At 67.0% G+C, this 56933-nt stretch carries 50 protein-coding genes (1 of these 50 running past the window's edge); 32 read left to right on the top strand and 18 right to left on the bottom strand.

What is annotated here, in order from left to right; all coding sequences use genetic code 11:
- Positions 1-1125, bottom strand: partial view of an MFS transporter gene (locus C4B30_RS23475; protein ID WP_027781539.1) — the 5' portion only. Its footprint begins 180 nt before the window's first position; the window shows 1125 of its 1305 coding nt (coding positions 1-1125); it begins with the start codon at positions 1123-1125; the stop codon falls past the left edge of the window.
- 176 nt (positions 1126-1301) lie between these two features.
- On the opposite strand from C4B30_RS23475, the gene C4B30_RS23470 reads away from it, so the two are divergent.
- The 5 genes from C4B30_RS23470 to C4B30_RS23450 all read left to right on the top strand — a co-directional run bounded on the left by C4B30_RS23470 (position 1302) and on the right by C4B30_RS23450 (position 7581).
- Positions 1302-2270 (top strand): LysR family transcriptional regulator, encoded by a 969-nt coding sequence (locus C4B30_RS23470; protein ID WP_027781538.1) that lies wholly within the window; start codon positions 1302-1304, stop codon positions 2268-2270.
- Between the two features lie 549 nt (positions 2271-2819).
- A complete protein-coding gene (locus tag C4B30_RS35905) occupies positions 2820-3023 on the top strand; it encodes a hypothetical protein (RefSeq protein ID WP_234015457.1) in 204 nt (67 codons plus the stop codon).
- 46 nt (positions 3024-3069) lie between these two features.
- A complete protein-coding gene (locus tag C4B30_RS23460) occupies positions 3070-4704 on the top strand; it encodes an LVIVD repeat-containing protein (RefSeq protein WP_027781536.1) in 1635 nt (544 codons plus the stop codon).
- Positions 4701-6044, top strand: a complete 1344-nt coding sequence (locus C4B30_RS23455; RefSeq protein WP_230469044.1) for a DUF6765 family protein — start codon at positions 4701-4703, stop codon at positions 6042-6044. The genes C4B30_RS23460 and C4B30_RS23455 overlap by 4 nt, the downstream gene beginning before the upstream one ends.
- A 16-nt stretch (positions 6045-6060) precedes the next feature.
- Positions 6061-7581 carry a hypothetical protein gene (locus C4B30_RS23450; RefSeq protein ID WP_027781534.1) on the top strand — a complete coding sequence of 507 codons (1521 nt, stop codon included), beginning with the start codon at positions 6061-6063 and terminating at the stop codon, positions 7579-7581.
- Here the strand turns inward: C4B30_RS23450 and C4B30_RS23445 are convergent.
- Together C4B30_RS23445 and C4B30_RS23440 are read right to left on the bottom strand one after the other, a co-directional pair.
- Positions 7544-8479, bottom strand: coding sequence for a helix-turn-helix transcriptional regulator (locus C4B30_RS23445; RefSeq protein WP_027781533.1), 936 nt, complete (start codon positions 8477-8479; stop codon positions 7544-7546). The genes C4B30_RS23450 and C4B30_RS23445 overlap by 38 nt on opposite strands.
- Positions 8480-8741: 262 nt before the next feature.
- Positions 8742-9593 carry an alpha/beta fold hydrolase gene (locus C4B30_RS23440; protein WP_027781532.1) on the bottom strand — a complete coding sequence of 284 codons (852 nt, stop codon included), beginning with the start codon at positions 9591-9593 and terminating at the stop codon, positions 8742-8744.
- Between the two features lie 303 nt (positions 9594-9896).
- Here C4B30_RS23440 and C4B30_RS23435 point away from each other — a divergent pair, with 303 nt between their 5' ends.
- Both C4B30_RS23435 and C4B30_RS23430 read left to right on the top strand, forming a co-directional pair.
- A complete protein-coding gene (locus tag C4B30_RS23435; RefSeq protein WP_027781531.1) occupies positions 9897-11036 on the top strand; it encodes a helix-turn-helix domain-containing protein in 1140 nt (379 codons plus the stop codon).
- On the top strand, positions 11033-11878 hold the full coding sequence (locus tag C4B30_RS23430; protein ID WP_027781530.1) for a GSU2403 family nucleotidyltransferase fold protein: 846 nt from the start codon (positions 11033-11035) through the stop codon (positions 11876-11878). Before C4B30_RS23435 ends, C4B30_RS23430 begins: the two co-directional genes overlap by 4 nt.
- A 22-nt stretch (positions 11879-11900) precedes the next feature.
- On the opposite strand, the gene C4B30_RS23425 is transcribed toward C4B30_RS23430, so the two are convergent.
- The 4 genes from C4B30_RS23425 to C4B30_RS23410 form a co-directional block, all read right to left on the bottom strand.
- Positions 11901-12230, bottom strand: a complete 330-nt coding sequence (locus C4B30_RS23425) for a DUF3579 domain-containing protein (protein WP_027781529.1) — start codon at positions 12228-12230, stop codon at positions 11901-11903.
- Positions 12231-12255: 25 nt separating this feature from the next.
- A complete protein-coding gene (locus C4B30_RS23420) occupies positions 12256-13617 on the bottom strand; it encodes a sigma-54-dependent transcriptional regulator (protein WP_027781528.1) in 1362 nt (453 codons plus the stop codon).
- Positions 13607-15502 carry a sensor histidine kinase gene (locus tag C4B30_RS23415; RefSeq protein ID WP_027781527.1) on the bottom strand — a complete coding sequence of 632 codons (1896 nt, stop codon included), beginning with the start codon at positions 15500-15502 and terminating at the stop codon, positions 13607-13609. The genes C4B30_RS23420 and C4B30_RS23415 overlap by 11 nt, the downstream gene beginning before the upstream one ends.
- Before the next feature lie 174 nt (positions 15503-15676).
- Positions 15677-17041, bottom strand: coding sequence for a 2-hydroxycarboxylate transporter family protein (locus tag C4B30_RS23410; RefSeq protein ID WP_027781526.1), 1365 nt, complete (start codon positions 17039-17041; stop codon positions 15677-15679).
- Between the two features lie 423 nt (positions 17042-17464).
- Between C4B30_RS23410 and C4B30_RS23405 the strand changes: the two genes are divergently transcribed.
- Genes C4B30_RS23405 through C4B30_RS23380 form a run of 6 tightly spaced genes read left to right on the top strand, consistent with a single transcriptional unit; the run spans position 17465 to position 23694 of the window.
- Positions 17465-18316 carry a MetQ/NlpA family ABC transporter substrate-binding protein gene (locus C4B30_RS23405; RefSeq protein ID WP_027781525.1) on the top strand — a complete coding sequence of 284 codons (852 nt, stop codon included), beginning with the start codon at positions 17465-17467 and terminating at the stop codon, positions 18314-18316.
- An 11-nt stretch (positions 18317-18327) separates the two neighbouring features.
- Positions 18328-19740 (top strand): LLM class flavin-dependent oxidoreductase, encoded by a 1413-nt coding sequence (locus C4B30_RS23400; protein WP_027781524.1) that lies wholly within the window; start codon positions 18328-18330, stop codon positions 19738-19740.
- An 18-nt stretch (positions 19741-19758) separates the two neighbouring features.
- Complete coding sequence (locus C4B30_RS23395; RefSeq protein ID WP_027781523.1) at positions 19759-20937, top strand: methionine ABC transporter ATP-binding protein; 1179 nt, start codon at positions 19759-19761, stop codon at positions 20935-20937.
- Positions 20930-21586: a methionine ABC transporter permease gene (locus C4B30_RS23390; RefSeq protein ID WP_027781522.1), complete on the top strand. Its 657-nt coding sequence runs from the start codon at positions 20930-20932 to the stop codon at positions 21584-21586. Before C4B30_RS23395 ends, C4B30_RS23390 begins: the two co-directional genes overlap by 8 nt.
- Positions 21587-21640: 54 nt before the next feature.
- Positions 21641-22483, top strand: coding sequence for a hypothetical protein (locus C4B30_RS23385; protein WP_027781521.1), 843 nt, complete (start codon positions 21641-21643; stop codon positions 22481-22483).
- Positions 22480-23694, top strand: coding sequence for an acyl-CoA dehydrogenase family protein (locus tag C4B30_RS23380; RefSeq protein ID WP_027781520.1), 1215 nt, complete (start codon positions 22480-22482; stop codon positions 23692-23694). The genes C4B30_RS23385 and C4B30_RS23380 overlap by 4 nt, the downstream gene beginning before the upstream one ends.
- Before the next feature lie 126 nt (positions 23695-23820).
- Here the strand turns inward: C4B30_RS23380 and C4B30_RS23375 are convergent, their stop codons facing one another.
- Positions 23821-25548, bottom strand: coding sequence for a YadA family autotransporter adhesin (locus tag C4B30_RS23375; RefSeq protein WP_027781519.1), 1728 nt, complete (start codon positions 25546-25548; stop codon positions 23821-23823).
- A 401-nt stretch (positions 25549-25949) separates the two neighbouring features.
- Positions 25950-26798: a helix-turn-helix domain-containing protein gene (locus tag C4B30_RS23370; RefSeq protein ID WP_027781518.1), complete on the bottom strand. Its 849-nt coding sequence runs from the start codon at positions 26796-26798 to the stop codon at positions 25950-25952.
- Between the two features lie 197 nt (positions 26799-26995).
- On the opposite strand from C4B30_RS23370, the gene C4B30_RS23365 reads away from it, so the two are divergent.
- Together C4B30_RS23365 and C4B30_RS23360 are read left to right on the top strand one after the other, a co-directional pair.
- The gene (locus C4B30_RS23365) at positions 26996-27949 is read left to right on the top strand and encodes a DUF2167 domain-containing protein (RefSeq protein WP_027781517.1); all 954 of its coding nucleotides are present in this window, start codon (positions 26996-26998) and stop codon (positions 27947-27949) included.
- Positions 27946-28671, top strand: coding sequence for a site-2 protease family protein (locus C4B30_RS23360; RefSeq protein WP_027781516.1), 726 nt, complete (start codon positions 27946-27948; stop codon positions 28669-28671). Before C4B30_RS23365 ends, C4B30_RS23360 begins: the two co-directional genes overlap by 4 nt.
- Before the next feature lie 66 nt (positions 28672-28737).
- On the opposite strand, the gene C4B30_RS23355 is transcribed toward C4B30_RS23360, so the two are convergent.
- Positions 28738-30132 (bottom strand): MFS transporter, encoded by a 1395-nt coding sequence (locus tag C4B30_RS23355; protein WP_027781515.1) that lies wholly within the window; start codon positions 30130-30132, stop codon positions 28738-28740.
- Between the two features lie 238 nt (positions 30133-30370).
- On the opposite strand from C4B30_RS23355, the gene C4B30_RS23350 reads away from it, so the two are divergent.
- The gene (locus C4B30_RS23350) at positions 30371-31948 is read left to right on the top strand and encodes an aldehyde dehydrogenase (NADP(+)) (RefSeq protein WP_027781514.1); all 1578 of its coding nucleotides are present in this window, start codon (positions 30371-30373) and stop codon (positions 31946-31948) included.
- A 90-nt stretch (positions 31949-32038) separates the two neighbouring features.
- Here the strand turns inward: C4B30_RS23350 and C4B30_RS23345 are convergent, their stop codons facing one another.
- Positions 32039-32419: a type II toxin-antitoxin system VapC family toxin gene (locus C4B30_RS23345; protein ID WP_230469099.1), complete on the bottom strand. Its 381-nt coding sequence runs from the start codon at positions 32417-32419 to the stop codon at positions 32039-32041.
- A 23-nt stretch (positions 32420-32442) separates the two neighbouring features.
- A complete protein-coding gene (locus C4B30_RS23340; RefSeq protein WP_006752328.1) occupies positions 32443-32640 on the bottom strand; it encodes a type II toxin-antitoxin system VapB family antitoxin in 198 nt (65 codons plus the stop codon).
- Positions 32641-32827: 187 nt separating this feature from the next.
- Between C4B30_RS23340 and C4B30_RS23335 the strand changes: the two genes are divergently transcribed.
- Positions 32828-33382, top strand: a complete 555-nt coding sequence (locus C4B30_RS23335) for a hypothetical protein (RefSeq protein WP_027781513.1) — start codon at positions 32828-32830, stop codon at positions 33380-33382.
- Positions 33383-33485: 103 nt separating this feature from the next.
- Here the strand turns inward: C4B30_RS23335 and kdgD are convergent, their stop codons facing one another.
- Positions 33486-34400, bottom strand: coding sequence for a 5-dehydro-4-deoxyglucarate dehydratase (kdgD, locus tag C4B30_RS23330; protein ID WP_027781512.1), 915 nt, complete (start codon positions 34398-34400; stop codon positions 33486-33488).
- A gap of 228 nt (positions 34401-34628) precedes the next feature.
- Between kdgD and garD the strand changes: the two genes are divergently transcribed.
- From garD to C4B30_RS23310, 4 genes are all read left to right on the top strand, one after another.
- Positions 34629-36182 (top strand): galactarate dehydratase, encoded by a 1554-nt coding sequence (garD, locus tag C4B30_RS23325; protein ID WP_027781511.1) that lies wholly within the window; start codon positions 34629-34631, stop codon positions 36180-36182.
- Positions 36183-36400: 218 nt separating this feature from the next.
- On the top strand, positions 36401-36793 hold the full coding sequence (locus C4B30_RS23320; RefSeq protein WP_027781510.1) for a nuclear transport factor 2 family protein: 393 nt from the start codon (positions 36401-36403) through the stop codon (positions 36791-36793).
- A gap of 80 nt (positions 36794-36873) precedes the next feature.
- Positions 36874-37329, top strand: a complete 456-nt coding sequence (locus tag C4B30_RS23315; RefSeq protein WP_027781509.1) for an RbsD/FucU family protein — start codon at positions 36874-36876, stop codon at positions 37327-37329.
- Between the two features lie 191 nt (positions 37330-37520).
- Entirely contained in the window at positions 37521-37958 is a 438-nt protein-coding gene (locus C4B30_RS23310; protein WP_027781508.1) for a DoxX family protein, read from the top strand.
- 98 nt (positions 37959-38056) lie between these two features.
- Here C4B30_RS23310 and C4B30_RS23305 read toward each other — a convergent pair whose 3' ends face one another.
- Positions 38057-39367, bottom strand: coding sequence for an MFS transporter (locus tag C4B30_RS23305; protein ID WP_105133078.1), 1311 nt, complete (start codon positions 39365-39367; stop codon positions 38057-38059).
- 316 nt (positions 39368-39683) lie between these two features.
- The gene (locus C4B30_RS23300; protein ID WP_442778466.1) at positions 39684-40862 is read right to left on the bottom strand and encodes a branched-chain amino acid ABC transporter substrate-binding protein; all 1179 of its coding nucleotides are present in this window, start codon (positions 40860-40862) and stop codon (positions 39684-39686) included.
- Between the two features lie 585 nt (positions 40863-41447).
- Between C4B30_RS23300 and C4B30_RS23290 the strand changes: the two genes are divergently transcribed.
- Positions 41448-42242, top strand: coding sequence for an AraC family transcriptional regulator (locus tag C4B30_RS23290; RefSeq protein ID WP_027781505.1), 795 nt, complete (start codon positions 41448-41450; stop codon positions 42240-42242).
- Between the two features lie 96 nt (positions 42243-42338).
- On the opposite strand, the gene C4B30_RS23285 is transcribed toward C4B30_RS23290, so the two are convergent.
- On the bottom strand, positions 42339-42602 hold the full coding sequence (locus C4B30_RS23285) for a hypothetical protein (protein ID WP_027781504.1): 264 nt from the start codon (positions 42600-42602) through the stop codon (positions 42339-42341).
- A 280-nt stretch (positions 42603-42882) separates the two neighbouring features.
- Entirely contained in the window at positions 42883-44775 is a 1893-nt protein-coding gene (locus C4B30_RS23280) for a bifunctional sugar phosphate isomerase/epimerase/4-hydroxyphenylpyruvate dioxygenase family protein (protein ID WP_105133077.1), read from the bottom strand.
- A gap of 256 nt (positions 44776-45031) precedes the next feature.
- On the opposite strand from C4B30_RS23280, the gene aroQ reads away from it, so the two are divergent.
- From aroQ to C4B30_RS23265, 3 genes are read left to right on the top strand one after another with little or no spacing between them, the layout of a single operon-like run.
- Positions 45032-45487, top strand: a complete 456-nt coding sequence (aroQ, locus tag C4B30_RS23275; protein WP_027781502.1) for a type II 3-dehydroquinate dehydratase — start codon at positions 45032-45034, stop codon at positions 45485-45487.
- Positions 45484-46338 (top strand): shikimate dehydrogenase, encoded by an 855-nt coding sequence (locus C4B30_RS23270; RefSeq protein WP_089500658.1) that lies wholly within the window; start codon positions 45484-45486, stop codon positions 46336-46338. The genes aroQ and C4B30_RS23270 overlap by 4 nt, the downstream gene beginning before the upstream one ends.
- A gap of 37 nt (positions 46339-46375) precedes the next feature.
- Positions 46376-47719, top strand: a complete 1344-nt coding sequence (locus C4B30_RS23265) for an MFS transporter (protein ID WP_027781500.1) — start codon at positions 46376-46378, stop codon at positions 47717-47719.
- A gap of 100 nt (positions 47720-47819) precedes the next feature.
- On the opposite strand, the gene C4B30_RS23260 is transcribed toward C4B30_RS23265, so the two are convergent.
- Positions 47820-48929, bottom strand: a complete 1110-nt coding sequence (locus C4B30_RS23260) for a 2-aminoethylphosphonate--pyruvate transaminase (RefSeq protein WP_105133076.1) — start codon at positions 48927-48929, stop codon at positions 47820-47822.
- Positions 48930-49190: 261 nt separating this feature from the next.
- Between C4B30_RS23260 and phnS the strand changes: the two genes are divergently transcribed.
- Genes phnS through C4B30_RS23225 form a run of 7 tightly spaced genes read left to right on the top strand, consistent with a single transcriptional unit; the run spans position 49191 to position 56482 of the window.
- Positions 49191-50282, top strand: coding sequence for a 2-aminoethylphosphonate ABC transporter substrate-binding protein (gene phnS, locus C4B30_RS23255; protein ID WP_027781498.1), 1092 nt, complete (start codon positions 49191-49193; stop codon positions 50280-50282).
- Between the two features lie 34 nt (positions 50283-50316).
- Positions 50317-51420: a 2-aminoethylphosphonate ABC transport system ATP-binding subunit PhnT gene (gene phnT, locus C4B30_RS23250; RefSeq protein WP_027781497.1), complete on the top strand. Its 1104-nt coding sequence runs from the start codon at positions 50317-50319 to the stop codon at positions 51418-51420.
- Positions 51398-52318, top strand: a complete 921-nt coding sequence (gene phnU, locus C4B30_RS23245) for a 2-aminoethylphosphonate ABC transporter permease subunit (protein ID WP_105133075.1) — start codon at positions 51398-51400, stop codon at positions 52316-52318. The genes phnT and phnU overlap by 23 nt, the downstream gene beginning before the upstream one ends.
- Complete coding sequence (phnV, locus tag C4B30_RS23240) at positions 52308-53168, top strand: 2-aminoethylphosphonate ABC transport system, membrane component PhnV (protein ID WP_105133074.1); 861 nt, start codon at positions 52308-52310, stop codon at positions 53166-53168. Before phnU ends, phnV begins: the two co-directional genes overlap by 11 nt.
- Entirely contained in the window at positions 53165-54472 is a 1308-nt protein-coding gene (gene phnA, locus C4B30_RS23235) for a phosphonoacetate hydrolase (protein ID WP_105133073.1), read from the top strand. The genes phnV and phnA overlap by 4 nt, the downstream gene beginning before the upstream one ends.
- A complete protein-coding gene (phnY, locus tag C4B30_RS23230; protein ID WP_105133072.1) occupies positions 54469-55923 on the top strand; it encodes a phosphonoacetaldehyde dehydrogenase in 1455 nt (484 codons plus the stop codon). Before phnA ends, phnY begins: the two co-directional genes overlap by 4 nt.
- Before the next feature lie 4 nt (positions 55924-55927).
- Positions 55928-56482, top strand: a complete 555-nt coding sequence (locus C4B30_RS23225; RefSeq protein WP_105133071.1) for a phosphonate degradation HD-domain oxygenase — start codon at positions 55928-55930, stop codon at positions 56480-56482.
- Positions 56483-56933 lie beyond the last annotated feature (451 nt).

The raw sequence follows: 56933 nt of genomic DNA, 5'->3' as shown, positions 1-56933 counted from the left end.
GGCGGCCGCGTTGCCTGTCAGGTATTGCGACGGGATGGCCCAGAACACCGTGTAGGCGGCCCACAACAGCGCCGTGGCGATCGTCATGCAGACGAGCGAGATCGCGAGATTGCCGCCGGCCCAGGTCGCGGCGGCCAGTGCGGCCGCGCCGACGAGCGCCGACACCGCGCTGTGCCAGCGGCGTTCGCCGCGCCGGTCCGAGCACCGGCCGATCACGAGCATCGCGCAGGCGGCGCCGATATACGGAATCATCGAATAGAAGCCGATCTGCATCGTGTCGGTCACGCCGTTGGCCTTGAGAATCGACGGCAGCCAGAAGCTGACCGCATAGATTCCGCAGATCATCGTGAAGTACGCGAAGGCCAGCAGGTAGACGCGTGGGTCGCGCGCCGCCTGCCCGAACGCGTGGTGGCCGGCCGAAGGCGCCTGCAGTTCGGTGGCGAGCAGGCTTTTCTCGCGATCGCTCAGCCACGCCGCATCGTCGGGGCGATCGGCCAGTATCTTCAGCACTAGCAGGCCGAGCACGGCACACGGCAAACCTTCCGCGACGAACATCCATTGCCAGCCGGCCAGCCCGTGTGCGCCATCGAGGGCGGTCATCAGCCAGGTCGACAGCGGCGAGCCGACGATGCCGCCGATCGGCCCGGCCAGCATCACGACGGCCATCACTCCAGCCATGCGGCGCGGGCCGTACCAGTAGGTCAGGTAGAAGATCATGCCAGGCGCGAAGCCGGCCTCGAACACGCCGAGCAGAAAGCGCAGCACGTAGAACGACGTGGTGTCGTGCACGAACATCATGGCGGCGGACGTCAGCCCCCACAGCACCATGATCCGGCTGATCGTCTTGCGCGCGCCGATACGCGGCAGTATCAGGTTGCTCGGAATCTCGAACAGCACGTAGCCGAGGAAGAAAATGCCCGCGCCGAGGCCATACGCCGCGTCGGACAAGCCAAGCGCGCTTTGCATGTGAAGTTTCGCGAAGCCGATGTTGACGCGATCCAGATACGCGAACGTGTAGCAGAGCAACAGCAGCGGCAGCAGGCGCCAGTTCAGTTTGCGGTACAGCGCCTGCACCGGCGCGCTGTCGTGCGTGGCCGAACGGCGGGAGGATGGGACGGCGGACATGTCTCTCTCCAGTGGCGTAAGCGTCTTGTGGGATGGGTTCCGATTGCCGCATCGTCGGAGAGCCGAAAAAGCAGAGCAAGAGCAACTTAAGTGATCTAATGTTGCTCAACGGGCAACGACATGGCGAACCGCTCAGGCGAACCGCCCGGGCGACCATCAGGCAGACGGGACACTCCATGCGCGAACTCAACCAGCGCCGCTTGCGCTACTTCCACGAGGTGCTGACGCACGGCTCCATCCGCGGCGCGGCCGACAGCATCAATACCGCGCCGTCCGTGATCACGCGGCAGATTCGCCTGCTCGAGGAGGAGATCGGCGTCGAGCTGTTCGAGCGGCAGGCGCGCGGCGTGCGGCCGACCGAGGCGGCCGCGCATCTGCTCGAGTACTGGCGCGGGTGCCGCTCGCAGCAGGAATTGTTCGAGGAGCGCCTGCAGGCGTTGCGGCGGCTGCAATCCGGCCAGGTGCGCATCGTCACCAGCGAGGGTTATGTCGACGTGCTGATGGACGAGGTGCTGACCGATTTCTGCATGCGCTATCCGAAGCTCGACGTGATCGTCGACGTCCTGCCGGTCAACAACGTGCTGCAGGAAGTGGCGGAAAGCCGCGCGCACATCGGGCTCGCGTACAACCCGCCGGCCCATCCGGAGATCGCGTATCTCGCCACGTCGTCACAGCCGGTGGTGGCGCTCGTTCATGCCGGCCATCCGCTCGCGGTGCGTGGCGGCGCGGTGCGCGCACACGAACTCGGCGAGTATCCGCTCGCACTGATGCCGCCGGCGTTCGGCCTCGGTCAGGTCGCGCAGATGCTCGCCTATACGGAGAATCTGCCGATCCGTCCGACGCTGACGACCAACTCCCTCGCGGTGTTGCGCCATTTCGTGAAGCGCCACGACGGGATTACGTTGATCGGCGCATTCGCCGCGTATCGCGAACTCGAGAGCGGCGAGCTCGTTGCGCTGCCGATTGCGCATCCGTTGTTCGATTCCGCGAAAGCGCGCCTGCTCGTGAAGGTGGGGCGGCCGCTCGGCGTCGCGGCCGATACGTTGCTGAACTGCCTGCTGCACGACATGACGATGTTCGCGGGGGCGGCGACGCGCCGGGGCCCGACCGGGAAACGGCCGCGCGCGGCGAAACGCGCACGTTGACGGGGGGCTGTCGTCAGCGGCGGCGCTCAGGCGTCGGCGCGTCGTGTGCCGCTGACAGGCCGTCCGCCGCCTTCCGCGATGCGATTTCCCGGCAAGCCGTCGTGCCGGGTTCCCGTTCCCTTTCCCGCCACCAGCCGAAACGACATCGGCGCGCCGCTCCATTCGTCGCGGTTACTCGGGTTACTCGGGTTACTCGGTACGCAATTTCTCGACAGTCCGCAATAAGCCGATATCTCGTCGCGGCACCGCTCACTACCATCCATCGATATCGAATCCACCCGATGGGCGGGCGGTTTGACGGGGCCACCTCGCGTGGCGTGAGTGCCGATGGAACGAAGCACGAGCATCGAGGCAGGACGCCGGCCGTCGCGCGGCCGGGCGCCGGCATGGACCGCGATCGCGTTGACGCTGCTACTGGCGTACGGTGTCGCGAGGCATGCGTCACGGGCATCGCCGGCTGCGCCGCAGCAACGGCATTTCTCCGTCTACGTGGACCGCGACGGGGCGCCATGGGCGCGACCCGTGATCGCGATTCGCGAAGGCATGCCGGTGCATATCGACGTGCATGCGCGGGAAACCGGCGTCCTGATGGTGCATGAAATACCGGGTGCGTTGGCGGCATGCGCGTCCGGCAGTGCGCAGTCGCTGGACATTCTCCCGATCGGCATCACCGGGCGTTTCTCGCTGCATTTCCACAGCCGGACAGGCGACACGATCGAGGTCGCCGTGATCGAAATCTATCCGGGGCCGTGACCGCAGCGCATTTTCATCACGACAAACAAGACGGAAGGAGACAACGATGCAATCACCGATTCGCGCAGCGTTCGCGCTGTCGCTCTGCATGTTCGTGCTGGCCGGCTGCGGCGGAGAAGCCGACGACACGCCGGCGGCCACATCCGGCGTGTCCGTGGCCGACTATGTCGTGCCGCGCGTGCCGAGCTGCAGCCTGGGCGATATGCCCGAGACCGCGCTGCAGGGGCAGGTGCCGGCCGCGCTTCGCCAGGCCGGCTTCGGCGGCTTCAACTGCAACCTCAAGCGCGTCAGCCAGGTTCAGGGCGAAGGCGCGTCGTGGTCGGCCGCCACGTATACCGACAGGAAAGGCCAGACCTGCTTCTATCACGCGACGATGGGCGCGAGCGCGCTGTTCAACAATCCCGATGCGCCGCCGCGCGTGAACCCGGGCGTGCCGGTGATCGACATCACCAACCCGGCGCAGCCAGTGCGGGTGAGCTCGCTGACGTCCACGTCGATGATCGATCCGTGGGAGTCGCTGCGCGTGAACGTCGCGCGCGGGATCCTCGCCGCCGACAACGGCCTGGGCGGCGGTGGCGGCCCGGAGATCGACCTGTACGACATTGCTTCGGATTGCACGCGGCCGCAGTTGCTGGCGAGCGTGCCCGTCGGCACGGGCGCGGACGGAGGCATCGTACCGACCACCCGGTCGCTCGGTCACGAAGGCGGATTTTCGCCGGACGGGCTGACCTATTACGTCGGCGGCGCCTTCACGAAAAGCTACTACGCGGTCGACCTGACCGTGCCGACCCGGCCGAAGATGATTTCCGCGATCAGCCTGTCGGATCTGGGCATGGGCAGCTTTTCGCACGGGCTGTCGGTGAGCCAGGACGGGACGCGTGCGTACTTCGTCGCGTCGGGGAACGGCGGCGCGGCCGTCGGCATGGGCGCGCCGCCGCTGAACGACGCGAACGCGACCGGCGACAACGGCTTTTTCGTCGTCGATACCAGCGAAGTGCAGAGCCGGCGTCCCAATGCGCAGATGCACCGGATCGCGACCGTGCCGGTGCGGAACGGCAGCGTCGCGCAACATACGATCTCGTTCGCTGTGGCGGGAAAACCGTATCTGATCGAAGTCGACGAGGGCGGCGGGGGCGGGCTGCAGGATCCGGGCGCAACGGCCGTCAAGGCCGCGTGCAATGCCGGCGTGGCGCCGTTCCCGATGGGGCACATCTACGACATGTCCAACGAAGCTGCGCCGCGGCTGGTGTCGGAACTCCGGCTCGAAACGCACGCGATCGCGAACTGCAGCAAGGTCATTCCCGATATCGCCGGCCTGACCACATTCACGTACGGCGCGCACTACTGCAGCGTCGACAATCGGCAGAACGCGACCGCGCTCGCGTGCAGTTACTTCAACTCCGGCATTCGCGTCTTCGACATTCGCGATCCGTCGAAGCCGAAGGAGATCGCGTACTACAACCCGGCTTCCGTGAAGTCGCCCGGCGCGGGCTCGGCGCATCTGATGTTCGGTCAGTACCGTGCGGGCGGGCCGGACTGGTGCGCGTCGCGTCTCGATTTCGATTTCGACCGCCGTCTGCTGACCACCGCGTGCCAGGACAACGGCATGCTCGTGCTGTCGTTCGAGAACGGCAGTTGGCCGTTCCCCGAAAGCACGAAGGCGACGGAGATCGGCAATTGATACGCTTTCGCCGTGGTCTGCTGGTTTGCGCGATTGCGCTCGCGATGCCGCTGACGTGTGCCGGTTTCGAGGCCGACGTGCACTTCGGCCTCACGCTGTGGCTCGCACGGCAGGCCGGCTTCGCGCCGCGCGACGCCGACGCCATTGCGCTCGCGGATCAACGCATCGATGCAGGATCGATCGAGTACATGACGTCGCCGTTGCAGTACGCGTGCTTGTCGCGCTTCGTTCCCGATGCCGTCGATGCGCAGGCTCGGCACTATCCGGGCGCGCGCAGCGTGCCGGCCGATGCACAGGCAAGAACGGTCGTACCCGGTGGGCCGGCTGCGCTCGCGCCCGTCGACGCGGCGCTCCGCAAGGCCGGCGGCGGCAAGGCTGCGTTCATGCTCGGCGAATTCGGCCGCGCGCTCCATGGCTGGCAGGATTCGTGGGCGCATCGTGGTGTGCCGTCCGTTCCGGACTGGAACCGTGACGGCATCGCGTGCGATGCCGGTCTGGCGATGGCGGCGCCGCTCGATCGACACACATCGTCCAGCCACGCGGCGGATCTGACCTGGCGTCGGGCGGCCGACGTGGAAGCAATGGCGCAGGCGACCTATCTTCAGATGATCAGGTATCCGAATATCGATGGAACGGCGCGGCAGGCGGCACCCTGGGATCAGGTCCGGCAACGGCTCCCCGGCTTCGTCGCTGCGCGAACGAAGCGCGCGAAGTCGGACTGGTTCGTCGCGAACGGCATCGCGGATACGTCGTTTCTCGACGGTATCAGCCTGCCCGACGGGCCGGCGTGGAAAGCCGTCCGATGGCACGGGCGGCGCGATCTGCCCGCACTGCTGCCGTCGGCGATGCAGGCTGGCGTCGACAAGGACATCGTCGATTTCTACACGCGCTTTCTCAGCGACTGGGTCACGACGTCGCCGGTCGACAAGCGCTGGCTGCCCGCGCTTTCGGCCGAGCACGGGAAGAAGCCCGACGATGCACTGGTCAACGCGCTCGTCGGATGGAGACTGAGGGATCACGGCGCTTATCTGGCCGTCGAAGGGTTGCCGCATTCGACGACGCATTCGCCCGCACCTGCACCTGCGCGCAATCGCGCATCGTTCGAGGTGTTCAGGTCGTTGAACGACGCCGTGCTCCCGCTGATCGTCGAAGGCGAGAAACCGTCCCCCGTCCTGCCTTTCGTGGTATTTGCGCTACCGCGCTCGAGTGCCGGCAACCCGCGCGCCGTTGCACTCATCAAATTGCTCGACGCGCCGTACGACACCGTGGGGATCGTGTCGGAGAAGCGCGACGGAGTCGGCTGGAAGGTGACGGGGTGGGTCTCGTCGGCTGACTACTAATCGGGAGGACGTCGAAATGCGTGAAGATATCGTGCATCAATCGGCGCGCGCGAGCGGCCACTTCGAAGGTGCCGCATTGCGCAGAAAAGGACGGCTGCCTTCTGGGCTCGCATGGAGTGGGCTGTGCATGCCGACCTGCGCGAGCGCCCACGCATGGAATATCCCGTACTACCTTCCGGTGCCGTTGTGGTTGTATGCGTATGCCGCAACGGGCACGCTGATGGTGTCGTTCATGATCCTGGCGTTTGCGTCGGGCACGCGCGCACCCGAGCCGGGAAGTCGATCAGGATCCCGAAAGAAATCGATACGAATCCCGGTTTCTCTGGTGAACGCCGCGCAAATCGCGAGTGCGGTATTCGTCGCGCTCCTGGTCTTGGCCGGCCTCGCGGGAACCGCGAATCCGTTCCTGAACCTGGCGATGTCGGGCTTCTGGATCTGGTTCTATCTGGGCGCTTTGTATGTCAGCGCGATACTGGGCGACGTTTATACATTCACCAATCCGTTTGCGCTGCTGTTGCGGATCGCCGCGCGCTATTTTCCCGTCCTGGAACGCGGGCGCTATCGTTATCCGCAACATCTTGCCTCGTGGCCCGCGTTGGGCGGCTATATCGCGCTCATCGCGCTGGAGCTGTTCGGTGCAGGGCGCCCCCGGGACGTCGGTCTGTTCCTCGTCGCGTATGCCGCGTATGCGCTGATCGGTGCGTTCTGTTTCGGGCGCGAGCGTTGGCTCGACCACGGCGATACGTTCGGCGTGCTGTGCAGACTATGCGCGAAGCTGTCGCCGCTGAAATGGCGTCGGGCAGCGCGTCGTCACGTGATCGTGGAACCGAGAAACCCGATTGCGGACATGTCGTGCGACGGGCCGGCGGATACCAGCGTCGTCGCCTTTCTGTCGTTCATGCTGTCGTCGACGGCCTACGACGGCTTGCGCGATACGGCTACGTGGCACGCGTTTTTCTGGCGCAGCATCTATCCGCACGTCGTCGATCTGTTTCCGTCGCTCGGCCGGCACTACGCTTTTTCAGCGGACATCCTGCTGACCTGGCAATGGCTGGCGTTCGCGATCATCGGCATCGCGTACTACCTGGTGTTCCGCGGCTGTTGCACGCTGGGCGCGATCAGTTCGCGTTCGCCGTCGGGCGGAGCGCCGTTCTCGCGGCAGTTCTGCCTGATACTGCTGCCGATCGCGTTCTTCTACAACGTCTGCCATTACTTCACGCTGTTCTGGGGCGAGGGGCGGCAGATCGTCCAGCTCGCCTCCGATCCGCTCGGGCTCGGGTGGAATCTACTGCCGGTGGCGCCCGCGGCCGATCAGGTGTCGGCGGCCCAGGCGCTCATCGACGTCGGATACATCTGGCATGCGCAGGTTCTCCTGATTCTCGCCGGGCACATCGTGAGCGTGATGCTCACGCATGCGATTGCAGTACGGAGCGGCAGTCCGGCCGGAAGAGCGACCGTCGGCCAGTTGCCGCTGCTCGTGCTGACGATCGCATTGACGATCAGCGGCCTGTGGATTCTCTCGCTTCCACTGGCGTAGCGGTCGCGGTGCGCGGCTTGAGTGCGGAGGGCGACATGCCCCACCGCTTGCGGAATGTCGCCGAAAAGTGGCTCGCCGACGAGAAGCCGCAGTCGAGCGCGGCTTCCGTCACGTCGCAGGATCCGCGCTCGATCAGGCGGCGGGCGGCTTGAAGGCGGCTCTCGATGATGTACTGGTGCGGCGTCAGTCCGTTGGCTTTTCTGAAGCTCCGGATGAACGAATAGAGATCGCCCGGGTAGCCGACCGCATCGGCCACCATCATCAGCGTCAGTGGACTGCGGAAATGGTCCCTGATGTACTCGCCGGCCTTGTGCATCATGCCCGCATGCGCATATTGCTTCGCCTGCGGCCGCGACTCCAGGTGCAGCATGCGATGCAGCGCGGCCGTGCCGAGCGCTTCCGCATAGGTCGGGCCCTGCGGCATCCCCGCGACGGCGTCTTCATGGAGGCTGCGGACGATCTGCGCGAGCAGGTCGTCGATCACGTTCATCCGGAGCGCGGCCGACGCGAACCAGACGTCGCTTTGCAGCCCCGTCCGCGCCAGCCATGACGGTTCGAAGTGGACGCTGATCCACTCGATTTCATCGGACCATCGGCCGGAAAACGAGAAGCCGGGTGGAACATAAGCCAGCGGCCCGTGAACGCGGGTCGGCGCCCACCGGCCGTTGTTCGTTCGCAGCTCGAGTGTCGCAGGCGCCTGCAGGTACATGCCCAGGATCGGGCCGGTCGTCTCCAGATCGACGATTTCCGTGGCGCCGGCGATGTAGTGCTCGATCGAGACCGCGGCGAATGACGGTGCGACGGGCTGCCTTGTCCACTTGTGCGGCGGATGCCAACTGACGCGGCTTCCGTTCGGCGCAATCGCGCAGACGTCCCTCATGGCTGGCCGGCTGATCACGCGTTCTCCTTTCGTCTGATCTGGCGAGCGGTTCCCGAGATGCGATTCGATGCCGCGATGGCATCGCGCAAGCGAACCCACTGTAGGCCGCGATACTTACTCGATGCTTACCTGGCGGCGTGTGTGAGTCGGGGCGGCATCGATGGCATGACGCCGAGGGGTGCGAAACGATTCGATGCGGGCGGCGCACGTCGTTTCGGTTCGGTCGCGGGTAGTGCGACGACAGCGGGAAAGACGGGCGGCGCACGTGCCGCCCGCGACGTTACGCGGCGACGAACTCGTGCACGTAACGGTTGAACACCGCGGGGCTTGCCGCGTTCATTCCGTGCGATGCGCCGGCGACGGTCTGCCGCTGCGCGTTGCCGATCCACTGCTGCAGCGTGTCGACGTTGTTTCGGAACATCTTCGGGCTGCGCTGGCCGTCGATCAGCAGCGTGCGGCAGGCGATATCGCCTGCGGTTTCGGCCGAATACGCGGGCAGCGGATCGCGCAGTTGCTTCGGCAGCGTGCTTGCATTGTCGATCGCCATCGTGCGAAACCGCGACGTGCTCTTCTTCCATGCGCCGGGCAGGCTCACGGAATCGACGAATATCTCGAGACCGACTTCTACGTCGCCTTGCTCGATCAGGTTCACGGCTTTCGTGCGCAGCGCGATCGCGGCGGCGGGCAATGCGGCTTCGCGCACGCCCGGCTGTTGCAGCGGACCGCCCGGATCGGCGAGCGTCAGCGACTCGACGAGGTGCGGATGCTGGCGCGCGACGTTGAACGCGACGCTGCCGCCGCGCGAATGACCGACGAGGTGCACGGCGCCGAGATCGAGCGCGTCGATGAATTCAGCGAGCTCGTCGACGTGGTTCTGCCAGCTGAACTCGTCCTGGATGCCCGCTTCGACGGCCGGCCAGTAGTGGCTCAGGCTCGGCGCGATGCAGCGGTAGTGTGCCGACAGCGACGCGAGCTGCGGATCCCAGTAACGGTAGTCGCACAGCGAACCGTGCACGAACACCATCGGCGCGCCGCTGCCCCGCTCGACATACGGCAGGCTGATGCCTGACGAAAGCGTCGCAAATTGCAGGTCGGGGTTCGCGAGCACGGACGGCTCGATTCGCATGTTCATGACTGAAACTCAAAGGTGCGTCAACACGACGCAACTATGCATCACGGCGAGCTGCAAGGAAAACGCATAATTTTCATCGTGACGATCAATTTTATTGATGACTCGGCTGGAAACCCTTGTCGGACTGAGAGGGCTGACGATTCGCACACCACTCGTCTGCATCCGTGTTCAGTCCCTATATCAACATTAACGGTGTGAGAGCGATGGCGAATGAGCGACGCTTGCGGCGCGCTCGAGATGGTCATAACATGGCCATGTAATTTAACACGCCCAAGTGATTTCACTTGGCCAAGTGAGTTTTATATGAAAACGCTGCCAAATCCTATGCCGGCGCGCATTGCGCTCGACGCTTTCCGGACATTGTTCGAGAAAGCAGACGGTTGGCGCGTGGTCGAGGAGAGTGCGGTACCGGATCATGTCGGGGATCTCATCCTGAGCAATGACAAGGGCCAAACGTACGTCGCGAACCTCAAGACGTTCAACGAGGGACGCGCCGATCGCGTTACCGCGCTATTTGCTCAGGCGCTCCTCGAGGCACGTGCATACGCGAAACGACAGAACATGCGGCCCGCGATTCTGATTTGGGTTGGTAGTGCTCCGCCGTCGCTCATCCAGCGATTGGCCGATTTTCACGCCGAGTTCGCCGGCGGTGAGCCCTTCGCCGTGCTCTCGGCCGACGGAACGCGATATGTCCGGTTTCCGGGACTGGATATTTCCGAGCGTCCGGGTCAGGCGACTCGCTCCTACAGCAGCAGTCGCAGTATCCAGTCGGGGCTGGCATTCTCGGATCTGAACCAGTGGATGCTGAAGCTCCTGCTCGCGATCGATATAAAGAGAGAGAATTTCATCGGTGCGGAGGGCCGGCAATACACCACGGCAACCGACCTCGCGCGTGCAGCCGGTGTTTCGGTCATGACGGCGACGCGGCTGGTCCATGCACTCAAACAGGAAGGCTTCATCGAGACGAAGCCGTTCCTGAAGATCGTGCAACGGCGCAAACTCGCACAACGCTGGAAGGCTGAATACCAGAGGCCGGCAGCGGCAATGCCGATGAAGTTTCTTTTGCCGGCCGCGCCGGACGTCCAGTTACGCAAGATGCTCAAAAATGAGGGCGGCACGCTTGGCCTTTTTGCCGCGGCCGATGCACTCGGCGTCGGCCATGTCAGCGGCGTCCCGCCAACCGTCTGGGTCCCTAGTCTGATGGAAGCCGAAAACTGGCGACCGCTGCGTCGGGCCAAAGACGGCGAACGCCCCGATCTCGTCTTGCAACAGCCTGGCTTTCCCCAATCACTGGGGCGGGGCGTCGTCTACCGCGACGGGTTGCCGGTCACGGACATCATCCAGATCTGGCTCGACGTTTCCGCTCACCCGGCGCGCGGGGCAGAGCAGGCCGCTGAACTGGAGCACGGCGTGCTCGCGAACGTGACTGGAGAAGGTGCATGAGCGAATTGGCCGACTTCAGCAATCTCGCGATGACGTTGGCGCCGTGGCGAGCCAGGATCGTTTTCATCGGAGGCTGGGCTTTTCGGCTCTATTCGTATGAGCCGCGTGCCTGGAAGCCCGACCACAAGCCAATCTTCACGCAGGATGCCGACGTCGCGTATGCAGAGCGCGAAGTGCTCGAAGGAGATATCAAGAGGGCGCTCGAAAGTGCGGGCTTCAAGGAGGAACCGAATTTCGCCGGCGGGTTCAAGCCACCGGCGATGCGTTACACCCTCGGCAAGCAAGCCAACGGGTTTTACGCGGAATTTCTCACGCCGCTGACAGGTAGCCCCTTGCGGCGCAACAAGGCCACGAGGCGGATGGAGCCGGACGCAACGGAGGCGAATGCCGGTGTTGTCGCACAGAAGCTGCGCCATCTCGAGATACTGCTGCACGAACCATGGCTCGTGACGATTCCCGCCGAGGAGTCTGGGTGTGGCGATGCGCTGGTCGATCTGCGTATTCCCAATCCGGTGAGCTTCATGATCCAGAAGCTGCTGATTCGTGACGACAGGATTCCGGAAAAGCGCGCTCAGGATGTGCTTTACATCCACGATGCGATGCTCCTTTTTGGCGGCGCAATCGAGGACGAGCTTGTCCCGATCTGGAGGCGCCTCGAACCCACGTTATCGGATGCTCAGCGCAGGTCCATCGATGCGGGCGTCGGCGCATTTTTCACTGAAGTGAACGACACCATTCGTGCAGCGGCGGACATCCCGCGGCCTGACCGACAGATCGAGCCCGAGGATTTACTCAGGCTGTGCAAGAACGGTTTCGAAGCGCTCTTCGGTGAAGTGCCCTAGAGCGCCGGCCGCCGCCCGCGCGTCATCGCACCACCAACACCGGCACACCCCGAACCTCGACCGGCAGATCATTGTCCGCCGCAAACCGCATCGCGAACTCGAACGCATCGGCACACACATCGCGCAATTCGTCCGACACGAACAGGCATTTGGCGCCGCCATCGACGACCGGCATCGCGAGCCGCGACAGCGCGCACGGATAGCCGGGCCGCCGTTCGCCGACGAACAGCGTGATGACGCCCGCGAGGCGCTCGGGCCAGTCGCTCGGGCGAAAGGTTTTCTGCGCGTGCGTGACGCCGCGGATCAGGTGGCCGGCGAGACGGCCGCGTTCGGTGATGTCGATGCGATCCATGCTGGTGTGCGTATCCTCGTTCGCGTCATTCGCCGCCGTCGGCCGCCGCGTCGCCGCGCGCGGGAATCCGCAGGTTGCGCAGCTTGTGATAGAGCGTTTTCTTCGGCATGCCGAGCGCCTCGCTCGCGTCCGCGACGTTGCCGTTGTGACGCCGCAGCATGTCCTCGATCAGCATCCGCTCGAAATACGCGAGCTGTTCCGCGAGCGTGCTGCCGGCCGTCGGCGCGCCGCCGGACGAAAGCAGGCTGTCGCCAGTCAGCCCGAGCACGAAGCGGTCGGCCACGTTCTGCAGTTCGCGCACGTTGCCGGGCCACGCGTGCGTCATCAGTTCGGACACCTGCGCGGCGGTGACGACCGGCGCCGGCTGCCCGAAGCGCCGCGCGGCCGCGAGCACGAAATGCTCGAACAGCAGCGGCACGTCCTCGCGCCGCTCGCGCAGCGGCGGCAGCTCGATCTGCGCGACGTTGAGGCGATACAGCAGGTCTGCACGAAAGCGCCCGTCGGCAGCGAGTTCGGCGAGATCGGCCTTCGACGCGGCCACCACGCGGCAATCGACCTGAATCAGGTCGTTCGCGCCGAGCCGCTCGATCACGCGCTCCTGCAGCACGCGCAGCATCTTGATCTGCAGCGCGATCGGCATCGTCTCGATCTCGTCGAGGAACAACGTGCCGCCGTCCGCCCATTCGATCTTGCCGATGCGTTTCTTGATCGCGCCGGTGAACGCGCCGGCCTCGTGGCCGAACAGTTCGCTTTCGAAAATCTGCTCGGGCAGGCCGCCGCAGTTCAGCGCGACGAAATGCGCATCGCGCCGACCGCCGAAGTCGTGCAGGCTGCGCGCGATCAGCTCCTTGCCAGTGCCCGTCTCGCCGGTGATCAGCACCGATACCGACGTGTCGGCGAGGCGCAGGATCTTCTTGCGCACGTCGGCGATCGCGGGCGACTTGCCGAGCACGAACGCCTCGATGCCCTGCCAGTTGTTCAGCGCCGCACGCAGCCCCTGCACCTCGAGCGTGAGCCGGCGCTTCTCGACCGCACGCGCGACGCGGCCGGCGATCAGGTCCGACGAGAACGGCTTCTCGATGAAGTCGTACGCGCCGACCTGCATCGCGCCGACGGCCGTGGAGATGTCCGCGTGGCCGCTGATCAGCACGACCGGGATCTGCGCATCGACGGCCATCACGCGGTCGAGCAACTGCAGCCCGTCGATGCCCGGCATCCGCACATCCGACACGATCACCACCCGCGCGCCGGGCGCGACGTGGGCGAGTGCGTCGGCGGCCGACGCGAACGCGTCGACCGGGAACCCGGCGAGCGCGACGGCCTGCTCGACGCCGATCCGGACGTTCTCATCGTCCTCGACGACCAGCACCCGAATCTCATCTTCCATGCTCTGTCCTTTGTTGCGGCGTCGCCGCCGCGAATTCGATGGTGAACTGCGCGCCTCCTTCGTCGCGGTTCGCCGCGGCGATCTTCGCGCCGAACGCCTCGACGATGCGCGACGTGATCGCGAGGCCCAGCCCGAGACCCTGGCCGCGCGGCTTGGTCGTGACGAACGGCTCGAACAGGTGCGGCAGCACGTCGGGCGCGATGCCGGCGCCGCTGTCGGCCACAGTGAAACGCACGCGGCCGGCGTCGTCCGCACCGTCCGCTTCGGCTGCCTCGATGACGATGCGGCGCACCGGTGCGTCGTGCACCGCGTCGAGCGCGTTGCCGAGCAGGTTCACGATCACCTGCTGCAACTGGCTCGATTCGGCCGATACCGTCGTGCCGGGCGCGATGTTCACGTCGAGCCGCACGCCTTCGTCGCGAATGCGCGCATCGTAGATGAGCCGCGCATGCGCGACGGCCTCGTTCAGCGACACCGCGACGCGCTCGACGTCGGGCTTGCGCGCGAAAGTCTTCAACTCGCCGGTGAGCACGGCCATGCCGTCGACCAGCTTGCCGACCCGTTCGAGGTTCGCGAGCGCCGGCGCCGGCTGGCCGCGTTCGAAGAACGTGCGCGCGTTGTCGCACAGCGTGCGGATCGCGACGAGCGGCTGGTTCAGCTCGTGCGTGAGGCCGGCGGCCATCTGCCCGAGCACCGCGAGCTTGCCCGCGTGCACGACTTCCTGCTGCGACGCGCGCAGGCGCTGCTCGGTGCGTTCGCGCTCGACGATCTCGCGCTGCATCCGCTCGTTCGCGGCCGTCAGCGCGGCCGTGCGCTGCGCGACCGTCAGTTCGAGCCGGTCGTTCGCGCGGCGCAGCGCGTCCTGCGCGCTCAGCCGCGCGATGATCGCCCGGCGGCGCTGGATGGCATAGCCGACCAGCAGCGCGACGATCAGGAACGCGCCGGTGACGAACACGAACGCCGTCTGCTGCTGGCGCCGCGCGCCGGCGATGTCGAGCAGCACCATCAACGAATCGCCGGCCTGCGGCGCGGGGCGCGACATCACGAGATAACGCGTGGTGCGGCCGGCGTGACGCGGATCGGGGAAGGTGCCGAACCAGGCGGCCGAGCTGCGATCGCCGATGCGGCGATAGGGCAGTGCGTCGACGGTGCGGCCCGCGTACTGGCGCGACGCCTGGATGTCGCGCTGCTGCTGCGCGGTGATCGGGCGCAGCGCGGTAAATTTCCACGCGGGCTCGGTCGAGATCACGACCACGCCGTTGCTGTCGACCACCAGCGCGGCGACGCCCGGCGCGCGCCACGCCGATTCGAGCGGGTCGACGCTGATCTTCACGGCGGCCACGCCGATCGGTACGCCGTCGCTGCGCACCGCGCTCGCGAAATAGACGCCCGGCACGCCGGTGTTGGTGCCGATGCCGAAGAAGCGGCCGCTGCCGCGCGCGAGTGCGTCCTTGAAGTACGGCCGGTACGACACGTTGGTGCCGACGAAACTGATCGTCTCGTTCCAGTTGCTGGCGGCGATCACGTCGCCTTGCAGATCGATCACGTCGACCGCGCCGCTGCCCGCGTCGCGATTCACGGCTTCGAGGTAGGTGTTCACCGCATGCGCGAGCTCGGACGCATCGTTCGGCGCGGCTTTCAGCATCGCCCGCACGCCGTCCTGCCGCGCGACCAGGCCGGGCAGGATCTCGAAGCGGCCGAGCTCGCTCTTCAGGCTCGACGCGTACAGGTCGAGCCGGTGCGCGCCGGCCTCCTCGAGCGCGTCGATCGCGCGTTCCCACGCGAAATCGACGGCCGCACCGGCTACGCCGACATACAGCACCGCGGCCGATGCCCAGCCCCACCACGGGATTCCCTTGAAGCTCTTCTGCACGTTCGCCCTCATCGAAGCTCGCCACCGGCCGTCCGTCACCGGCCGTCCGCTACCGGGTCGTCCACAACCGGCCGTCCGCAACCGGCCGTCCACAACCGTCCGCTCAGAACGACGCGCGCCGCGCGCCGGCAGGGCCGGCGGCGGCGCGTGCGAAGCAGCCGGCGCGACGATGCGCGCGGCCGCGCATTATCCGAAGTGCGCGACCAGGATCAGCGTCACCGTGACGACGATCGCGCCGCCGATCCGGGTGGCGATCTGCGCGAACGGCATCAGCTGCATCCGGTTCGCGGCGGTCAGGATCGCGACGTCGCCGGTGCCGCCTTGCCCGCTGTGGCAGGCGTTCACGATTGCGGTGTCGATAGGGTACATCTTCAGCAGGCGGCCGACCACGAAACCGGTGCCCATCAGCGTCGCGACGGTCGAGACGATCGTGATCACGTTGACGATCGTGAACGCGGCGGTCAGCTTGTCCCACGGCGTCATCGCGACGCCGATCGCGAACAGCAGCGGATACGTGACGGCGGTCGAGAAGAACTTGTAGACGACGAACGCGCCTTCCTGCAGCGGCGGCGACACCGCGCGCGCGAGCTTCACCAGCACCGCGAGGAACAGCATCGCGACCGGCGCGGGCAGACCGAACAACTTGTGCGCCATCAGGCCGACGAGGTACAGCGTGATCGCCGTGATGCCGGCGCCCGCGATGTGCGTGACGTCGACGTGGCCGCGGATCTCCTCGTTTTCCGGCGTCATGTCGCCGCTTTCGCCGACTTGCAGGCGACCGTTGCCGGTCAGGTGCGGCAGGCGCTTGCCGAGCATGTCGAGCGCGCCCGACAGGATGATCGCGGTCAGGCTGCCGAGCATCACCGACGGCAGCACCATCGCGAACATCTCGCCTTGCGGCAGGTGCATCAGTTCCGAATAGCCGATCGACAGCGGAATCGCGCCTTCGCCGACGCCGCCCGCCATGATCGGCACGACGATGTACAGCAGCGTGTGACGCGCGCCGAGGCCGAGCGCGGTGCCGACCGCCGTGCCGACGATCGCGGCCGCGATCGAACCGACGGCGAGCGGGACGAAGATCTTCACGAAGCCCTGGATCAGCACGCGCCGGTCCATGCTCAAAATGCTGCCGACGATGATCGACGCGATGAACAGGTACAGGAAGTTGGTCGACTTGGTGAATTCGGTCGTCAGGTTCAGCACCGGCTTCGGCAGCACGTGGTAGTACGTGAGCGCCGACGGCACGAAGGTCGCGAAGATCGCGGCCGCGCCGATGTTGCGCAGCAGCGGCAGGCGCTTGCCGAGTTCCGCGCACGTGAAGCCGAAGAACGCGAGCACCGCGATCGCCATCGAGATTTCGCCGGGCACCTTGCCGGTCACCACGAAGCCGACGATCAGCGCGAGCAGGATGAAATAGACGGGCAGCGGAATGATGCCGATGCGGATTTCCATCAGCTTCCACCAGCCTTCGGGCCAGAAGCGTTCGCGCGTGGCGGGACCGGCTTCGGCAATCGGCGCGGGATGAGACGGGGTTTGGATAGAGGTCTGCAAGACGTGTCTCCTGATGTTTGGAATGCCTGCATTCGCTTCGCGGCATCGTGTGCCGTCTATTACGCAACCTCCGTGCCAGTATTCCGGCCTGCCGGAATATTTTTAATGCATTGATTCACAAGGGATTTGTTTCGTCTGCGGAAACGGTTTTCCCCGCCGGCTGGCCGAGATTTCGGAATCGGCGCGGCGGGCAGGCCGAGATTTCGGCCTGGCGGCGGCCCGGGCGGCCGGCCGAACCCGACGCCCGCCATATCGCCGCGCGCGATTTTCTTCGCACAATCGCTTCGTAGACCGCCCTCCCGCCGCTCTCTATCATCGGCTGATCCTTTTCCGATGCGATGACGACTGTCCGGAGAACGCCCGCGCGTTCGCCGCGGCATCGCTCATCCGTCGATACCGTCCCTGGACAGGAGAGTGGTTTCCATGCTGCATCCCGTTTTTTCCGCCCGCTTTTCCGTCGGCCGCCTGGCCCGGCCGGCCCGCCTGCTGACGGCCGCGTTGCTCGCGACGTTGCTCGGCCTCGTGCTGCCGAATGGCGCGCGCGCCGACACCGCGCCGCTGAAGGTCGGCATCTCGACCAGCCCGCAGATCGAGGCGCTGAAGATCGCCGCGAAGGAGGCGAAGGCGCAGGGTCTCGACGTGAAGATCGTCGAATTCACCGACTGGAATACGCCGAACGCGGCGCTCGCGAACAAGGACATCGACGTCAACTACTTCCAGCACATCCCGTTTCTCGAGAACGCGAAGAAGCAGGGCGGCTACAACTTCATCTCGATCGCGCCCGGCACGATCATGAAGATCGGCCTCTATTCGAAGAAGGTGAAAAGCTTCGCCGAGCTGAAGGACGGCGCGCGCGTCGCGATCGCGAACGATCCGGTCAACGGCGGGCGCGGGTTGTTGCTGCTGCAGCGCGCGGGGCTCATCACGCTGAAGCCGGGCACCGACTACCGTGCGACGACGCACGACATCGTCGCCAATCCGAAGCACCTGAAGATCATCCCGCTCGAAGCGTCGCAACTCGCGCGTTCGCTCGACGACGTCGACCTCGCGCAGGGCTACCCGAGCTTCATCAAGCTCGCCGGCACGACCGACCCGAACAGCGCGCTGCTGTTCGACGGGACCGAGAACAAGAACTTCGCGATCCAGTGGGTCGTGCGGCCCGAGAGCGCGAACGATCCGCGCATCCGCAAGTTCATCGCGATCTACCAGCACTCGCCGGACGTGCGCCGGGCACTCGACAACGCGTTCGGCTCGCTGTACGCGATCGCGTGGTGACGGAGGCGAACATGACGACGGCGAACCGCAAGAAGATCCTGCTCAACGCGTTCAACATGAACTGCGTCGGGCACATCAACCACGGGCTGTGGACGCATCCGCGCGACCGCTCCGCGCACTACACCGATCTCGACTACTGGGCCGATCTCGCGAGGACGCTCGAACGCGGCAAATTCGACGGGATCTTTCTCGCGGACATCGTCGGCGTGTACGACGTGTTCGGCGGCGGGCCCGACGCCGCGCTGCGCGAATCGGTGCAGGTGCCCGTCAACGATCCGCTGCTGCTCGTGCCGGCGATGGCGCAGGTCACGCGGCATCTGGGCTTCGGCGTGACCGCGAACCTGACCTACGAGCCGCCGTACCTGTTCGCGCGCCGCATGTCGACGCTCGATCATCTGACGAAAGGGCGGGTGGGCTGGAACATCGTCACCGGCTACCTCGACAGCGCCGCGCGCGGGATGGGCCTCGCGCAGCAAATCGGCCACGACGACCGCTACGAGCGCGCCGACGATTACATGGACGTCGTCTACAAGCTGTGGGAACAGAGCTGGGACGACGACGCGGTGATCCGCGACGCGCGGGCACGTGTGTTCGCGCAGCCGGGCAAGGTGCGGCGCGTGAAGCACGACGGGCCGTTCTATTCGATCGATGCGATTCACCTGAGCGAACCGTCGCTGCAGCGCACGCCGGTGCTGTACCAGGCCGGGTCGTCCGCGCGCGGCGTCGAGTTCGCCGGCCGCCACGCGGAATGCGTGTTCGTGAACGGGCAGAGCAAGGCCGCGGCGCGCGCGGCGGTGCTCGACATCCGCGCGGCCGCCGCGCGGCAGGGGCGCGACCCGGCGTCGATCAGGATTTTCGCCGGGGTGAGCGTCGTGACCGCCGAGACCGAGCGGCTCGCGCGCGAGAAATTCGACGAGTACCGGCGCTACGCGAGCCCGGAAGCCGGCCTCGCGCACTTCGCGAGCTCGACCGGTATCGACTTCGCGAAATACGGCCTCGACGAGCCGATCTCGTACGTGAAGACCGATTCGATCCAGTCGGCGGTCGACGCGATCTCGCGCAAGAGCACGACCGGCACGTGGACGGTGCGCCGGATGCTCGAGCAGATGTCGCTCGGCGGCCGTTATGCGCCGATCGTCGGTTCGCCGTCGCAGGTCGCGGACGAACTGCAGTCGTGGATCGACGAGACGGGTATCGACGGCTTCAACCTGACGCGCACCGTGATGCCGGAATCGTTCGAGGACTTCGTCGATTGGGTCGTGCCCGAGCTGCAGAACCGCGGCGTCTACAAGGAAGACTACGATCCCGCGCCGACGCTGCGCGAGAAGCTGTTCGGCGCGAGCCCGCGCCTGCCCGCCTGGCATACCGGCGCGCAGCACCGGCCGACGGCCGTATCCGAACCCGCGCATCACGCGCATGCCTGAACGTGACGGAGCGAAGCGATGACGCAATTGTTCGATACGCTGGGTTTCATCGAGGCATCGGCCGCGGGTGTCGGCGCCGGTGCGACGGCGCATGACGAAACGGCCGCGCCGGCCGATGGCGCGGCCGTGTCGCTGGAGCAGGTCGGCAAGGTGTTCGCGACACCGCGCGGCCACGCCGCCGCGCTGCGCGACGTCACGCTCGACGTGCGGCGCGGCGAGGTATTCGGAATCATCGGCCGCAGCGGAGCCGGCAAGTCGACGCTGCTGCGGCTCGTGAACGGCCTCGAACGGCCGAGTTCGGGCCGCGTGCGCGTGCAGGGCGTCGACGTCGGCACGCTCGACGAGGATGGCCTCGTCGCGTTGCGGCGCCGCACCGGCATGGTGTTCCAGCATTTCAACCTGCTGTCCGCGAAGACGGTGTTCGAGAACGTCGCGCTGCCGCTGAAGATCGCCGGCGTGCCGAAGGCCGAACGCGTGCGCAAGGTCGAGGCGCTGCTCGATCTCGTCGGGCTCGCCGCGAAGCGCGATGCGTATCCGGCGAGCCTGTCGGGCGGGCAGAAGCAGCGTGTCGGCATTGCGCGGGCGCTCGTGCACGATCCCGAGGTGCTGCTGTGCGACGAGGCGACGTCGGCGCTCGATCCGGAAACCACGCAATCGATCCTCGCGCTGCTCGCGGACATCAACCGCCGCCTCGGGCTGACGATCGTGCTGATCACGCACGAGATGGAAGTGATCCGCGCGGTGTGCGACACCGTTGCGGTCATCGAACAGGGCGAGGTCGTCGAAACGGGGCCGGTGTGGCGCGTGTTCGGGGATCCGCGCCACGGTGCGACGCGTGCGCTGCTGAGCACGCTTCAGCACGACCTGCCGGCCGAGCTGGCCGCGCGCGTGCGGCCGCTGCCCGAACCGGCCGCGCTGCCCGACGGCGCGCGGATCGTGCTCGACGTCCGCTATACGGGCGAGAGCGGCGGCGAGCCGGACGTCGGCGCGCTCGCGGCGGCGCTCGGCGGCTCCGTGCGGTTCCTGCACGGCGGCATCGAAAGCATCCAGGGGCATGCGCAGGGGCGGCTCGTGATCGCCGCGACGCCGCGTGCGGATGACGCCGGCCCGTCGGCGGCGCGCGGCGATGCGGTCGCCGCGCTGCTCGAACGCGCGCGCCGCCATGCGAATCACGCGGAGGTGCTCGGCTATGTTTGAGCTCTGGTGGCCCGAACTGCTCGACGCGATCCGCGACACGCTGTCGATGGTCGCCGCGTCGGCCGCGATCGCCGCGCTGATCGGCATCCCGCTCGCGGTGATTCTCGTGACCACCGCGCCCGGCGGCATCTATGCGCGGCGCGGCGTGAACGCGGTGCTCGGCGCGCTCGTCAACGTGTTCCGCTCGACGCCGTTCATCATCCTGCTGGTCGCACTGCTGCCGTTCACGCGCGTGCTGATCGGCACGACGATCGGTGTCTGGGCGGCCGTCGTGCCGCTGTCGATCGCCGCGATCCCGTTCTTCGCGCGGATCGCCGAAGTGAGCCTGCGCGAAGTCGATCGCGGGCTGATCGAGGCCGCGCTCGCGATGGGCGCGAAGCGCCGCCACATCGTGTGGCACGTGCTGCTGCCCGAAGCGCTGCCCGGCATGCTCGGCGGTTTCACGATCACCGTCGTCGCGCTGATCGGCTCGACCGCGATGGCGGGCGCCGTCGGCGCGGGCGGGCTCGGCGATCTCGCGATCCGCTACGGCTACCAGCGTTTCGACACCACCGTCATGGCGACCGTGATCGTGATCCTGATCGCGCTCGTCTCGGCCGTGCAAATCACGGGCGACCGCCTGGTCCGACGCGTGACCCGGCGAACCTGAGCGACGCCACGAGCGTCCGCTCGCTTCATCAATGATCCTGAGAGACCGACAGATATGACCTTGCCCCTCGGCGCGCCGCGCGAATGGAACGGACAATTCGAGGAAGCGCTGTTTCTCGACGTGGCGCGACGCCATCGTCCCGGCTTCCCTGACAAACTCGCCACGCCGCCGCGCGAGCCGGCCAACGCGGACGAACTGGCCGCCGTCGCCGACTACTACACGAAGATGGCGTCGCACGACCTGTTCATCGTGCAGGTCGTCGCGAAGGCGATCGACACGCTGTTCCGCGACGATCCGCATTTCCAGCTGATCTTGTCGCGCCAGCTCGGCGACGACGGCGCGCATGCGGTGATCGGCCGCGAGCGCGTGACCGAGCTGACGGGGCGCGATCCGCTGCCGGAAGTCGACCGGCTCGTCGCCGCGCACTGGGCGCGCATCGGCGACATCGCGGTGCGCGACGTCGCGGGCTTTCTCGCGTTCGAATGGCATTACGAGCTGCACATCCTCGCGAAGCTGTGGATTCAGCGCAAGACCGGCCGCATCGGCGACAGTGCGATGCGCGAGCACGGCGAGAACCGGATTCGCCCGGACGAGGAATGGCATCGCGTGCAGATCGTCCAGTGGTGGTTCGACACGTTACAGGCGCTGCCGGCCGCCGAGCGCGACGCGCTGATCGAACGCGTGATCGCGGCCGACGAGGAAACCCAGGCGCGGCTCGACGGCTACCTGCACGACGAGTACGCGCACACCGCGCTGGTGTTCGGCGCGGATATCGCGGAATATCGTGCGATCTACGACGACTGGCGGCGCGAGATCCTGTCGCGGCTGACCGGCCGCCGGCTCGGCGCGCTCGTACCGCTGTCGGGCGAAACCGTTGAACAGGAAGCTGTCGCATGAACGATCCACGCGGCCCGGCGACCCTCGCGCCGGATACCGACGATGCGCCGGTACTCGGCCCGGGCGCATTGACACCCGTCATCGATGCATTGCGAGCGAGCGCCGCCGCGCGCGACCGCGCGGGCGGTCATGCGGCGCAGGAGAAGCAGTGGCTCGCCGATGCGGGCCTGCTGACGCTCGCGGTGCCGCGCGCGTTCGGCGGCCAGGAGGCGGCGTGGCCCGCGATCTATGACGCGATCCGGCAGGTCGCGCGGGTCGACAGCGCGCTCGCGCATCTCGTCGGGTTCCAGTGCCTGCAGGTGGTGAGCGTCGACGTGTGGGGCAGCGCCGCGCAGCGCGAGCGCTATCTGCGCGGCACGGTCGACGAGCGCTGGTGGTGGGGCAACGCGGTCAATCCGCTCGACACGCGGCTCGTGGCCACGGCGACGCCCGACGGCGGCTACCGGCTCGACGGCGTGAAGGGCTTCTGTTCCGGCACGCGCGGCTCGCAGCGGATGACGGTGTCCGCGCACGATCCGGCCACCGGCCGCACCGTGTTCGGCGTGGTGCCGACCGATCGGGTGGGGATCACGGTCAACGAGGATTGGGACCCGATCGGCCAGCGCCAGACCGACAGCGGCAGCGTGCGCTTCGACGGCGTGGTGCTCGCGGCGGACGAGGTGCTGCATCGTTCTGAAACTCCACCAACGCCGCGCGCGACGCTGCGCACGCTCGTGTCGCAGCTCGTGCTGACGAACCTGTTCGTCGGCCTGGCGGAAGGCGCGCTGGCCGAGGCGCGCGACTACGTGCGTCAGCATGGCCGCCCGTGGGTTCACTCGAACGTCGAGCGGGCCGAAGACGATCCGTACACGCTCCAGCGCTTCGGCGACATGCGCGTGCGTGCGATTGCCGCGGCGGCGCTGGCCGATCGCGCGGCCGGCGCGTTGCAGCACGCGTGGGCGCGGCAGGATGCGCTGACGGCGGACGAACGCGCCGAAGTCGCGCTCGCGGTATCGGAGGCGAAGATCGTCGCGCAGCGCGCGGCGCTCGACAACGGCGAGGCGCTGTTCGATGCGTGCGGCGCGCGCGCGACGGCCGCGTCGCTCGGCCTCGACCGCTTCTGGCGGAATGCGCGCACGCATACGCTGCACGATCCGCTCGACTACCGGCTGCGCGACGTGGGCCGGTTCGCGCTCACCGCGGAATTGCCGCCGGCGTCGCTCTATACGTAAGCGAAATGAATCGCCAGCGTAACCGGCATGCCGCGTGTCACGACCGCGTCATCGGCGCGGTGACGCCGATGACCAGCATGGCAGTGTCAAGAAACAGGCTCTTGACACTGCACGGTCGGAGGCCGGTTACCAGCGGTAGCCGACGCCCGCACCCGCACCGAACGAACCGTGGCCCGAAACAGCCGTCGTCACCGAGCCCTTGACCAGCCATTTCGCCGTCGCGACGGAAAGGCCGACCGCCATTGCGCTTTGACCGCCGTACGTGCCGCCGCCGAGCGCGACCACCTTTTCACCCGGCAGCACGGCTTGCGGCAGGTTCGCCATCGCGATCGCGCTTGCCGTGCCCGCATTCGCGTCCTTGCGATATTTCGACATTTCCTCGCGGACGGAATTGATTGCGCCGTTCAACTGGCGCACGTTGACGCCGTCCGTCGGTGCGGTGCCGTCGGCCATGTTGGTCAACTGGCGCTCTGCGCCCGGCGCGCCGATCGAAACCGTGTTGTCGCGATCCGCGACCGAGTTGGCGCCCAACGCCACCGAATTGTTGGCGCTCGCGCGGCTGTTCGTGCCGATCGCGGTCGAGTCCGTGCCCGACACATTCGAGCCGGTGCCGATCGCCGTTCCGTTTGTCCCGGTGACTTTCGAATTCGTGCCGATGGCCGTTCCGTTCGTTGCGGTGACAGTGGCGGTGACGCCGACCGCCGTACCGTTGTCTCCCGAGACGTTGGAGCCGTTGCCTACTGCGGTGCCGTTCGGCACGCTGACTAGCGTATTTTTGCCGATCGCGGTGTCGGTATCGTCCGTCACCGTGCCGCTCGGGACGCTCGACGAAATTTTGCCGACGGTCGTCGTGAGCGTTGCCAGATCCGCCGTCAACGTGGAAACCTGATTTGCGATCGAGAAGAGCTGCGAGCCGTTGACTGCATCCGTGCTGGTCGCGCTGATCGCGCCCGCTGCGACGTTCACGATCTGACGCTCGGCGCCGGCGCTGCCCACGCTGACCACGCCAACCGGCGTACCCGCGAAACCGCTGTAGCTGACGCCGTTGAGCGTCACGCTGCTTACGGTCGTGAAAGCACGCGTGGCAGCGTTCGAACCCAGGGCCACGGAATTCGCATTGGCCGCGTTCGCGCCTTCGCCGATGGCGACCGAATTCACCGCCGACGCGGTTGCGCGCGCAATCGCGACGCTGCCGGTAGCGGATGCCACGCTGTCGATGCCGAGCGCGACCGCGTCACCCGCACCTGCGTTCGCCTGGAAGCCGAGTGCCGTACCGCCGGCCGCAATGCTGCCCTTGCCCACGGCCGTGGAAAATGTCGTGGTGGCGCTGGCGCTTTGCCCGACCGCCGTCGACTGGTCGACGGCGAACGCGCCCTGGCCGAAGGCGGATGCCGTCCCGCCGTTCGCGATGGCCCCGTTGCCGACTGCCGTCGCCTGGGCTCCGGTCGCGCTTGACGCCGCGCCCACCGCCGTTGCCTGATCGCCGGTTGCCACGGCATTTCCGCCGACGGCCGTCGCGAGCGTGCCGGTCGCGGCCGCCATGCGGCCGATCGCGACGGTTTCGCTATAGGCCCCGGTCGACGAGCCCGAGTTCGCGACTGCCGCGGTGCCGATCGCCACGTTGTCGCAGCCGGTTGCATTGGCAGGATACGTGCCGCTTCCCGAGATGGCGATGTTGCCGACACAGCCGCCCGACGTGTCGGTCGACGTCCCGTTCTGCACATAATCGGCGCGCGCGGGTGCGGAAGCCGCGAATGCGACAACCGCTGCGCTCACGGCGATGGCCAACGCCGCTTTCGACTTTGCCGGCGTGTGCAGTGCCGGATTCCCCAACCCTCGATGCATCTTGTTCATGTTTTTCCTAGGCTCGATATAAAAATTGTGTTGTGGCTTGCTCGTCGTTCTCACGATTTCCCGATCGCGGTGCATTCGCGATTTTTTTTACCGAAGTCCTTGTTCGAGTACGATCAAATTGAAAAGACGTACTAAACAAATTTGACATTCGGTGACGCGAGTCAACGGGGAAATGGCACAGGTGCCGCTACATTTGACTTATCCGGAACGCCGACGCGTCCCGGATCTGCAGCACGGAGATGCGACGACGCATTTTGATCGGACTTGCCGGCGCCCAGGTTTGCCATGGCGCCCGATCTCTATGCTGTGGGGAAAATTCGTCGTCTTGATGGTTGCGCCGACCGCCGGCGCGCAAGGCGGTGTTCGAGCGGCGGCTTCCGTCGATCGCCGCTGCCCGCTTGCTACTCCGCCGGCAACGCGTCCGCCAGCGCCCGCATCGCATCCACCGTTTCCGGATTCGCCGGAAAGAACGCCTCGATCGCGAGTTCCGACAGCGTCACGTCGACCGGCGTGCCGAACACCGTCGTCGTACTGAAGAACGTCAGCTCGCCGCGCGCCGTGCGTAGCCGCAGCGGCACGGCGATATCCGCGAAATCGGTGCGCGCATGCGTATCGTCGGGCTGACCGGCCGGCGCCGGATACGCGGCGAGTTCGTCGCGCAGCGCATGCAGCGTGCGGTCGCCGCTCGCATCGATCTGCCGCTGCAGCCGATGCAGGATGTGCGCGCGCCATTCGTGCCAGTTGACGATCTGCGACGCGAGACCGTCCGGATGCAGGCTCAGCCGCAGCACGTTGACGGGCGGCTGCAGCAGCGCCGGATCGGCCTGCGCGACCAGCGCGCCGAGCATCCGGTTCGCCGCGAGCAGCGTCCAGTGGCGGTCCACCGCGAGCGCCGGGTACGGCTCGTGGCCGCGCAGCACGGCTTCGACCGCATGACGCGCGGCATCCAGTTGCGGATCCGAAAACGGCCGTTCGCGAAACAGCGGCGCGAAGCCGGCCGCGACGAGCAGCGCATTGCGCTCGCGCAGCGGCACGTCGAGGCGTTCGGCGAGATGCAGCACCATCTCGCGGCTCGGCTGCGCGCGGCCCGATTCGACGAAGCTCAGGTGGCGCGCGGACACTTCCGCGTCGAGCGCGAGCGCCATCTGGCTCAGGCGCCGGCGCTGCCGCCACGTGCGCAGCAGCGGGCCGACGCCGGACGCGCGGCCGGCGGACGGGGAAGGCGAATGGAGGGCAGCGGTCGAGTTCATGCAGCAGATGATAGGCAATCCCGCGCCGCTTCGGTATTACCTGCGAGGTAAGCACCGCGCCGCACCCCCCGGCGCGCACATCCGCTGCGTTACCATAGCTCCCGTGCCACCTGAGAGGCGGCGCCGGACCCGCGACGACAACGCCTGGGCCGGTCGCCGCGCACATTGACAACAAGGCATTCCAGGGGAATCCAACAATGAAAAAACTTGCCGTCCGGCTCGCCTGCGTGGCGACGCTCGCACTCGCCGCGACCAGCGGCCACGCGCAGACCGAAGCTGCGCAAGTGGAAATGAGGGCCGCCGCCGCGGCCGCCAACGAAGCGGTCGTGAAGGGGCCGACCGACATCGACGTGAAACACGAAGCCGTGCTGAAGCTGAAGGCGGGCGAATCGTTCGTGCCGGCCGCCGAGGCCGGCCGCTACCTGCGCTCGATGGGCAACGCGATCGACGAATCGAAGCTGGTCGGCCTCGTGCTGCCCGACGATCCCGATGCCGACTGGATCTCGGTCGTGTCGTTCGAGCCGAGCGGCTACATCCGCGACGACGACGCGAAGGACTGGAAGCCCGACGAGCTGCTGAAAAGCCTGCAGGCCGGCACCGAGGAGAACAACCCGGCGCGCAAGGAGCGCGGCCTGCCCGAAACCGAGGTGGTCGGCTGGGCGAAGGCGCCCGCATACGACGCGGCCACGCACCGGCTCGTGTGGTCCGCGATCATCCGCGACAAGGGCACGGCGCCGAATGCCGGGAGCGACGGCGTGAACTACCGAACGCTCGTGCTCGGCCGCGACGGCTACCTGTCGCTGACGATGGCGTCGACGCTCGCCGACCTGCCGAAGTACAAGGCATCGGCCGACGCGCTGCTGTCGAACATCAGCTTCAACGACGGCAAGCGCTATGCCGACTTCAACAAGTCGACGGACCACGTCGCCGAGTACGGGCTCGCGGCGCTGATCGTTGGCGTCGGCGCGAAAAAGCTCGGCCTGCTCGCGCTGATCGGCGCGTTTGCGGTGAAGTTCTTCAAGATCGGCGCGGTCGCGCTGCTGGCCGGCGGTGCGGCGCTCAAGCGCTTCTTCGGGCGCAAGCCGAAGGCGGCCGCGGTGCCGGCCGTCGCCGATACATCCGAGGCGGCCGCCACGGAGCGCAAGGAATGACGAAGCTGCTGCTGCTGATCTTCGGCGGGCTGAAGCTCGGCAAGGTGCTCGTATCGGCCGGCACGATGCTCGCGTCGATCGCGGTCTATGCGCTGTTCTACGGCTGGCGCTTCGCGGCCGGTTTCGTCGCATTGCTGCTGGTGCACGAAGCCGGCCACTATCTCGCCGCGCAGCGGCGCGGGCTCGACGTCGGGCTGCCGACGTTCATCCCGTTCGTCGGCGCATGGATCCAGTTGAAGGAAATGCCGCACGACGCGGAAACGGAGGCATACGTCGGGCTCGCCGGGCCGTTCGTCGGCACGCTCGGCGCGCTGGCCTGCTATGCGGCCGCGCGTCACTACGACAGCAACCTGCTGCTCGCGCTGTCGTACACGGGTTTCTTCCTGAACCTGTTCAACATGATTCCGCTGTCGCCGTTCGACGGCGGGCGGATCACCGCGGTGCTGTCGCCGCGCATCTGGTTCGCGGGCGTGCCGGTGCTGATCGCGCTGTTCGTGTATCGGCCGAGCCCGCTGCTGATCGTGATGGCGATCCTCGCGCTGCCGCAACTGAAGCGCGCGTGGCGCTACGATCCCGACGCGCCGGAGAATCGCGTGTACTACGCGACGTCGATCGAGACGAAGACGACCTACGCACTCTGCTACGTCGGCCTGCTCGCGTTCCTCGCGCTGATGACGTCCGGCGTGCACGACATGTTGCGCGTCGTGCATGCGTCGACCTGACGTCGATTCGATGCAAAAAAAGCGGCGGCCGTCGTTACGCGGCCGCCGCTTCCCGAAGGTCGAACCTCACGCGTCGCGATGACGCAGTTCGACGCGCTTGATGTCCTTCACGATCACGAGATAGCTGAATACGGTGATGAGCGCGTTCAATCCGACGAACACGAGCGCGCCGTTGAACGAGCCGCTCGCGCCGACGAGGTAGCCGATCACGATCGGCGCGACGATGCCCGCCGTATTGCCGAACATGTTGAACAGGCTGCCCGACAGGCCGATCGCTTCCTTCGGCGCGGTATCCGCGACGACGGCCCAGCCGAGCGAGCCGATCCCCTTGCCGAAGAACGACACGGCCATCAGCATGATCACCAGCGCTTCGCTGTCGACGTAGTTGCAGCCGATGATCGCCATCGACAGCGCCATCCCGCCGACGATCGGGATCTTGCGTGCGAGCGTCAGCGATACGCCGCGGCGGATCAGCGCGTCCGACAGCATCCCGCCGAGCACGCCGCCGAGGAATCCGCAGATCGCCGGCAGCGACGTCATGAAGCCGGCCTTCAGCAGCGACATCCCGCGCGCCTGCACGAGGTAGATCGGGAACCACGTGAGGAAGAAGTACGTCAGCACGTTCACGCAGTACTGGCCGAGATAGACGCCGAGCAGCATCCGGTTCGACAGTAGCTGGCGCACGTAGTACCAACCCGCCACGCGGCTGCCTTCGGAAGCGCCGCCGCCGCTACCGCCTGCTCCGGTCGGCCGGCCCGTCGACCGCACCAGGCCGCCGCCCTGTTCGATATGCTCGAGTTCCGCGCGGTTCACGCCCGGATGGTCGACCGGGTCCTTCATCACGCGCAGCCACAGGAATGCAAGTGCGATGCCGGCGAGCCCGAGCCACAGGTACACGTGGTGCCAGCCGTACGCATGCGTGAGCCACGCCATCAGCGGCGAGAACACGACGGCCGCGAAATACTGCGCGGCGTTGAAGATCGCCGATGCCGTGCCGCGCTCGGCGGTCGGGAACCAGCTCGCGACGACCTTCGCGTTCGCCGGAAACGCGGGCGCTTCCGCGATGCCGACCGCGAAACGCATCGCGAACAGCGCGGCGACCGCGAACGCGGCGCTGCCGCCGAGGCCGATCGTGCTCTGCAGCAGCGTGAACGCCGACCACAGGAAGATGCTCGCCGCATACACGCGCCGCGCGCCGAAGCGGTCGAGCAGCCAGCCGCTCGGCAGTTGCGCGAGCACGTACGCCCAGCTGAATGCCGAGAAGATGTAGCCCATCGTCACCGGATCGATGCCGAACGCCTTGCGGATCGGTGTGCCGGTGATCGACAGCGTCGCGCGGTCCGCGTAGTTGAGCGTCGTGACGACGAACAGCATCGCCAGAATCCAGTAGCGCACGGCGGTTCGGCGCGCGGTGCGCGCGACGTCGAGCGGAAGATCGCGAGGGGAGGTCTGATTGCTCACTTTAAATGTACGTCGTCGTATGACATGAGCGAAGTTTATTGAGAATATGTGGATTCAGAAACCTCGGGTTTTCCCTTTGAAGATCGTTGCCACAATATGGAAAAGTCCGGATTTTCTGGCCGGACAAGGCTTGTGGGTGTATCGTCGGCGCCTTCGCAGGCGATGCGATACTGTCGGCAGACATCGTATCTGTTGAGCTACAATGAGCAATCCATTCCCGAACCACGGAGCACACCCCATGCAACTGACAGGAGAGATGCTGATCGGCGCCGAAGCGGTGGCCGGCTCGGCTGGAATCTTGCACGCGTTTGACCCGACGAAGGGCGCGCCGATCGACGTCCCGGCGTTCGGCGTCGCGACGCAGGCCGACGTCGACCGCGCGTGCGAACTCGCACGCGACGCGTTCGACGCGTACCGCACGCAGCCGCTCGCGGCCCGCGCGGCGTTTCTCGAAGCGATCGCCGATGAAATCGTCGCGCTCGGCGATGCACTGATCGAGCGTGCGCATGCCGAAACGGGCCTGCCGGTCGCGCGGCTGCAGGGCGAGCGCGGCCGCACCGTCGGCCAGCTCCGGCTGTTCGCGCGCGTCGTGCGCGACGGGCGCTTCCTCGCCGCGTCGATCGATCCCGCGCAGCCGGCACGCACGCCGCTGCCGCGTTCGGACCTGCGGCTGCAGAAAGTCGCGCTCGGGCCCGTCGTCGTGTTCGGCGCGAGCAATTTCCCGCTCGCGTTCTCGGTGGCCGGCGGCGATACCGCGTCGGCACTCGCGGCCGGCTGCCCGGTGATCGTGAAGGCGCATGAAGCGCACCTCGGCACGTCCGAGCTGGTCGGCCGCGCGATCCGCGCCGCGGTCGCGAAAACCGGCATGCCGGCCGGCGTGTTCTCGCTGCTGGTCGGCCCCGGCCGCGTGACCGGCGCGGCGCTGGTCAGCCATCCGGCGATCCAGGCCGTCGGTTTCACCGGTTCCCGGCAGGGCGGGATGGCGCTCGTGCAGCTCGCGAACGCGCGCCCGCAGCCGATTCCGGTCTATGCGGAAATGAGCAGCATCAACCCCGTCGTGCTGTTCCCGGCCGCGCTGGCCGCGCGCGGCGACGCGATTGCGACGGGCTTCGTCGATTCGCTGACGCTCGGCGTCGGCCAGTTCTGTACCAATCCGGGCCTGGTGCTCGCGATCGACGGCCCCGATCTCCACCGCTTCGAGACGGTCGCCGCGCAGGCGCTCGCGAAGAAGCCGGCCGGCGTGATGCTCACGCGCGGCATTGCCGATGCGTACCGCAACGGTCGCGGCAAGCTGGCCGAGCTGTCCGACGTGCGCGAAATCGGCGTGGGTGAATCCGCACAGACCGACTGCCAGGCGGGCGGCGCGCTGTACGAAGTCGGCGCGCAGGCGTTCCTGGCCGAGCCGGCGTTCAGCCACGAGGTGTTCGGGCCGGCGTCGCTGATCGTGCGCTGCCGCGATCTCGACGAAGTCGCGCGCGTGCTCGACGCGCTCGAAGGCCAGCTCACGGCCACGCTGCAGATGGATGCCGACGACAAGCCGCTCGCGCGCCGGCTGCTGCCGATCCTCGAACGCAAGGCCGGGCGCCTGCTCGTCAACGGTTACCCGACCGGCGTCGAGGTGTGCGACGCAATGGTGCACGGCGGGCCGTTCCCCGCAACGTCGAATCCGGCCGTCACGTCGGTCGGGGCGACCGCGATCGAGCGTTTCCTGCGGCCGGTGTGCTATCAGGACTTCCCGGACGATCTGCTGCCCGAAGGACTGCAGGAAGGCAATCCGCTCGCGATTCCGCGGCTGCGGGACGGCAAGGCGGAGTGACGTGGCGTAATCGTTGAAGGCAGCGTCTCGAAAGGGACGCGTTCCGGCACGATGGAACATGGCGGCGGGGCTCACGGGCCCCGCCGTTTTTTATGCAGCGCCGGTTTTCGTGCCAGGTTCGCTCGGTCGGTGAGCGGGGCGCGCGACGAGTTGCAAGCGCTCCGCTGCAGCCAGCAGGCGCCGGTCGCGCGTCCACAGCTTGCTGCCGCCGGTCAGTCTGGTCGAGGCAAGCAGGTGAGCATCGACGTAACCGATGCCGAGCCCATGAAGCGGTACGGCATCGATCATGCGCTGGACTTCGTCGTCGGTTGCAAGGGTTGCGGCTGGAAGGTCGTGCAGCGCATCCGGTACGGTCGCGCGATTGCGCATGCTGCCGAGCGCAAGCTCGCCGGCGATGAACGGATGGATCAACACTCGCTCGGCTTCCAGGAGTGCGGTGAGGGTTGCGTCGCCGGCCCGCAAGTGATCGATTCAGACCGAAGTGTCGACAACAATCATGCAGGCTCCGACGGGCGGCGTGGAACCGATTCAAGGTCGGGCTCGGTGCCGCCGAGGCGCGCGAGTCGTCGTGCGCTTTCGCGGGCGATCAATGCACGCAGCGCCTCTCTCACGAGGGCCGATTTTTCGGTGACGCCGGTCAATTGCTGGGCTTTTGCGAGCAATGCGTCGTCGAGGGACAAGGTGGTGCGCATGTGCAGCTCCCGGAGGAAACGCGATGCGTCAACTATGACATCAAATCGTACCGATATTGATGCGCCGACATGGCGAGGAAATGTCGGCTTTCCTGTTGCCCGCGTTTCTCCTACAGTAGCGAAGCCTCGGGCTGTCCGGCCCGCAGGCGAGCCTGAGAGACGCACAAAACCAACAAGGAACCATCCGATGAATATCAGCAAGCGTGGCGACCACCTGTTCGCGGCCGGGTTGTGGAAAGCAATCGGCGACGTCGCGAAATCGGTCCGTACCCAAATCGGCGAATACAGCGAAGGGCGTGTGCTGGCCGACGCGCTGTTCGCGCTGCAGCGCGAGCTGGGCGGCGGCGAATTCGACGTGACGATCAACCAGGGGCGGCCCGTCGTGGGCTCCGATCCGCATTCGGTGATCTTCGGCAGGGCCGTCGAGCGCTTCAGGTACGACATGGAGGCGGTGGTGTTCGCGCTGAAGCATCGCCGCAGCATCGACACGCCCGACGGTGCGCAGCGCGCCGAAGCACTCACGCAGGCCAATACGCATCTCGCGACCGCGAAGCAGTACGCGATATTCACGGTCGGGCGGTTCTTCGATGCGGTGGTCGACCGCGACGTGCTGGAGCAGATCGTGGGCGCCGAGTCGCCGACGCGCGGCCGGCCGGTCGCGGCGCGCAAGGGAATCGACGAGACGCAGCGCACGCTCACCGGCGTGCGCCAGCGGATCGTCGGCGCGATCGCGCAGATGTGACGATCGCGCCGGCGCGTCGCGCCGCGCGGCCGTCGAGTGATGCGGATACGGCGTGATCAGGCCGGCCGCGGCGCCATGAAGGCCGCGCCGCCGGCGAACCTGCTTACTGCGGGCCCATCTTCTTGATCAGCACGTCGAGCTCGGCCGCTTCGGCTTCGGTCAGGTCGATGAGCGGCGCACGCACGGGGCCCGCGTCGTGGCCGACGAGTTTCGCGCCCGCCTTCACGATGCTGACCGCGTAGCCTGCGCGGCGATTGCGGATCTTCAGGTACGGCAGGAAGAACTCGTCGATCAGGCGGCCGACCGTCGCGTGGTCGTCCTTCGCGATCGCCTCGTAAAACGCCATCGCCGTCTTCGGGATGAAGTTGAACACCGCCGACGAGTACACCGGCACGCCGAGCGCCTTGTACGCGGCTGCATAGACTTCAGCCGTCGGCAGGCCGCCGAGGTACGCGAAACGATCGCCGAGGCGGCGGCGGATCGTGACCATGCTTTCGATTTCGCCGACGCCGTCCTTGAAGCCGATCAGGTTCGGGCAACGGTCGGCGAGGCGCTCGAGCATGTCGGCATTCAGCTTCGAATTGGCGCGGTTGTATACCACGACGCCGATCTTCAGCGCACGGCAGACCTGCTCGACATGCTCGGCGATCCCTTCCTGGCTCGCTTCGGTCAGGTAGTGCGGCATCAGCAGCACGCCGCTCGCGCCGAGGCGCTCGGCTTCCTGCGCATATTCGATCGCGACGCGCGTCGCGCCGCCGGCGCCGGCGAGGATCGGCACCTTGCCCTTGCAGGTTTCCGTCGCGACGCGGATCACGTCCGAATACTCGCGCTGGGTGAGCGAGAAGAATTCGCCGGTGCCGCCGGCCGCGAACAGTGCGCTCGCGCCATACGGCGCCAGCCATTCCAGGCGCTCGGCATAGGTGGTCGGGCGGAAGCTGCCGTCGGCGTCGAAATCCGTCAGCGGAAACGACAGCAGGCCGTGGGAGATGATCTGTTTGAGTTCTTGCGGTGAAGTCATGGTTGGGTCGTCCGTCTAGCGCGAGTGCGGGGTTCGTCGGTACGGCATCCGAGCCATATTGGCGATGTCGTTGTATGTCATCGTACAACGCAAGAAAGAGCGGCGCAAGCGGTTTGCTGGCCGGTCAAGGGTAGGGTCTTTCCGGATAAGGGTTTACTCAGCATCGTGGATTGAGGTTGAATGTCGTATGATGACTAACGATATCGCAGATAGCTTCCAGGAATTCCGATGACTGCTTCCCCTCTCTACATCCGCGTGCATCCGGACGACAACGTCGCGATCGTCGTCAACGACGGTGGTTTGCCCCAAGGCGCGACGTTCGCCGACGGGCTGACGTTGTGCGAAGGCGTGCCGCAGGGGCACAAGGTCGCGCTCGTCGACCTCGCGGCCGGCGACCCGGTCGTTCGCTACAACGTGGTGATCGGCTATGCGCTGACCGACCTGCGGCGCGGCAGCTGGGTCAACGAGCGCACGATGCGCATGCCCGAGCCGCCCGGCCTTGACGACCTGCCGCTCGCCACGCGCGCCGCGCCGCCGCTCGAGCCGCTCGAAGGCTATACGTTCGAGGGCTTCCGCAATGCCGACGGCTCGGTCGGCACGCGCAACATCCTCGCGATCACGACGACCGTGCAGTGCGTGTCGGGCGTCGTCGAGCATGCGGTGAAGCGGATCAAGGACGAACTGCTGCCGCGCTACCCGAACGTCGACGACGTGGTCGGGCTCGAACATACGTACGGCTGCGGCGTCGCGATCGATGCGCCCGACGCCGACATCCCGATCCGCACGCTGCGCAACATCAGCCTGAATCCGAACTTCGGCGGCGAAGTGATGACCGTGAGCCTCGGCTGCGAGAAGCTGCAGCCCGAGCGGTTGCTGCCGCCGGGCTCGATTCCGCTGGCGGCCGACGGCGCGACCGGCAACGGCGGCGTCGTCTGCCTGCAGGACGCCGCGCACGTCGGCTTCAACTCGATGATCGACTCGATCATGAAGATGGCCGAATCGCATCTCGAGCGGCTGAACCGCCGCCGTCGCGAAACCTGCCCGGCGTCGGATCTCGTCGTCGGCGTGCAGTGCGGCGGCAGCGACGCGTTCTCGGGGCTCACCGCGAACCCGGCGGTCGGCTTCGCGGCCGACCTGCTCGTGCGTGCGGGCGCGACGATCATGTTCTCGGAGGTGACCGAAGTGCGGGACGGCGTCGCGCAGCTCACGTCGCGCGCGGCGAACGAGGACGTCGCCCGCGAGATCATCCGTGAGATGGACTGGTACGACCGCTACCTGCAGCGCGGCCGCGTCGACCGCAGCGCGAACACGACGCCGGGCAACAAGAAGGGCGGCCTGTCGAACATCGTCGAGAAGGCGATGGGGTCGATCGTGAAGTCGGGCAGCGCGCCGATCGCCGGCGTCGTGCGCCCCGGCGATCGCGCGCGGCAAAAGGGGCTGCTGTACGCGGCGACGCCCGCGAGCGATTTCATCTGCGGCACGCTGCAGCTCGCGGCGGGGATGAACCTGCACATTTTCACGACCGGCCGCGGCACGCCGTACGGCCTCGCGCAGGTGCCGGTGATCAAGGTCGCGACGCGCAGCGATCTCGCGCGCCGCTGGCACGACCTGATGGATCTCGACGCGGGGCAGATCGCGACCGGCGCGGCGACCATCGAGGACACGGGCTGGGCACTGTTCCGGCTGATGCTCGACGTCGCCAGCGGCAAGCGCCGCACGTGGGCCGAACAATGGAAGCTCGCGAATGCGCTGACGCTGTTCAATCCGGCGCCGGTGACCTGACGCGCGCGCGGTGGTTGCGGCAAGACGATGCGGGCGCCTTCGGGCGCCCGTTTTCGTTGCGATGCGCATGGCGATTTGGCGCGGGCATGCGGCGCGTGGCCGGCGCGATTTCCTTACCTCCCGCGTAATCGACCGCCTCCGCCGGCCCGGCGACGATAGCGGCACGCGGACCCGAAACGTCCGCGACATCGTTCGTCACCGACACAAGGAGCCTCGCCATGAACACCGCTCAATCCGCATCGTCCGTTCACGCCGATCTGATCGACCGCTACTTCGACGCCTGGAACGAACCCGACGTTGCGCGCCGCCGCGCGCTGATCGATGCGACCTACGCGAGCGACGCGACCTATCGCGATCCGCTGATGGCCGGCGACGGCCACGCGGGCATCGACACGATGATCGCCGCCGTGCAGCAACGTTTCCCCGCCTACCGCTTCAGCCGCACGACCGACGTCGATGCGTTCGGCTCGTACCTGCGATTCTCGTGGGCGCTCGTGTCGCCCGACGGCGCGGCGATCGTGAAGGGTTCGGACTTCGGCACCGTCGACGCGTCGGGCCGCCTCGCGTCGGTCACGGGTTTCATCGACGAAATGCCGGCCGCGGCGTCCTGATCCGAACGATGCATGCACTGCGGGCCGCCGGGATCGGGTAACGTTATGCCATTCGTTCCTGAACCCGGAGACTAGCCCACATGTTGAAGAATCTCGACCCGCTGCTGCACGCCGACATCCTGCACACGCTGCGCGCGATGGGTCACGGCGACGAAATCGCGATCTGCGATGCGAATTTCCCGGCGGAATCCGTCGCGGAGCACACGGTGGTTGGCCGCGCGCTGCGGATCGACGGCGCCGATTCGGCGCGCGTCGTGCGCGCGGTGCTGTCCGTGCTGCCGCTCGATACGTTCGTCGACACGCCCGCGTGGCGCATGGAAGTCGTCGGCGACGCAGCCGCGGTGCCGCCCGTGCAGCGCGAAGTGCAGGCCGAGATCGACCGCGCGGAAGGGCGCGCGGTGCCGCTTGCCGGCGTCGAACGTTTCGCGTTCTACGAGCGCGCGCAGCAGACGTATGCGGTGATCGTCACCGGCGAACTGCGCGGCTACGGCTGCTTCATCTTCAAGAAGGGCGTGCTGTTGAGCGACGCGGGCTAAACGCGTTTTTCAGCGCGCCGGGCTGCCGGCGCCGCCGCAGCAGTGTAAAGATTTGCTACAACCTTTTTCTTGGACACGGCGAAAAGACCCTCTATGCTGGCCCATTTGCCGCGCGCCCACCCGGGCCGCGCGGCGCCGAACCGCACGGGCGCGCCCGGGCGGGCGGCCGAATTGCATACGAGGAGAGAGGCATGACGCGTACCGTCGATTCCGGCGTCATTTTTTTCGCACGCCTGGCGCTGGCGGCGTTGTTCTTGTGGGGCGGCATCATGAAGCTGCTCGGCTACAGCGATTTCGTCGCGTATCTGCACACGATGAACGTGCCCTATCAACAGGTCGTCGCACCGATCGTCGTCGCGATCGAGGGGCTGGGCGGCCTGCTGTTGATCGTCGGCTACAAGGTCCGGCCGCTCGCGTTGCTGATGGCGGTCTACACGATCGCGACCGCGATGGTCGGGCACAACTTCTGGGACGCGACCAACGCCGCCGTCCAGCACGACATGGTGATTCACTTCTGGAAGAACGTCGCGATCGCCGGCGGGTTCCTGCTGCTGTTCGTCACCGGCGCCGGCGGCGCGAGCATCGACGCGTTGCGCCGGCCGAGTTCGTCGTACGGCGTGCTGCGTTGAGCTGACCGCACTCGCGCCGCTACGCCGAGGCAAGTCAAAAGGGCCGAATCCCGCACGCCGCGGGATTCGGCCCTTCGTTCATGAAGCGGGCGCCAGCGTCAGTGCGTGCCCTTCACGTCCTTCGCATCCTTCGAGAACTGCACGGCGATCGCGCCCAGCACGCAGATCGCCGCGACGTACGCGACCGGCGCGAGCGGATTCGACTTCATCATCAGCGACACGATCACCGGCGTGAGGCCGCCAAAGATCGCATACGCGACGTTGTACGAGAACGAGATGCCCGAGAAGCGCACGACGGCCGGGAAGCTCTTGACCATCACGAACGGCACCGCGCCGATCGTGCCGACCATGAAGCCCGCGATCCCGTAGTAGAGCGGCAGCGTCGACGCATCGGCCGCGACCTGCACGAACAGCAGGTAGTAGCACGCGGCCAGCCCGATGCCGCCGATGCCGAGCACGCGCTTCGCGCCGATCCAGCCCGCGAGCGAACCCGCGGTGATGCAGCCGGCCGTCAGGCACAGCGTCGCGACGCTGTTCGCGAACAGCGTCGTCGCCGGCGTCAGGTGGAACTGCTTCTGCAGCAGCGCGGGCGTCATCAGGATCACGACGACGATCGCGGCCGACAGCATCCACGTGAGCAGCATCGACACGATCACCGCGCGGCCGTGGTCGCGCAACACCGCCTTCAGCGGAATCTCGGCCGCGAGCGCCTTCTTCGCCTTCATCTCGGCGAACACCGGCGTTTCATGCAGCCAGCGGCGCAGGTACACGGAGAACAGCCCGAACACGCCGCCGAGCAGGAAGGGGATGCGCCACGCGAACGCGCCGACTTCGGCCGTCGAGTAGCGGCTGTTGATGCCGGCCGCGACGAGCGAGCCGAGCAGGATGCCGGCCGTCAGGCCCGCGGTCAGCGTGCCGCATGCGTAGCCGATATGGCGCGACGGCACGTGCTCGGACACGAACACCCACGCGCCCGGCACCTCGCCGCCGACCGCCGCGCCCTGCAGCACGCGGAACAGCAGCAGCAACACCGGCGCGAGGATACCGATCGTGTCGTAGGTGGGCAGCATGCCCATCAGCAGCGTCGGCACCGACATCATCAGCACGCTCAGCGTGAACATCCGCTTGCGGCCGAACAGGTCGCCGAAGTGCGCCATGATCACGCCGCCGAGCGGGCGCGCGAGATAGCCGGCCGCGAAGATGCCGAACGTCTGCAACTGGCGCAGCCAGTCGGGAATGTCGTGCGGGAAGAAGAGTTGTCCTATCGCCGGCGCGAAGAACACGAAGATGATGAAGTCGTAGAACTCGAGGGCGCCGCCGAGTGCGGCAAGGCCAAGGGTCTTGTAGTCGCTGCGCGTGAGCGCGCGTTCGGCGGCGCGAGGCACGCCGCTCAATTCGGAAGCTTGCATGGTCAGGACGATCGGTTTTCGAATGTTGTTGTCGGTGCTGCGTCTCCAGGGCCCGCTATCGGCATGGACTGACAAGGCGCGGCTTGCGTCGTCGAAGCGTGCCGCGTGCCGGGTGAGGCACGCAACACGCGCCGCCGCACCGGGATGGGGCACGGCGGAGACGAAGCGTCAAAGCGGGTGGGGGGATTCTACAGGAGCGCGAAATGCCTGCGCGCGGGCGCGCGCCGAGCGCGGCTTCGGACCATGCAGCCGAAGCGCACGCGGCGCGCGCGGCCGGTGAGCCGCTGGCGCGCCGCGCGGGGCAGGGCCCGCGTAATCAGTTGCCGGCGATCGTATCGACCGGCTTGAACGCGCCGCGCTCGACCTTGTAGATCGTCACCGGCGCATCCTTCAGGTCGCCCTTCGGGTCGTACGCGATGCTCGGGGCCGACACGCCCTTGATCGACACCTTGCCGAGGTACGGCGTGTACACCTTCGGATCGGTCGAATTCGCGTCCTTCATCGCGGTGAGCAGCGCGATCGTGCCGTCGTACGAGTACGGCGAGTACGTGATCACGTCTTCGTTGAAGCGCGCCTTGTAGCGGGCCGCGTAGCCGGAGAAGCCCGGCATCTTTTCCTTCGGCAGCCCGCCCATGTAGACGATCGCGCCTTCGGCCGCGTCGCCGCCGACCTTCAGGAACGTCGGCGAGCGCGACATCTCGCCCGTCACGAACGCCGACTTCATTCCGAGCTGGCGCATCTTGCGGATCATCGGCGACGATTGCGCGTCGCCGCCGCCGTAGAAGACCGCATCCGGATTCACGCCCTTCAGGTTGGTCAGGATCGCCGAGAAATCGAGCGCCTTGTCGTTCGTGAAGTCGCGCTTGACGATCGTGCCGCCGGCCGCTTCCACGGCCTTCGCGAATTCGTCGGCGATGCCCTGGCCGTAGGCCGTGCGATCGTCGATGATCGCGATGCGCTTGAAGTGCAGCGTCTTCACCGCGTACGTGCCGACGATGCGGCCGGCCTGCGCGTCGCTCGTCAGCAGCCGGTAGGTCGTCTTGTAGCCGCGCGCCGTGTATTGCGGCGACGTCGCCATCGAGATCTGCGGCAGCCCCGCGCGATCGTACAGGTCGGACGCGGGAATGCTGGTGCCCGAGTTGAAGTGGCCGATGATCCCGCGGACGTTGTCGTCGATCAACCGCTGCGCGACGGTCGTGCCGGTACGCGGGTCGGCCTGGTCGTCCTGCGAGTCGAGCTGGAACGTGACGGGCTTGCCGCCGATCGTCGGATGCGTCGCGTTGAAATCGGCGATCGCGAGCTGCACGCCCTTCTGCATGTCCGTGCCGTAATTCGACTGCGGGCCGGTCAGCGGTGCGGCGAAACCGATCTTGACGATGTCGGCGGCGACGGCGTGCGCGCCCGACAGTGCGCAGGCGGCGGCCAGCGCGACGTGCGATACCTTCAGCTTCACTTTCACTTCCCCTTGATGGCGTGGTTGGGCCGCCGCCGGCATGCGGGCCGGCGCCGGTAAACCGGGCGAGACGTATCGGTCCGCAGGCCGATGGGCAGGCCATGCGTGCTTGCCGCGTGCTGCGCGCGCTGTGCCGGAATCGGCGTGCGCGATGGTGGATGCGGCGAGCCGTGCATGCCGATTGCGGCAGCGACGGGATGTCGTCTCGTGACCGTGAAGCGAAGTCTAGGTAGCGAAAATGCGTGCGTCTTGCGCGTTCGATGCGTGGCCGGCGACGATATCGGCATATCGTCGATAACCCTGATATATGCTGAAATCGTCATGACGAATGCGCAAACCCGCCAAGACGCGGGTCGTCGGCATTTTTAGGATGATGGATTCGGGTGCGGGGTGCGGGGCACCGGCGTGTCGATGCGCCGCGGCCGCAGCGGCGCCAGCGGAACGGCTGCCGGCCGCGCACGTGCCGCGTAGTGGTTGCGTACGCAACCTGTTCCGCTGACCGATGAACCTGGCCGGGACACACGATGCGACCGGCCTCCGTCTTGCCTGCCCCGCGTTCGGCGCGACGCGATCGAAGGGGCGCTCCTATAATCGACGCCATCTGCCACTCGCTTCGCGGTTGCCGGGATGACGACCTTGCTTGCCGTACCGCCCATGAGCCTGCCCGACACGTTGCGCTACCAGCCCGACAACGCCGATCTCGGTGCGATGCTCGCGCATTTCCGCCTGCTCGAACCGGTGTTCGATGCGCTGCCGGATGTCGCGTTCTTCGTGAAGGATGCGAGCGGCCGCTACGCGATCGTCAATCGCACGCTGGCGATGCGCTGCGGCTACAAGGACAAGCGCGACCTGCTCGGCAAGACGGCCGACGAGGTGTTTCCGCGCCGCTTCGGCCGTAGTTACTTCGAGCAGGACATGGCGACGATCAACGCCGGCCAGCAGCTGATGGACCAGCTCGAGCTGCACCTGTATCCGGGCCGCCAGCCGGGCTGGTGCCTGACCTGCAAGGAGCCGCTGCGCGACGCCGCGGGCCGGGTGATCGGCCTCGCGGGCATCTCGCGCGACCTGAAGGCGCACGAGGGATCGCACCCGGCGTACAGCCGGCTCGCCGACGTGGTCCAGCACATCCAGGATCACTACGTGCAGCCGCTGAACCTGAAGCATCTCGCGCAGATGGCCGGGATGTCGGTTGCGCAGCTCGAACGCTACTTCCACAAGGTGTTCCACCTGACGCCGCGCCAGGTGCTGCTGAAGACGCGGCTCGACGCGGCCACCGCGCTGCTCGTCACCCACGACAAGGTGACCGACGTCGCGGCGCTATGCGGCTACACGGATCACAGCGCGTTCACGCGCCAGTTCAAGGCGACGGTCGGCGTGACGCCGACGGAATACCGGTTGATGCTGCAGGAGCGGGCAGGGTGACGCCACTCGCCGGCGTGGCCGGCGCGTGGCAGGGATCGGGGTCGGGCGGGGAAACGGGAACGGGTGAAAGCGGGTGAAGCGGGTGAAAGCGGCGGCTCAACGGTAGCCGAGCCCTTTCAGGACGGCCGTGCCGTCTTCGGTCAGCCGGAAGCTCGGGGTCGTATCAGGGTCCAGCTTGACCATTTCGACGAGGCCGGCTTCCTGCAGCGCGGGCAATTCCGGTTTGGCGTTCGCGCCGATCGGTGCATGCAGCAGCACGAGCAACGTCGCGATTTCATGATGACTGAGCAGGCGGCGCAGCATCGTCTTCTTTGCAGGGGGCGCGGCCGGGCGGCCCGCGGGTGCTTCTACGGCGCTCATCGCTTTCCTCCTTTTCAAGATAACCATCGGGTACTGGTTGCGGATGGTGCCGTCTAAGACTTAAGCGATTCTTAAAACCGTGGTGGGCGACGCAATGCTGCACTGCGGTGCAAGTTACGGGATGTAACGTCAGACGACGCGCGGCTCCCGGCACGACCGCGGGCAGCCATGCGGGCCGGCCCTTGGCCGCGAGATTCACCACGATGCGGCAGGCAAGCGGCCCCGTCCGATCGATGGGTGGGCGCGATCCGGCCCCCCACTCCGGTTCGCGTCCTTTTCCTTATTTCCTGCGCTGCGCCTGCGCGGCGAGCCGCACGGCCGCATTCGCCGCGCCGTAGCCGTCGTACCCGCCGCGTCGCTCGACGATCTCGAGCGAGAAGCGGTTGTCGACCAGCTCCGTATAGGCATGCAGGAATTCGCCGCCGTGCTCGTCCCGGTCGTAGAGCAGGTGGTGTGCGCTCAGCGTGTCGATCAGTTCGTCCGGCAGCGCGTAACGCGCGGCGAGATCGTCGTAGTAGTTGGCCGGAATGCGCAGGAACGGTACGCCGTCGGCCGCGAACGCGGCGACCGTCTTCACGATGTCGTCCGTGCGGAACGCGACGTGGTTCAGCCCGGTGCCGTGGTAGCGGTCGAGCGATTCGGCGACGGCCGTGTGACGGTCGACCGACGCGTTCAGCGCGATCCGCACCGAGCCGTCGGCGCTGCGCACCGCGCGGCTGCGCATCAGCCCGTACGGGTCGGGCACGAGCCAGCTGCGCTCGGCCTCGAAGCCGAACGCCGTCTTGAAGAACAGGATCCACGTGTCGAGCGCGTCGGCCGGCAGCGCGAGGCACACGTGATCGATGCCCGTCAGCGGGCCGACTTCGCTCGGGCCGTCGATGTCGGTCAGCACGAAGTCAGATTCATACAGCGTCGGCGCATCCGGCGCTTCGTCGACGAAATATTCGAGGCTGCCGTCCGGGGCCTTCACGCTCGGCAGCACCCGCTCGTTCGGCCCGACCCGGCCCGAGAACGGCGCGTAGCCGAAGCCGGCCGCGCGTTCGAACGCCACCTTGGCGTCGTCGACGCGGAACGCGGACGCGCACAGCGACAGCCCGTGCTGCTGGAAGAACGCATCGGCGAACGAGTCGCGCTCGGCGTTCAGCACGATCGATGCGGCCCCGTGCTGGAACAGCGTCACGTCCTTCGAGCGATGCCGGCCGGCGAGCCGGAAGCGCATCCGGCCGAGCCATTCGCCGACGGTCGCCGCGGCCTGCGCGTCGACCGCGAATTCGATGAACTGGAATCCGACGTGCGCGGGCGGCGCCGGCGGTGCGAACAGCGGCTGGCCTGCGGCCGGCGCGCGACCGTCCTGGGCGAGCCGCGCGCGCGTCAGGTCTTCCAGATAGAGCAGCGAGCGATGGCCGTCCGCGGCCGTGAGCGCGGTCGGCGCCGCGCGGAAGCCGTCGTTGAAGATCTCGAGCGACAGCGGCCCCGTATAGCCCGACTCGATCACGCGCGCGGTGAAGCGGGCCAGGTCGAAGTCGCCCTGGCCCGGGAACGAACGGTAGTGGCGGCTCCATTCGAGCACGTCCATCACGAGCTTCGGCGCGTCGGCGATCTGCACGAAGGCGATCCGGTCGCCGGGGATGTCGGCGATCGCGTCCGGCGAATCGTCGAGCGACAGCGTGTGGAAGCTGTCGAGCGCAAGGCCGAGATGCGGGCTGTTCACCGCATTCACGAGCTGCCACGCGTGGCCGTACCGCTTCACGACGCGGCCCCATGCGAGCGCTTCGTACGCGGCTATCACGCCGGCCTGCCGCGCGGCCTCGGCGAGCGCGCCGAGCTGATCGACAAGCAGCCCGTCGTCGGCGATCGTATCGGCCGACACATTGCTGCAGACGAGGATGCGGTCGGTACCGAGCGCATGCATCACGTCGAACTTGCGCTTGATCCGGTCGAGATTGCGCGCGAGCTGGGCCGGGCTCACGCCCTCGAAGTCGCGAAACGGCTGGAACAGCACGATGTCGAGGCCGAGATCGGCGGCCATGCGCCGGACGTCGGCCGGCGATCCGTCGAAGTAGACGAGGTCGTTTTCGAAGATTTCGACGCCGTCGAAGCCCGCGGCCTGGATGGCGGCGAGCTTCTCGGCGAGCGTGCCGGACAGGGACACGGTGGCGATCGAGCGCTGCATGGGCGATTCCTGCGGATGAGCGGGGCATGACGCCGGTCGAACCGACCCTGAATGAACCAGTCGTTGAGTTCGGCGCGGGCGCCATATCCCGAATTTACTGGGCTAGTGATGCGTATTGTACAAACTAACTAGATGGTACAAATTAGCGAAAACCCGAAAAGACATTGCGCTGGCGCAAGTGCACACTAGCGCCAAATCTTGACGTCAGGGGACGGAGTCGGCCAACGATTCGCCCCCGTTTCTGGAGCAAAATCACATGAGCAAGCACAAGGTGCTGGTGCTGAACGGCCCGAACCTGAATCTGTTGGGCACGCGCGAGCCCCACATCTACGGCGCGGAAACGCTCGCCGATCTCGAGCAGCGTTGCCGCACGGCGGCGGAAGGGCTCGGGCTGGAAATCGAGTTCCGCCAGTCGAACGCCGAGCATCAACTGATCGACTGGCTGCATGCCGCGCGTCACGACACGCACGGCATCGTGATCAACCCGGCCGCCTATACGCACACGTCGGTGGCGCTGGCCGACGCGCTTTCCGCGATCGCGAAGCCGGTGATCGAAGTGCATATCTCGAACGTCCATCGCCGCGAGGCGTTTCGCCACCATTCGTACGTGTCGGCGATCGCCGAAGCCGTGATCTGCGGCTGCGGCACCGAAGGCTACGTGTTCGCGCTGCAGCGCCTGGCGACGCTGTTCGCGCAGGGGGCCGCCCGATGAGCCGCCCGTCGTTTCTGATCGGCCTGATCGGCCAGGGCATCGGCGGTTCGCTGTCGCCCGCGATGCACGAGGAAGAGGGATTCCGCCAGGGCTTTGGCTACGTGTACCGGCGCATCGATCTCGATGCGCTCGGCCTGAGCGTCGACGCGCTGCCGCAACTGCTCGAGGCCGCGCAGCGGATGGGCTACAACGGGCTGAACATCACGCACCCGTGCAAGCAGCGCGTGATCGAGCACCTCGACGCGCTGTCGGACGACGCGCGTGCGCTCGGCGCGGTGAACACCGTGCTGTTCAAGGACGGCAAGCGGATCGGCCACAACACCGACTGGTCGGGCTTCGCGAAATCGTTCCGCCGCGGGCTGCCCGGCGCGTCGCTCGAACGCGTCGTCCAGCTCGGCGCAGGCGGCGCGGGCGCGGCTGTCGCGCACGCGGCGCTGCAGATGGGCGCGGCCGCACTGACGATTTTCGACGTCGACGGCACGCGGGCCACCGCGCTGGCGGCCGAATTGCAGCAGCGCTTCCCCGCGGCCCGGGTCGCGCCGGGTAGCGATCTCGCGGCCGCGATGCGCGCCGCGACCGGCCTGATCCACGCAACGCCGACCGGCATGGTCAAGCATCCGGGCCTGCCGCTGCCGGCCGAACTGCTCCACGCGGGCATGTGGGTGGCCGACATCGTGTATTTCCCGCTCGAAACCGAGCTGATCCACGCCGCACGCGCGGCCGGCTGCGCGACGCTGCCGGGCGGGGGGATGGCCGTGTACCAGGCCGTCGACGCGTTCGAGATCTTCACCGGGCGCACGCCCGACGCCGAGCGGATGTTCGAGCATTTTCAGTCGCTCGTCGCGCGCTGACCCCTTACAGATACAGAAAGAGACCAAGGAGACGACCATGCAGCACACTACCCAGACGAGCGCCGCGCCGGCGCAGGCGGCCGGCACGGTCCGGCGCACGTCGGCGCGCTACAAGATCCTCGCGCTGCTCGCGATCGGCACGATGATCAACTATCTCGACCGCACCGTGCTGGGCGTGGCTGCGCCGCAGCTCACCAAGGAGCTCGGCATCAACGCGGCCGTGATGGGCATCATGTTCTCCGCGTTTTCGTGGACGTACGTGGCGATGCAGGTTCCAGGCGGCCTGTTCCTCGACCGCTTCGGCAGCAAGATCACCTACTACTGGTCGATGACGCTGTGGTCGCTGTGCACGCTCCTGCAAGGCTTCGTGCCGGGCGTCGCGACGCTGCTCGCGTGCCGCCTCGGCCTCGGCATCACCGAGGCGCCGTGCTTCCCGACCAACAGCCGCGTCGTCGCGACGTGGTTCCCGCAGAACGAACGCGCGATGGCGACGGGCACCTATACCGTCGGCGAATACATCGGCCTCGCGTTCTTCAGCCCCGTGCTGTTCGCGCTGATGGGCGCTTTCGGCTGGCGCTCGCTGTTCTGGGTCGTGGGCGCGGTCGGCATCGTGTTCGGCCTCGTCTGGTGGAAGCTCTACCACGAGCCGCGCAACCATCCGGGCGCGAACGCGGCGGAACTGGCCTATATCGAGGCGGGCGGCGGCCTCGTGCACGGCGTGCGCAAGACCGACGACAAGAGCGGCAAGGCCGCGCAGCCGAAGTTCAGCTGGGCGATGGCCGGCAAACTGCTGAAGAAGCGCCAGCTCGCGGGCATCTGCCTTGGCCAGTTCGCCGGCAACTCGACGCTCGTGTTCTTCCTGACCTGGTTCCCGACCTATCTGGCAACCGAGCGCCACATGGGCTGGCTGAAGATCGGCTTCTTCGCGGTGATGCCGTTCATCGCCGCGTCGATCGGCGTGATGTTCGGCGGAATCTTCTCCGACTGGCTGCTGCGCCGCGGCAAGTCCGCGAACCTCGCGCGCAAGCTGCCGATCATCGCGGGCCTGCTGCTCGCGTCGACGATCATTCTCGCGAACTACGTGCAGAGCAACGAAGCCGTGATCGCGATCATGTCGGTCGCGTTCTTCGCGCAGGGGATGGCCGCACTCGGCTGGACGCTCGTGTCGGACATCGCGCCGGACGGCCTGCTCGGCGTGACGGGCGGCATCTTCAACTTCGCGGCGAACCTCGCCGGCATCATCACGCCGCTCGTCGTCGGCTTCATCGTCGCGTCGACCGGCTCGTTCGTCGGTGCGCTCGTATTCATCGGCGTGATCGCGCTGATCGGCGCGCTGTCGTACATCTTCGTCGTCGGCGACATCAAGCGGATCGAGTTGTAAATACCGGCTCCCCGCACACTCGGTGCATTCGCCCGGCGGCCGATCGGCCGTCGGGTTTTTTATTTGGGCGTGCCGGCGGGCAGCCGGCACGTACGCAACTTCATGCGTGCTGCATCGCGATGCCGAGCGATTCGACCGCGGCCGCGATGGCGGCGACCGCACGCCGGATATCGGTCGCGTCGATCGCGCCGATGCAGCCGACGCGGAACGTTTCGAGACGCGTGAGCTTGCCCGGATACAGGATGAAGCCCGCGTCGCGCACCGCGTCGTAGAAGCGGCGGAAATCGTAGGCCGGATGGTCGGGCGCGTGGAACGTGACGATCACCGGCGCCTGCACGCCGGCGTCGAGGAACGGCACGAAGCCGAGCGCGCGCATCGATTCGATCAGCGTCCGGCAGTTGTCCGCATAGCGTGCGCCGCGCATCGGCTGGCCGCCTTCGGCGAGGTACTGGTCGAGCGCGGCGCGCAGCGCGGCAATCACGTGCGTCGGCGGCGTGAAGCGCCATTGCCCCGTCTTGCGCAGATACGCGTACTGATCGTGGAGATCGAGCGCGAGCGACGGCGAGTTGCCTTCGCTCGCGTCGAGCGCGTCGCGCCGCACGATCGCGAACCCCATTCCCGGCACGCCTTCGAGGCATTTGCCGCTGGCCGAGATCAGCGCGTCGATGCCGCTGTCCGCCAGCGCGATCGGCAGCGCGCCGAACGAACTCATCGCGTCGACGATCAGCCGCTTGCCGTGCCGCCGGCACGCGGCCGCGATCGCATCGAGCGGATTCAGGATTCCGGCGCTCGTTTCCAGGTGCACGAGCGCGACGTGCGTGATGCGCGGCTCGCGTGCGAATGCGGCTTCGACGGCCGCCGCGTCGACGGCCGCGTCTTCGCCGAACGGCAACGCGATCGCGTCGATGCCGAGCCGGCCGAGAATCTTCAGGATGCGCGCGCAATACGCGCCGTTGTCGGGGACCAGCACGACGCCGTCGCGCGGCACCAGCGTGCCGAGCGCGGCTTCGACCGAGAACGTGCCGCTGCCCTGCATCGGCACGCACACGTACGCGTCGTCGCCGCCCGCGATGGCGACGAGATCGGCGCAGACGCTGGCCGTCAGCTGATTGAAAGCGGCGTCCCACGACCCCCAATCATGTTGCATTGCGTGGCGTGTTGTGGCGGACGTGGTGAGCGGGCCGGGCGTGAGCAGGATGGGGTCGGGCATGGCTTTTTTCTCCGGCAAAGGGCGAACGAAACGCCGATCGGCATTTCTGAATGACTTGCATGATAGTGGCAAAATGTGTCATTTTTTGGAAATTGTGGCATTCGTCACGGCTTTGTCATCGAACGCTGTGATCCTTCGGTTGCCGCGCGACACCCAGCCTGAGCGCGGTAGCGAGGCGGGCCGCCAGGCGGTCTGCCCGGAGATAACAGGAGAGCCGGATCGTGCCCCGGCCGTTTGGTGTTCCGCCTACGGAGAAGTGAGATGACACTGCAGAAACCCTCGCGCGCCGCCGCCGGCGCGTTCCGCAAGCTCGCGCTGGCCGCCTGCGCCGCCGGTCTGCTGCAAGGCGCCGCGATGCCGGCGCATGCGGCAAACGCGGTCGTGCTGTACACGGCGGACGGCCTCGAGAACCTCTATCGCGATGTGCTGCCGGCCTTCGAGAAGAAGGAAGGCGTGAAGGTCAACATCGTGACGGCGGGCAGCGGCGAGGTGGTGAACCGCGCGAACATCGAGAAGAATTCCCCGAAGGCCGACGTGATCGTCACGCTGCCGCCGTTCATCCAGCAAGCCGGCCAGATGGGCCTGCTGCAGCCGTACCAGAGCGTGAACTACAAGAACGTGCCGGCCATCGCGAAGGCCGAGGACGGCACGTGGGCGACGTTCGTGAACAACTACTTCTCGTTCGCGATCAACCCGGACGTCGTGAAGAACCAGCCGAAGACGTTCGCCGACCTGCTCGCGCCGGCCTACGCCGGCAAGGTCGCGTACTCGAACCCGGCCACGGCCGGCGACGGGATGGCCGTGCTGATCCTGACGACGTCGCTGATGGGCGAGGACAAGGCGTTCGACTACCTCGCGAAGCTGTCGCAGAGCGTGAAGTTCCACACGAAGGGCACGGGCTACCTGAACGTGCTGCTCTCGCGTAACGAGATCAGCGTCGCGAACGGCGACCTGCAGATGGATCTCGACGACGCCGAACACGGCGCGCTGTCCGTCAAGCCGATCTTCCTGTCCGCGAAGGACGGCGACCAGCCGACCACGTTCCAGCTCCCGTACGGCATCGGCCTGATCAAGAGCGGCCCGAATCAGGACGCCGGCAGGAAGCTGATCGACTACCTGATGTCGACGGAAGTGCAGTCGAAGGTGCCGGATATGTACGGCATTCCGGGCCGCACCGACGTGCCGCTGTCCGGCAAGAACGGCGAAGCGGTCAAGAAGGCGATCGCGGGCGTGAAGCTGATTCCGGTCGACTGGACCCAGGTGATGGCGAAGAAGCCGGTGTGGATCGAGCGCTGGAAGAAGGACGTGATCGGCAGCTCGGGCAAGCAGCTCGACGTCGTCAAGCCGAAGTGAGCGGCGCACGCCGCCTGTATCAGCGAGCAAGAGGATGAACCCGGTGGAAACCACCCTGACCCATCCCGGCGCATTCGGCGCCGCCGAACCGCACGCGACGCTGCGGTCCGGCGCGCCGGGCGGCGTGCAGATCGAACACCTGAGCGTGCGCTACGGCGCACGCACGGTGCTCGACGATCTGTCGCTGTCGATCGGCGCCGGTGAATTTCTGACCGTGCTCGGCAAGAGCGGCTGCGGCAAGACCACGCTGCTGCGCTTCATCGCCGGGTTCGTGAAGGCCGACGGCCTGACCGGCACGCTGACCGTTGCCGGGCGTGACCTGACCTATGCGCCGCCGCACAAGCGCAACCTCGGTCTGCTGTTCCAGAATTACGCGCTGTTCCCGCACCTGTCGGTGTTCGAGAACGTCGCATTCGGGCTGCGCGCACGCGGCATGGCGTCGTCGGAAGTGACGCGACGCGTCGCCGATGCGCTCAAGCTCGTGCAGCTCGGCGATGCCGGCCATCATCTGCCCGCGCAACTGTCGGGCGGGATGCAGCAGCGCGTCGCGCTGGCCCGTGCCCTCGTGATCGAGCCCGACGTGCTGCTGCTCGACGAGCCGCTGTCGGCGCTCGACGCCAACCTGCGCGCGTCGGTGCGCAGCGAACTGAAGGCGCTGCACGAGCGCCTGCCGAACCTGACCGTCGTCTGCGTGACGCACGACCGCGACGACGCGCTCGTGCTGTCCGACCGCGCGCTGCTGATGCGCGACGGCCACATCGCGCAGCTCGGTACGCCCCAGCAGTTGTACGACGCGCCGTGCGACGGTTACGTCGCGCGTTATCTCGGCCCGGCGAACCTGCTGCCGCCGCACGTGATCTTCCCGCTCGGCGATCCGCGCCACGAGGTGCGCGGCAAGGTCGCCTGCGTGCGCCCCGAGCGGCTGACCGTGATGCCGCCCGCGGCGGGCGGCCTGCACGGCACGGTGTCATCCGTCGAATGGCAGGGCGCGGACCTGTCGATCGCGGTCGTGATCGACGCGGCGCCCGACGAACCCGTGCGCGTGACGATGCAACGCGGCCGCGGCGCGGCCCCCGAGCGCGGCGCGCGCGTGTCCCTGCATTGCGAGGCAGACGATGTCGTTCTTATCGAGCCCTGAAGCCGGCCTGCCGCCGCACGTGCTCGCGTCGGCCGCCGCGCATGCCGCCGCCGCGCGGCGCCGCAGGCGCATGGGCGACCTGCACCTGGCCGCGCTCGCGATCGTCGTGCTCGGCCCGCTCGTCGTCTATCCGCTGGTGCGGCTCGTGCTGCTGAGCGTCTCGGGCGATCACGGGTTGAGTTTCGCCGCGTACCGGACCTTCTTCGGCAATCCCGACACGCGCAACGTGCTGCTGACGACGCTCGGCGTCCTGTTCGCGAGCGCCGGCACCGCGTCGGTGCTCGGCGTGCTGCTGGCGGCCCTGCTGTTCTTCAGGCCGTTCCCGGGCGCGTCGCTCGTCACGCGCTTTCTGGAGCTGTACGTCGCGTTTCCGTCGTTCCTCGTCGCGTTCACGCTGATCTTCCTGTACGGCTCGCAAGGCTCGATCAGCATCGCGCTGCAGCACCTGTTCCATCTCGAGAATCCGCCGCTCGATTTCCTGTTCGGCATCGGCGGCGTGATCCTTGCTCAGACCGTGTTCTACACGCCGTTCGTCGTGCGGCCGACGCTCGCGTCGTTCGCGACGCTCGACCTGCGGCTGATCGAAGCCGCACGCAGCCTCGGCGCGCCCGGCTGGATGCTCGCGCGCCGCGTCGTGCTGCCGATCGCGTGGCCGGGCATCGCCGCCGGCACCGTGCTGTGTTTCCTGCTGACGCTGAACGAGTTCGGGATCCTGCTCGTGCTCGGCAGTGCGCGGCTCGTGACGCTGCCGGTCGCGATCTACAGCAGCGCGACCGTCGATCTCGACCTGCCGACCGCGTCGGCCGGCGCGGTCGTGATGTTGTCGCTGTCGCTGGCGCTGTATGCGGTTTATCGCCGGGTGAACCGGCATGCGACGGGAGGAAACGATGTCCGCTGAATTCCGTATCGGGCAGGCCGTGCCGCGCCACCAGATCGGCTGGACCGACGCGCTGCTCAAGCATGCGTCGCGCGCCGCGCTCGCGCTGGCCGCATTCGCGTGCTTCTGGCTGTTCGTGCTGCCGGTGATCGTCGTCGCGCTGTCGAGCGTGTCGACGCAGTGGTCGGGCACGATCCTGCCGGCCGGCTACAGCCTGCGCTGGTTCGAGCGGCTCGGCTCGCAGGAATACGACGCGCTGCTGACGAGCCTCGAAATCGGCTTCGGCGTATCAGCGCTCGGCACGATCCTCGGGCTGTGGCTGGCGCTCGCGCTCGAAGGGCGCGACCGGCGCGGCCTCGGCGCGGTCGTCGACGCGCTCGTGATGGTGCCGAACGGCGTACCGAGCGTCGTGCTCGGGCTCGCGGTGCTGATCGCGTATCACCAGAAGCCGCTTGACCTGTCGAGCTCGGCGGCGATCGTCGTGCTGGTGCAACTGGCGCTGATCTTGCCGTTCTGCTATCGCTGCGCGGCCGCCGCGCTGCGTCCGGAGCTGACCGTGCTGCGCGAAGCCGCCGCGAGCCTCGGTGCGCCGCCCGCGATGGTGCTGCGCCGCGTGCTGCTGCCGCAACTCGTGCCGGCGCTGCGCGCGAGCCTCGCGCTCGGCTTTGCGCTGTCGCTCGGCGAGCTCGGCGCGACGCTCACGGTTTATCCGCCCGGCTTCGCCACCGTGCCGATCGTCGTGATCGGCCAGGTGGAGCGCGGCTATTACCTGCCGGCGTCGGCGCTGTCGCTGCTGATGCTCGGCGCGTCGCTCGCGGCGCTGCTGCTGATCGCCGCGCGCGTGCCGCGCGGCAAGCGGGCGGCATCATGAACGCCGCGTTCGCGTTGCGCCATCCCGGTGATGCGTCGCCCGCCGGCGCGTCGACCGGTCTCGCCGGACGGTCGATCGACGTCAATGGCCGGCACTTCCGGCTGCCGGTCGAGCCGACCGTCGTCATCTGTGTCGACGGCTGCGAGTACGACTATCTCGAACGCGCGGTGGAAGCGGGCGTCGCGCCGTTCATCGGCCGGATGATCGCGGAAGGCACGGCCTGGCGGGCCGATTGCGTCGTGCCGACCTTCACCAACCCGAACAACCTGTCGATCGTCTGCGGCGTGCCGCCGTCGGTCCACGGCATCTGCGGCAACTATTTCTGGGATCCCGCCGCCGACGGCGGGCGCGGTGCCGAAGTCATGATGAACGACCCGGCCTATCTGCGTGCCGGCACGCTGCTCGCGGCGGCGTCCGACGCCGGCGCGCGGGTGGCCGTCGTGACCGCGAAGGACAAGCTGCGCAGGCTGCTCGGCTGGCGGCTGAACGGTATCTGCTTTTCGGCCGAGAAGGCCGCACAGGCCAATCTCGCGGAAAACGGCATCGTCGACGTGCTCGACTGGGTCGGCCTGCCGTCGCCGGATGTGTACAGCGCGGCGTTGTCCGAATTCGTGTTCGCGGCCGGCGTACGGCTCGCGCAGACGCGGCAGGTCGACCTGATGTACCTGTCGACCACCGACTACGTGCAGCACAAGTGCGAGCCGGGCAGTCCCGGCGCGAATGCGTTTTACGCGATGATGGACGGCTACCTCGCGCAGCTCGACGCGCTCGGCTGGGCGATCGGCCTCACGGCCGACCACGGGATGAACGCGAAGCACGATCCGGCGACGGGCCGGCCGAACGTGATCTATCTGCAGGATGCCTTCGACGCCTGGTACGGCGCGCAGGCTGCGCGCGTGATCCTGCCGATTACCGATCCGTACGTCGTGCACCACGGTGCGCTCGGTTCGTTTGCGACGATCTACCTGGCGCCGGGTGTCGACCGGGCCGAGGCGATGTGGCGCATCGGTGGCCTCGACGGCGTCGAGCTCGTGCTCGACAACGCGGAAGCTGCCGCGCGCTTCGAACTGCCGGCCGACCGGATCGGCGATCTCGTCGTGATCGGCCGCCGCGACATGACGCTTGGCACGCGCGAACGCGAACACGACCTGTCGGGCCTCACGGTGCCGCTGCGTTCGCATGGCGGCATGTCCGAGCAGGAAGTGCCGCTGCTGTTCAATCGCCGTATCGAGCGGGACGATCCCGCCCGTCGCCCGCGCAACTTCGACGTGTTCGATTTCGTGTTGAACCGGATTGCGACATGATGGCTCATCCGCGGCAAGATCATCCGGCGTTTCGCGCAGAAGCAATGCGCTGGTGCGGTACGCGTGCGATGCGCGAGCGCACGCTCGACGTCGCGGATCCGTACACGGGCACACGCGTCGGCACCGCCCCGCTCGCCAGCGTCGACGACGTGCGCGCGGCGTTCGATTATGCGATGGCCTACCGGCCGACGCTCACGCGCTACGAGCGTTCGCAGATTCTCGAACGTGCGGCCGCGTTGCTGCGTGAACGCACCGAGCAAGCGTCCGACCTGATCACGCTCGAATCGGGGCTGTCGAAACAGGATTCGCGCTACGAGATCGGCCGTGTCGCCGACGTGCTGAAGTTCGCGGCGGTCGAGGCGCTGCGCGACGACGCGCAGAGTTTCTCGTGCGACCTGACACCCCACGGCAAGGCGCGGCGCGTGTTCTCGCAGCGGCAGCCGCTCGACGGCGTGATCGTCGCGATCACGCCGTTCAATCATCCGATGAACCAGGTGGCGCACAAGATCGCGCCGGCGATCGCGACCAACAACCGCGTGATCGTGAAGCCGTCGGAGAAGGTGCCGCTGTCGGCGTTCTATCTGGCGGACTTGCTGTACGAAGCAGGATTGCCCGAGCCGATGCTGCAGGTGCTGACCGGCGACCCGGCCGAGATCGCGGACGAACTCGTCACGCATCCGCATGCGTCGCTGATCACGTTCACGGGCGGTGTCGCGATCGGCAAGGCGATTGCCGCGCGGGCCGGTTACCGGCGCATCGTGCTGGAACTGGGCGGCAACGATCCGCTGATCGTCCTCGCCGATGCCGATCTCGACCGCGCGGCGTCGCTCGCGGTGCTCGGCTCGTACCGGAATTCGGGCCAGCGCTGCACGGCCGTCAAGCGGATGCTGGTGCAGCGCTCGATCGCGCCTGCGTTCACCGAACTGCTCGTCGAGAAGACGCGCGCATGGAAATACGGCGATCCGTTCGATTCCGCGAACGAAATGGGCACGGTGATCGACGCAGCGGCGGCGCGGCTGTTCGAGACACGCGTGAACGAGGCGGTCGCGCAGGGCGCGCGCCTGCTGACCGGCAATGTGCGGCGCGGCGCGCTGTACGCGCCGACCGTGCTCGACAACGTCGATCCGTCGATGACGATCGTGCGCGAGGAGACCTTCGGCCCCGTCTCGCCCGTCATCGCGTTCGACACGATCGACGACGCGATCCGGATCAGCAACGGGACGGCGTTCGGGCTGTCGTCGGGTGTCTGTACGGACAGCACGGCGGCCGTCGTGCGGTTCGTCAACGAACTGAACGTCGGCACGGTGAACGTGTGGGAAGTACCGGGATACCGGATCGAACTGTCGCCGTTCGGCGGGATCAAGGATTCGGGGCTCGGTTACAAGGAAGGCGTCCAGGAGGCGATGAAGAGTTTCACGAACCTGAAGACGTTTTCGTTGCCTTGGGAGTAAACGAATGGCGCTGACGGTGGAAGAGATCCACGGGTTGTATCGCGAGCATGGCCATGTGACCTATGCCGGCGAACCGGTCACGCAGCTGGAGCATGCATTGCAGAGTGGAATGCTGGCGGAGGCGTCCGGGGCGGACGAAGCGCTGGTCGCCGCGGCGTTCCTGCACGACCTCGGCCATTTGCTGAATCGGCAGGGCGAGACGCCGAGCGCGCGCGGGATCGACGATCTGCATCAGTATTACGTGCTGCCGTTCCTGCGGCCGTTGTTCGACGACGCGGTGCTGGAGCCGATCCGGCTGCACGTCGACGCGAAGCGCTGCCTGTGTCGCACGGACGCCGGCTACTTCGAGAGCCTGTCGCCGGATTCGGTGCGCAGTCTGGCGTTGCAGGGCGGTATCTTCAGTGAGGAGGAGACGGCTGCGTTCCTGCAGCGCCCGTTCGCGGAGGACGCGCTGCGCCTGCGCCGCTGGGACGACACGGCGAAGGAGGAAGGCAAGATCACGCCGGATCTCGATCACTATATGGAGATCGTCGCGCGCCAGGTGCGCGCGGCCTCCTGACGGTTCCGGCTGCTTCTATATAAGGCGCGCCGCACGCGATAGCGTGCGGCGCCTTATATTTTTTGCGAAACCCCTTGCGCGATTGCCGGTGGATGCATAGAATCACGCCTCTTTCGCGCTAACGGAAACGCGGCGCGGAAGGAAGGGAAGCGGTGCTGGTGAGGTTCGGTAGTAACGAGCCTTGGCGGCGCAGGAAGAGAGCCCCGCAGTCGCAACGAAGCAGTTAGAAAGTTGTTGACGAGCTGCGAAACACGGTTCATAATCTCGCTTCTCTGCTGCTGAAAACGCAGCGCTGCCGGGAAACTTCAGGTTTCTCGCAGAAATGCTCTTTAAAAATTAACAGCCGATAAGTGTGGGCGCTTGATGGAAGCGAGCTGATCCTCGGATCAGAAAGCGAAAGTATCAAGAGTCTCACACTAAAGTAAGTCAGGTTTATGAAGTGATTCATATT

The organism is Burkholderia sp. BE12, from assembly GCF_002959955.1.
GTDB lineage: Bacteria > Pseudomonadota > Gammaproteobacteria > Burkholderiales > Burkholderiaceae > Burkholderia.
Note: the sequence above shows the minus strand (reverse complement) of the source record. Positions and strands in the feature narration are given on the sequence as shown.

Coding starts and splice junctions, on each gene's coding strand:
- C4B30_RS23470 (WP_027781538.1), top strand. CDS start 1,302: ATGCGCGAACTCAACCAGCGCCGCTTGCGCTACTTCCACGAGGTGCTG.
- C4B30_RS23460 (WP_027781536.1), top strand. CDS start 3,070: ATGCAATCACCGATTCGCGCAGCGTTCGCGCTGTCGCTCTGCATGTTC.
- C4B30_RS23450 (WP_027781534.1), top strand. CDS start 6,061: ATGCGTGAAGATATCGTGCATCAATCGGCGCGCGCGAGCGGCCACTTC.
- C4B30_RS23440 (WP_027781532.1), bottom strand. CDS start 9,593: ATGAACATGCGAATCGAGCCGTCCGTGCTCGCGAACCCCGACCTGCAA.
- C4B30_RS23435 (WP_027781531.1), top strand. CDS start 9,897: ATGAAAACGCTGCCAAATCCTATGCCGGCGCGCATTGCGCTCGACGCT.
- C4B30_RS23430 (WP_027781530.1), top strand. CDS start 11,033: ATGAGCGAATTGGCCGACTTCAGCAATCTCGCGATGACGTTGGCGCCG.
- C4B30_RS23425 (WP_027781529.1), bottom strand. CDS start 12,230: ATGGATCGCATCGACATCACCGAACGCGGCCGTCTCGCCGGCCACCTG.
- C4B30_RS23420 (WP_027781528.1), bottom strand. CDS start 13,617: ATGGAAGATGAGATTCGGGTGCTGGTCGTCGAGGACGATGAGAACGTC.
- C4B30_RS23415 (WP_027781527.1), bottom strand. CDS start 15,502: ATGAGGGCGAACGTGCAGAAGAGCTTCAAGGGAATCCCGTGGTGGGGC.
- C4B30_RS23405 (WP_027781525.1), top strand. CDS start 17,465: ATGCTGCATCCCGTTTTTTCCGCCCGCTTTTCCGTCGGCCGCCTGGCC.
- C4B30_RS23400 (WP_027781524.1), top strand. CDS start 18,328: ATGACGACGGCGAACCGCAAGAAGATCCTGCTCAACGCGTTCAACATG.
- C4B30_RS23395 (WP_027781523.1), top strand. CDS start 19,759: ATGACGCAATTGTTCGATACGCTGGGTTTCATCGAGGCATCGGCCGCG.
- C4B30_RS23390 (WP_027781522.1), top strand. CDS start 20,930: ATGTTTGAGCTCTGGTGGCCCGAACTGCTCGACGCGATCCGCGACACG.
- C4B30_RS23385 (WP_027781521.1), top strand. CDS start 21,641: ATGACCTTGCCCCTCGGCGCGCCGCGCGAATGGAACGGACAATTCGAG.
- C4B30_RS23380 (WP_027781520.1), top strand. CDS start 22,480: ATGAACGATCCACGCGGCCCGGCGACCCTCGCGCCGGATACCGACGAT.
- C4B30_RS23375 (WP_027781519.1), bottom strand. CDS start 25,548: ATGAACAAGATGCATCGAGGGTTGGGGAATCCGGCACTGCACACGCCG.
- C4B30_RS23370 (WP_027781518.1), bottom strand. CDS start 26,798: ATGAACTCGACCGCTGCCCTCCATTCGCCTTCCCCGTCCGCCGGCCGC.
- C4B30_RS23365 (WP_027781517.1), top strand. CDS start 26,996: ATGAAAAAACTTGCCGTCCGGCTCGCCTGCGTGGCGACGCTCGCACTC.
- C4B30_RS23360 (WP_027781516.1), top strand. CDS start 27,946: ATGACGAAGCTGCTGCTGCTGATCTTCGGCGGGCTGAAGCTCGGCAAG.
- C4B30_RS23350 (WP_027781514.1), top strand. CDS start 30,371: ATGCAACTGACAGGAGAGATGCTGATCGGCGCCGAAGCGGTGGCCGGC.
- C4B30_RS23340 (WP_006752328.1), bottom strand. CDS start 32,640: ATGCGCACCACCTTGTCCCTCGACGACGCATTGCTCGCAAAAGCCCAG.
- C4B30_RS23335 (WP_027781513.1), top strand. CDS start 32,828: ATGAATATCAGCAAGCGTGGCGACCACCTGTTCGCGGCCGGGTTGTGG.
- kdgD (WP_027781512.1), bottom strand. CDS start 34,400: ATGACTTCACCGCAAGAACTCAAACAGATCATCTCCCACGGCCTGCTG.
- garD (WP_027781511.1), top strand. CDS start 34,629: ATGACTGCTTCCCCTCTCTACATCCGCGTGCATCCGGACGACAACGTC.
- C4B30_RS23320 (WP_027781510.1), top strand. CDS start 36,401: ATGAACACCGCTCAATCCGCATCGTCCGTTCACGCCGATCTGATCGAC.
- C4B30_RS23315 (WP_027781509.1), top strand. CDS start 36,874: ATGTTGAAGAATCTCGACCCGCTGCTGCACGCCGACATCCTGCACACG.
- C4B30_RS23310 (WP_027781508.1), top strand. CDS start 37,521: ATGACGCGTACCGTCGATTCCGGCGTCATTTTTTTCGCACGCCTGGCG.
- C4B30_RS23305 (WP_105133078.1), bottom strand. CDS start 39,367: ATGCAAGCTTCCGAATTGAGCGGCGTGCCTCGCGCCGCCGAACGCGCG.
- C4B30_RS23300 (WP_442778466.1), bottom strand. CDS start 40,862: ATGCCGGCGGCGGCCCAACCACGCCATCAAGGGGAAGTGAAAGTGAAG.
- C4B30_RS23290 (WP_027781505.1), top strand. CDS start 41,448: ATGACGACCTTGCTTGCCGTACCGCCCATGAGCCTGCCCGACACGTTG.
- C4B30_RS23285 (WP_027781504.1), bottom strand. CDS start 42,602: ATGAGCGCCGTAGAAGCACCCGCGGGCCGCCCGGCCGCGCCCCCTGCA.
- C4B30_RS23280 (WP_105133077.1), bottom strand. CDS start 44,775: ATGCAGCGCTCGATCGCCACCGTGTCCCTGTCCGGCACGCTCGCCGAG.
- aroQ (WP_027781502.1), top strand. CDS start 45,032: ATGAGCAAGCACAAGGTGCTGGTGCTGAACGGCCCGAACCTGAATCTG.
- C4B30_RS23270 (WP_089500658.1), top strand. CDS start 45,484: ATGAGCCGCCCGTCGTTTCTGATCGGCCTGATCGGCCAGGGCATCGGC.
- C4B30_RS23265 (WP_027781500.1), top strand. CDS start 46,376: ATGCAGCACACTACCCAGACGAGCGCCGCGCCGGCGCAGGCGGCCGGC.
- C4B30_RS23260 (WP_105133076.1), bottom strand. CDS start 48,929: ATGCCCGACCCCATCCTGCTCACGCCCGGCCCGCTCACCACGTCCGCC.
- phnS (WP_027781498.1), top strand. CDS start 49,191: ATGACACTGCAGAAACCCTCGCGCGCCGCCGCCGGCGCGTTCCGCAAG.
- phnT (WP_027781497.1), top strand. CDS start 50,317: ATGAACCCGGTGGAAACCACCCTGACCCATCCCGGCGCATTCGGCGCC.
- phnU (WP_105133075.1), top strand. CDS start 51,398: ATGTCGTTCTTATCGAGCCCTGAAGCCGGCCTGCCGCCGCACGTGCTC.
- phnV (WP_105133074.1), top strand. CDS start 52,308: ATGTCCGCTGAATTCCGTATCGGGCAGGCCGTGCCGCGCCACCAGATC.
- phnA (WP_105133073.1), top strand. CDS start 53,165: ATGAACGCCGCGTTCGCGTTGCGCCATCCCGGTGATGCGTCGCCCGCC.
- phnY (WP_105133072.1), top strand. CDS start 54,469: ATGATGGCTCATCCGCGGCAAGATCATCCGGCGTTTCGCGCAGAAGCA.
- C4B30_RS23225 (WP_105133071.1), top strand. CDS start 55,928: ATGGCGCTGACGGTGGAAGAGATCCACGGGTTGTATCGCGAGCATGGC.